At 74.4% G+C, this 41426-nt stretch carries 38 protein-coding genes (1 of these 38 only partly in view); 25 read left to right on the forward strand and 13 right to left on the reverse strand.

Going from position 1 to position 41426, the window contains the following annotated elements:
• From GCU67_RS14345 to GCU67_RS14365, 5 genes are all read left to right on the forward strand, one after another.
• Positions 1-273, forward strand: the final stretch of a protein-coding gene (locus GCU67_RS14345; RefSeq protein ID WP_163611898.1) for a glycoside hydrolase family 78 protein. It extends 2367 nt beyond the left edge of the window; the window shows 273 of its 2640 coding nt (coding positions 2368-2640); the start codon falls outside the window, past its left edge; the stop codon is at positions 271-273.
• Positions 270-1808, forward strand: coding sequence for a family 43 glycosylhydrolase (locus GCU67_RS22855; RefSeq protein WP_163611899.1), 1539 nt, complete (start codon positions 270-272; stop codon positions 1806-1808). Before GCU67_RS14345 ends, GCU67_RS22855 begins: the two co-directional genes overlap by 4 nt.
• Before the next feature lie 14 nt (positions 1809-1822).
• A complete protein-coding gene (locus GCU67_RS14355) occupies positions 1823-2674 on the forward strand; it encodes a nucleoside hydrolase (RefSeq protein ID WP_163611900.1) in 852 nt (283 codons plus the stop codon).
• Positions 2675-2832: 158 nt separating this feature from the next.
• Positions 2833-5061: a glycoside hydrolase family 3 C-terminal domain-containing protein gene (locus tag GCU67_RS14360; RefSeq protein ID WP_338105022.1), complete on the forward strand. Its 2229-nt coding sequence runs from the start codon at positions 2833-2835 to the stop codon at positions 5059-5061.
• Positions 5058-5834, forward strand: a complete 777-nt coding sequence (locus GCU67_RS14365) for a GDSL-type esterase/lipase family protein (RefSeq protein ID WP_163611902.1) — start codon at positions 5058-5060, stop codon at positions 5832-5834. Before GCU67_RS14360 ends, GCU67_RS14365 begins: the two co-directional genes overlap by 4 nt.
• Before the next feature lie 31 nt (positions 5835-5865).
• Here the strand turns inward: GCU67_RS14365 and GCU67_RS14370 are convergent, their stop codons facing one another.
• Together GCU67_RS14370 and GCU67_RS14375 are read right to left on the reverse strand one after the other, a co-directional pair.
• Positions 5866-7542, reverse strand: coding sequence for an MDR family MFS transporter (locus GCU67_RS14370; protein ID WP_163611903.1), 1677 nt, complete (start codon positions 7540-7542; stop codon positions 5866-5868).
• A gap of 32 nt (positions 7543-7574) precedes the next feature.
• The gene (locus tag GCU67_RS14375; RefSeq protein ID WP_163611904.1) at positions 7575-8174 is read right to left on the reverse strand and encodes an acyl-CoA-like ligand-binding transcription factor; all 600 of its coding nucleotides are present in this window, start codon (positions 8172-8174) and stop codon (positions 7575-7577) included.
• 161 nt (positions 8175-8335) lie between these two features.
• Here GCU67_RS14375 and GCU67_RS14380 point away from each other — a divergent pair, with 161 nt between their 5' ends.
• The 4 genes from GCU67_RS14380 (at position 8336) to GCU67_RS14395 (ending at position 11432) form a co-directional block, all read left to right on the forward strand.
• Positions 8336-8530 (forward strand): helix-hairpin-helix domain-containing protein, encoded by a 195-nt coding sequence (locus GCU67_RS14380; RefSeq protein WP_163611905.1) that lies wholly within the window; start codon positions 8336-8338, stop codon positions 8528-8530.
• Positions 8531-8682: 152 nt separating this feature from the next.
• A complete protein-coding gene (locus GCU67_RS14385) occupies positions 8683-9900 on the forward strand; it encodes an acetyl-CoA C-acetyltransferase (RefSeq protein WP_163611906.1) in 1218 nt (405 codons plus the stop codon).
• Between the two features lie 64 nt (positions 9901-9964).
• Positions 9965-10762 (forward strand): CoA transferase subunit A, encoded by a 798-nt coding sequence (locus tag GCU67_RS14390; RefSeq protein ID WP_163611907.1) that lies wholly within the window; start codon positions 9965-9967, stop codon positions 10760-10762.
• Between the two features lies 1 nt (position 10763).
• Positions 10764-11432 carry a CoA transferase subunit B gene (locus GCU67_RS14395; protein ID WP_163611908.1) on the forward strand — a complete coding sequence of 223 codons (669 nt, stop codon included), beginning with the start codon at positions 10764-10766 and terminating at the stop codon, positions 11430-11432.
• Between the two features lie 427 nt (positions 11433-11859).
• Here the strand turns inward: GCU67_RS14395 and GCU67_RS14400 are convergent, their stop codons facing one another.
• The 3 genes from GCU67_RS14400 to GCU67_RS14410 form a co-directional block, all read right to left on the reverse strand.
• Positions 11860-12354 carry a VanZ family protein gene (locus GCU67_RS14400; RefSeq protein ID WP_163611909.1) on the reverse strand — a complete coding sequence of 165 codons (495 nt, stop codon included), beginning with the start codon at positions 12352-12354 and terminating at the stop codon, positions 11860-11862.
• Positions 12355-12502: 148 nt separating this feature from the next.
• Positions 12503-13627, reverse strand: coding sequence for a glycosyltransferase (locus tag GCU67_RS14405; RefSeq protein WP_211661402.1), 1125 nt, complete (start codon positions 13625-13627; stop codon positions 12503-12505).
• On the reverse strand, positions 13627-14589 hold the full coding sequence (locus tag GCU67_RS14410; protein ID WP_163611910.1) for a phosphodiester glycosidase family protein: 963 nt from the start codon (positions 14587-14589) through the stop codon (positions 13627-13629). The genes GCU67_RS14405 and GCU67_RS14410 overlap by 1 nt, the downstream gene beginning before the upstream one ends.
• Positions 14590-14750: 161 nt before the next feature.
• On the opposite strand from GCU67_RS14410, the gene GCU67_RS14415 reads away from it, so the two are divergent.
• From GCU67_RS14415 to GCU67_RS14440, 6 genes are all read left to right on the forward strand, one after another.
• Positions 14751-15371, forward strand: coding sequence for a DUF4956 domain-containing protein (locus GCU67_RS14415; RefSeq protein WP_163611911.1), 621 nt, complete (start codon positions 14751-14753; stop codon positions 15369-15371).
• Entirely contained in the window at positions 15368-16129 is a 762-nt protein-coding gene (locus GCU67_RS14420; protein ID WP_163611912.1) for a VTC domain-containing protein, read from the forward strand. Before GCU67_RS14415 ends, GCU67_RS14420 begins: the two co-directional genes overlap by 4 nt.
• Positions 16126-17901 (forward strand): carbohydrate-binding domain-containing protein, encoded by a 1776-nt coding sequence (locus GCU67_RS14425; protein WP_163611913.1) that lies wholly within the window; start codon positions 16126-16128, stop codon positions 17899-17901. Before GCU67_RS14420 ends, GCU67_RS14425 begins: the two co-directional genes overlap by 4 nt.
• A gap of 196 nt (positions 17902-18097) precedes the next feature.
• The gene (locus GCU67_RS14430) at positions 18098-19495 is read left to right on the forward strand and encodes a ferredoxin reductase family protein (protein WP_163611914.1); all 1398 of its coding nucleotides are present in this window, start codon (positions 18098-18100) and stop codon (positions 19493-19495) included.
• Complete coding sequence (locus tag GCU67_RS14435; RefSeq protein WP_211661403.1) at positions 19492-19962, forward strand: FMN-binding protein; 471 nt, start codon at positions 19492-19494, stop codon at positions 19960-19962. Before GCU67_RS14430 ends, GCU67_RS14435 begins: the two co-directional genes overlap by 4 nt.
• The gene (locus GCU67_RS14440) at positions 19959-20735 is read left to right on the forward strand and encodes an FAD:protein FMN transferase (RefSeq protein ID WP_211661404.1); all 777 of its coding nucleotides are present in this window, start codon (positions 19959-19961) and stop codon (positions 20733-20735) included. The genes GCU67_RS14435 and GCU67_RS14440 overlap by 4 nt, the downstream gene beginning before the upstream one ends.
• A 425-nt stretch (positions 20736-21160) precedes the next feature.
• Here the strand turns inward: GCU67_RS14440 and GCU67_RS14445 are convergent, their stop codons facing one another.
• From GCU67_RS14445 to GCU67_RS14470, 6 genes are all read right to left on the reverse strand, one after another.
• The gene (locus GCU67_RS14445; RefSeq protein ID WP_163611916.1) at positions 21161-23266 is read right to left on the reverse strand and encodes a glycosyltransferase family 39 protein; all 2106 of its coding nucleotides are present in this window, start codon (positions 23264-23266) and stop codon (positions 21161-21163) included.
• Complete coding sequence (locus GCU67_RS14450; RefSeq protein ID WP_163611917.1) at positions 23266-24540, reverse strand: bifunctional glycosyltransferase family 2/GtrA family protein; 1275 nt, start codon at positions 24538-24540, stop codon at positions 23266-23268. The genes GCU67_RS14445 and GCU67_RS14450 overlap by 1 nt, the downstream gene beginning before the upstream one ends.
• A 222-nt stretch (positions 24541-24762) precedes the next feature.
• Positions 24763-26298 (reverse strand): sensor histidine kinase, encoded by a 1536-nt coding sequence (locus GCU67_RS14455; RefSeq protein ID WP_338105023.1) that lies wholly within the window; start codon positions 26296-26298, stop codon positions 24763-24765.
• 26 nt (positions 26299-26324) lie between these two features.
• Entirely contained in the window at positions 26325-27065 is a 741-nt protein-coding gene (locus GCU67_RS14460) for a response regulator transcription factor (protein ID WP_163611919.1), read from the reverse strand.
• A gap of 213 nt (positions 27066-27278) precedes the next feature.
• A complete protein-coding gene (locus GCU67_RS14465; RefSeq protein WP_163611920.1) occupies positions 27279-29807 on the reverse strand; it encodes an HAD-IC family P-type ATPase in 2529 nt (842 codons plus the stop codon).
• A 145-nt stretch (positions 29808-29952) separates the two neighbouring features.
• Complete coding sequence (locus tag GCU67_RS14470) at positions 29953-31029, reverse strand: SDR family oxidoreductase (RefSeq protein ID WP_163611921.1); 1077 nt, start codon at positions 31027-31029, stop codon at positions 29953-29955.
• A 397-nt stretch (positions 31030-31426) separates the two neighbouring features.
• Between GCU67_RS14470 and GCU67_RS14475 the strand changes: the two genes are divergently transcribed.
• Positions 31427-32002, forward strand: a complete 576-nt coding sequence (locus GCU67_RS14475) for a hypothetical protein (protein WP_163611922.1) — start codon at positions 31427-31429, stop codon at positions 32000-32002.
• A gap of 93 nt (positions 32003-32095) precedes the next feature.
• Positions 32096-33514 carry a M1 family metallopeptidase gene (locus GCU67_RS14480; RefSeq protein ID WP_163611923.1) on the forward strand — a complete coding sequence of 473 codons (1419 nt, stop codon included), beginning with the start codon at positions 32096-32098 and terminating at the stop codon, positions 33512-33514.
• 106 nt (positions 33515-33620) lie between these two features.
• Here GCU67_RS14480 and GCU67_RS14485 read toward each other — a convergent pair whose 3' ends face one another.
• Both GCU67_RS14485 and wrbA read right to left on the reverse strand, forming a co-directional pair.
• Complete coding sequence (locus GCU67_RS14485; protein ID WP_163611924.1) at positions 33621-34823, reverse strand: sigma-70 family RNA polymerase sigma factor; 1203 nt, start codon at positions 34821-34823, stop codon at positions 33621-33623.
• Positions 34824-35011: 188 nt separating this feature from the next.
• Complete coding sequence (wrbA, locus tag GCU67_RS14490) at positions 35012-35617, reverse strand: NAD(P)H:quinone oxidoreductase (RefSeq protein WP_163611925.1); 606 nt, start codon at positions 35615-35617, stop codon at positions 35012-35014.
• A 258-nt stretch (positions 35618-35875) separates the two neighbouring features.
• Between wrbA and clsA the strand changes: the two genes are divergently transcribed.
• The 8 genes from clsA to GCU67_RS14530 all read left to right on the forward strand — a co-directional run.
• Entirely contained in the window at positions 35876-36547 is a 672-nt protein-coding gene (gene clsA / locus GCU67_RS14495) for a cardiolipin synthase ClsA (protein ID WP_163611926.1), read from the forward strand.
• On the forward strand, positions 36544-37476 hold the full coding sequence (locus tag GCU67_RS14500) for a DUF881 domain-containing protein (RefSeq protein ID WP_163611927.1): 933 nt from the start codon (positions 36544-36546) through the stop codon (positions 37474-37476). Before clsA ends, GCU67_RS14500 begins: the two co-directional genes overlap by 4 nt.
• 3 nt (positions 37477-37479) lie before the next feature.
• Positions 37480-37812, forward strand: a complete 333-nt coding sequence (locus GCU67_RS14505; protein WP_036332584.1) for a small basic family protein — start codon at positions 37480-37482, stop codon at positions 37810-37812.
• The gene (locus tag GCU67_RS14510; protein ID WP_163611928.1) at positions 37809-38708 is read left to right on the forward strand and encodes a DUF881 domain-containing protein; all 900 of its coding nucleotides are present in this window, start codon (positions 37809-37811) and stop codon (positions 38706-38708) included. The genes GCU67_RS14505 and GCU67_RS14510 overlap by 4 nt, the downstream gene beginning before the upstream one ends.
• 104 nt (positions 38709-38812) lie before the next feature.
• Positions 38813-39217, forward strand: coding sequence for a glycine cleavage system protein GcvH (gene gcvH / locus GCU67_RS14515; RefSeq protein WP_163611929.1), 405 nt, complete (start codon positions 38813-38815; stop codon positions 39215-39217).
• Positions 39218-39545: 328 nt separating this feature from the next.
• A complete protein-coding gene (odhI, locus tag GCU67_RS14520) occupies positions 39546-40064 on the forward strand; it encodes an oxoglutarate dehydrogenase inhibitor Odhl (protein WP_163611930.1) in 519 nt (172 codons plus the stop codon).
• Between the two features lie 85 nt (positions 40065-40149).
• A complete protein-coding gene (gene ftsR / locus GCU67_RS14525) occupies positions 40150-40851 on the forward strand; it encodes a transcriptional regulator FtsR (protein WP_338105024.1) in 702 nt (233 codons plus the stop codon).
• Between the two features lie 117 nt (positions 40852-40968).
• On the forward strand, positions 40969-41426 hold a 458-nt coding region (locus tag GCU67_RS14530; RefSeq protein WP_163611932.1), incomplete at its 3' end, for a bifunctional nuclease domain-containing protein.

Below are 41426 nucleotides of genomic sequence, written 5' to 3' on the forward strand. Positions count from 1 at the left end.
GTCGCTCCGCGGCCGGGCCCGGGGATCACCTCGGCAGCGGCCACGCACGAGACGCCGTACGGCACGGCCGAGGTCTCCTGGACGCTGTCCGACGGCACTGCCCTGGCCCTCGACGTCACCGTGCCGCCGAACACGACCGCGGAGGTGGTGCTGCCCGACGGCAGCGCCCCGACGGAGGTCGGCGCCGGCCGGCACTCCTTCACCGCGACCATCCCCGAGCCGGTCCCGGTCGAGAAGCCGGCGCTCTTCTTCGACCCGGAAGCCCACCAGTGACCGCGACCTCGACGTCCGGGACCCGGGCGCCCGTCGGACCGCCGAGCGCGCCGACGCCCGTCGTCCCCGGCTTCCACCCGGACCCGAGCGTCGTGCGGGTCGGCGACACGTACTGGATGGTGTGCTCGAGCTTCGAGTACGCCCCCGGGGTGCCGCTGTTCCGTTCGACCGACCTGCTGACCTGGGAGCAGGTCGGGCACGTGCTGGCCAGGCCCGACCAGCTCGACGTCTCGACGGCGCCGGGGTCGGGCGGCATCACCGCCCCGACGCTGCGTTTCCGCGACGGCCGGTTCTGGATGATCACCACCAACCTCGCCGACGGCGGCTGGCAGACGCTGGTCACCACCGAGGACCCGCTCGGAAGGTGGTCGGAGCCGGTGCGGATGCCCGAGGTGCGTGGCATCGACCCCGACCTCGCCTGGGACGACGACGGCACGCTGCTGATCACCTACGCCGGTTTCGGCGCGGGCGGTCCGGCCGGGCTCGTGCAGCAGGCGGTCGACCCGGCGACCGGTGCCGCGCTGACCGAGCGGCGGCACGTGTGGCAGGGGACCGGCGGCCGGTTCCCGGAGGGCCCGCACCTCTACCGGATCGGCGGGTGGTGGTACCTGCTGATCGCCGAGGGCGGCACCGAGCGCGGGCACGCGGTCACCATCGCCCGTGGCCGGTCGCCGCAGGGCCCCTTCGAGCCGGGCCCGGCCAACCCGCTGCTCACCCACCGGGGCATCGAGTCGCCGGTGCAGAACACCGGGCACTCCGACCTGGTGCAGCGGCCCGACGGCAGTTGGGCGATCGTCTTCCACGGCGTCCGGATCCGCGGCGCGAGTCCGCAGTTCCACGTGCTCGGCCGGGAGACCTTCGCGGCCGAGGTGACCTGGGTGGAAGGCTGGCCCCGGCTGGGGGAGTGGCTCACCCCCGAACCGGCACCCGTGCTGGTCGACGAGCTCGCCGGACCGGACCTGCCCCCGTCGTGGGTGTCGCCGCGCCGCTTCCCGGCCGAGGTGCTGACCCGCGAGGACGGCGGCTGGCGGATCAGCGCCGTCGACGGTGACCCGGCCTCGGACGACCTGGCCTTCGCCGGGCGCCGGCAGGAGCACCTGTACGCCCGGTTCCGGGCCGTCGTCGACGCCGCCGGGGGGACCGGGGGGCTGTCGGTGCGGATGGACGGCCGGCACCACCTCGACCTGGAGGTGGACGGCGACCGCGTGCGGGCGGTGGCCCAGGTCGGACCGCTGCGCTCGGTGCTGGGCGAGGTCCCCGTCCCGGACGGCGACGTCGTCCTGGAGATCCGTGCCGTGCCGGACGAGGGGCACTTCTCCTCCACGGCGCTGGGACCGGACCAACTGGTGGCCGGTGTCGTCCAGGGCGGCGGCTTCACCGAGCTGGGCCGGTTGGACGGCCGGTACGTCAGCACCGAGGTGGCCGGTGGGATGACCGGCCGCCTGGGCGGCGTCTGGTGTTCGTCCGGGTCACTGGTCGTCCGTTCCTCCAGCTACGCCGGCAGCGACGACCCCGCTGCCGTACCCACCGTCTGACCCCGGGAGCGGACGTGTCCCTGCGCATCACCGAACGGTGCCGCGTCGTCGTCGACAACGACTGGGCCGGTGACCCTGACGGCCTGGTCGCGCTGGCCCACCACCTGCTCAGCACCGCCAACCGGGTGGTCGCGGTGACCGGCTCGCAGCTCAATCCGGTCTTCGGTCCGCCGGCGGGCACGGCGGCGGCGGGGACGCGGCTCGCCCAGCAGCTGGTGGACCTGGTGGACGGTCCGCACCGGCCGGTGGTGGCGACCGGGTGCGACGTCCCGATCGACGGGGGCGACACCGGCTCCGCAGCCGCCGACGCCATCGTGGCGGAGGCGCGGCGGGAGGACCCGCTGCCGCTCTTCCTGGTCTGCGGCGGACCGTTGACCAACGTGGCCCAGGCGCTGCGCCAGGCACCGGACATCGCGGCGCGGCTGACCCTGGTCTGGGTCGGCGGGTCGATCGACCCGGCAGCGCCGGAGTACAACCGGGACACCGACGCGCAGGCCGCGAGTGAGGTCCTCGGTCGTGGTGACCTGGCCGTCTGGCAGTTCCCGCTGGAGACCTATCGGCGCTGCGCGTACTCCGTCGCGGAGCTGGAGCACGACGTGGGCGGCGCCGGCCGGGTGGGGGCGTGGCTGTGGCAGCGGTACCTCGAGCTGCCGGTCCCCGACTTCGTGGCGCAGGGGGAGACCTGGCCGCTCGGCGACAGCCCGCCGGTCCTGGTCACCGCCCTCGACGACGCGTCCAGCACCTGGACGACGTCCCCGGCCGAGCCGGGGCGGCGCGTCTACACCGACGTGGACGTCCGGCTGCTGGTCGCCGACCTGCTCGCCCGGCTCCGGCTGCACGAGCGCCGGGCGGGCACCGGCGACTGAGGGGTGGCGGCTCGCCCGCGAGGGGCGAGCGCTGCCCCGTCGACCGAGGAGTCGTACCTGGACGACGTGCACGCCGCCTCGGCGGCGAAGGCGGGAGACGCAGCCGGCCAATGGCACCCGGCCGGACGGCCGGCCCGACCGATGGGCAGGATCAAGGGGTGACCTCCGCCACTCCGCTCGACCCGACCACGCTGCCGCTCGAGCAGAAGGCGCTGCTGCTGTCCGGGCAGGACTTCTGGTCCACCCCCGCGGTCGAGGCGGCCGGGCTGCCCTCGGTCGTGCTCACCGACGGCCCGCACGGCGTCCGCCGCCAGCAGGGCGACTTCGACCAGATCGGGCTGCTGGAGAGCGTCCCGGCGACCTGCTTCCCGCCCGCGGTCGCGGTGGGGTCCAGCTGGGACCCTGAGGTCGCCGAGCGGATCGGTGCGGCGATCGGGGTCGAGGCGCGGGCCATCGGCGTGCCCGTCGTCCTCGGTCCGGGCGTGAACATCAAGCGGTCCCCGCTGTGCGGGCGCAACTTCGAGTACTACTCGGAGGACCCCCTGCTGGCCGGCGTGCTGGGGGCCGCACACGTCCGCGGTCAGCAGGGCGAGGGCGTCGGCGCCTCGGTGAAGCACTTCGCGGCGAACAACCAGGAGACCCAGCGCATGCAGGTCAGCGCCGACGTCGACGAGCGCACCCTGCGCGAGATCTACCTGCCCGCCTTCGAGCGGGTGGTCACCGAGTCCCAGCCGGCCACGGTGATGTGCGCCTACAACCGGGTCAACGGCGTCTACGCCTCGCAGAACCGCTGGCTGCTCACCGAGGTGCTGCGCGAGGAGTGGGGCTTCCGCGGCGCCGTCGTCTCCGACTGGGGCGCCGTCGACGACCGGGTCGCCGCCCTCGAGGCCGGCCTGGACCTGCAGATGCCCAGCGACCACGGCGCCGGCAACCAGGCGGTGGTCGACGCCGTCCGGGCAGGACGGCTCGCGGAGGACGTCGTCGACCGCAGCGTCGCACGGGTCGCCGCACTGGCCGGGCTGGTGACCGAGCCGACCGACGGGTTCGACGTCGACGCCCACCACGCGCTGGCCCGGGAGCTCGCGGCGGGCTGCGCGGTGCTGCTGAAGAACGACGGCGACACCCTCCCGCTGGGCAGTGGCCGCCGCGTCGCCGTGGTCGGTGAGTTCGCCCGGACGCCGCGCTTCCAGGGCGGCGGCAGCTCGCACGTCAACGCCACCCGGGTCGAGGACGCGCTCACCGCGCTGCGGGCGTCCCTGACGGTGACCTTCGCGCCCGGCTCCACCCTCGACGGCTCCGGGGACGCCGCGGCGCTGCGCGCGGAGGCGGTCGCCGCGGCCCGGGACGCCGAGGTCGCCGTCGTCTTCGCCGGGCTGGCCGAGAGCGACGAGTCCGAGGGCTTCGACCGCAGCACGCTGGACCTGCCCGCCGCCCAGGTGCAGCTGATCCGGGCGGTCGCCGCGGTCGCCCCGCGCACCGTCGTCGTCCTGTCCTCGGGCAGCGTCGTCTCCCTCGAGGGCTGGCACGACGACGTCGACGCCGTGCTCGCCGGCTTCCTGCTCGGCCAGGCCGGTGGCGCGGCGCTGGCCGACCTGCTGACCGGTGCGGTCGACCCCTCCGGGCGGCTGGCCGAGACCATCCCGCTCCGGCTGCAGGACACCCCCTCGTACCTGAACTTCCCCGGCGAGCAGGGGCACGTCCGGTACGGCGAGGGCGTGATGGTCGGCTACCGGCACTTCGAGACGGCCGAGGTGCCGGTGCGGTACCCCTTCGGCCACGGCCTGAGCTACACGACGTTCGCGACGAGCGACCTGCAGGTGCGGACGAACGACGTCGACGCCGCGACCGTGACGCTGACGGTGACCAACACCGGGGAGCGCGCGGGCCGGCACGTCGTCCAGGTCTACGTGGCGACGACGGCCGGGCCGGTGCGCCGCCCGGCCCGGGAGCTGCGCGCCTTCACCAAGGTGTCGCTGGCGGCAGGGGAGTCCACGACCGTGGCCTTCGAGCTGGACCGGCGGGCCTTCGCCTACTGGGACGTCCGCGAGCACGACTGGGTGGTGGCCGCCGGGGAGCACACCGTCCAGATCGGCGACAGCGCCGCCGACGTGGTGGCCGAGGCGACGGTGACGCTGGCCGGCGACGCGGTCGTGCCGGAGCTGACCCTGGGCTCGTCGGTGGCCGAGTGGTTCGGGCACCCGGTGGCCGGACCGCAGCTGCTCGCAGGGTTCCTGGCCACGATGCCCGAGGGTGCCGCCGAGATGCACGAGGGGATGCTGCAGATGATCGGGTCGATGCCGATGCGCCGGTTCGCCGCCGACTTCGGGTCCGCCATCCCGGCCGCTGAGCTGGAGCGGCTGATGACCGCCGCCCAGGCCGCGCGGTGACCCGGTACGTCGCCCTGGGCAGCTCCTTCGCCGCGGGTCCGGGCATCGAGCCGATCCTCGTCCCGGCGTGCAGCAGGTCGGGGCGCAACTACCCGTCGCTGGTCGCCGATCAGCTGGGCCACGACCTGGTCGACGTCAGCTCCGGCGGGGCGACGGTCGCCGACGTCCTGGACCGGACGCAGCAGCTGCTGACCGGCGGCACGGTGCCCCCGCAGCTCCACGCCGTCGGCCCGGACACCGATCTGGTGACCGTCACCGCCGGCGGCAACGACGTCGAGTACCTGCTCACCCTGCTCCGCTGCTCGTACCGGGTCGCCCCCGGCGGCGCCCCGGCCTCGGCCGCGGCGTACTTCGGGACGCCGGTCGACCGCGGCGCCGTCGACACCGCCCTGGCGGAGCTGCCGGCGCGGTTGGTCGGGCTGGTGGACGCCGTGCGGCGGCGCGCACCGCGGGCGCGGGTCGTGCTGGTCGACTACCTGACCGTGGTGCCCGACGGGGCCACCGACGCCTTCCCGATGAGCGAGGAGCACCGGATCCTGTGCGCCGGCATCGGCCGGCGGCTGGAGGTGGCCACGGCGGCGGCCGCCCGAGACAGTGGCGCCGACCTGGTGGCGGTCTCGCAGGTCTCCCGCGGCCACGCCGTCGGCAGTGCGGAGCCGTGGGTGACCGGCTGGGAGTTCGGCGACCTGCTCGCCGGCGGCGTCGCCCCGTACCACCCGAACGCCGCCGGCATGCGCGCCGTCGCCGACCTCGTGGTCGCTTCCCTCACCTGAGCGTCGGCCGGCCCAGGCGGGCCGGCCGGGGCTACCGCTGGACCGGGGCTCGGGCGTCGTCCCGGTCCGGGGCGCCGGTCGTGGCCGCCGGCTGGTCGGCGACCAGGGTGACGGGCGGGACGACGGGCAGGTCCTCCTCGCGGGCCACCGCCTCGCCGCGGGCGACCATGCCGGCGACCTCGGACAGCGGCACCTCGCGCAGCGCGAGGGCCAGCAGCAGCGCCAGCGCCAGGATCGGGACCAGGTACCAGAACACCGGCGCCAGCGCGTCGGCGTAGGCCTCGACGATGGCGGTGCGCAGCGGCTCGCCGGCGGCCTGGACCGCCGTGGGCACCAGGGTGTCCGGTGAGGTGATCCCGGCGGCCACGGCCTGCTCGGGGTTGCCGGTCAGGGCCTCGCCGAGCCGGTCGGCCAGCCGGGTGGTGAACAGCGTCCCGAAGACGGCGACCCCCAGCACGGCGCCCACCTCGCGGAAGTAGTTGTTCGTCGAGGTCGCCGTGCCGATCTGGTCGGCGGGGACGGCGTTCTGCGCGGCCAGCACGACGTTCTGCATGATCAGCCCCAGGCCGGCGCCGAGCAGGAAGAACATCGCCCCGACGGTCCACAGCGCGGTGTCGCCGGCCAGCGTGGTCATCCAGACCATCGCGGCCAGGATCAGCGCGACCCCGGCGACGGTGAACCGCTTGTAGCGGCCGGTGCGCATGATCACCGCCGCCGAGCTCTGGATGGTCACGATGATGCCGGCGGTCATCGGCAGCATCAGCAGCCCGGAGTTCGCCGCCGACAGCCCGGAGCTCATCTGCAGGTAGGTCGGCGTGAACGCGACCGCGGCGAACATGCCCAGGCCGACCGCCATGCCCAGCGCGGTGGCCACCACGAAGGTCGGGTTGCCGAACAGCGACAGCGGGACGATCGGCTCCACCGCCCGCCGCTCCACGAGCACGAAGGCCGCGATGGACCCGGCGAGCACGGCCAGCAGCGCCAGCACCTGCCAGGAGCCCCAGCCCTCGCTGCCGCCGAGGTCGGTGGCCAGCACCAGCGAGGAGGTGGCGACGGACAGGGTGAGGATGCCGGCGAGGTCCAGCGGGGTGGTGCTGCGCTTGCGCGGGAGGGTCAGCGCCGCCCAGCCGACGGCGAAGGCGGCCAGCCCGATCGGGACGTTGACCCAGAAGCACCAGCGCCAGCCCAGCGCCGCGGAGTCGGTGAGGAACCCGCCGACCAGCGGCCCGGCCACGGCGGACAGCCCGAAGAGCGCACCGATCGGGCCCATGTACCTGGCCCGCTCCCGGGCCGGCACGATGTCGGCGATGATCGCCTGCGACAGGATCATCAGCCCGCCGCCACCGAGGCCCTGCACGCCGCGCCAGACCACCAGCCAGCCGAAGTCCGGGGCCAGCGCGGCACCCAGGCTGGCGGCGGTGAACAGCCCGATGGCGACCAGGAAGAGCGTGCGGCGGCCGTACAGGTCGCCGAACTTGCCGTACACCGGCATGACCAGCGTGGTGGCCAGCAGGTAGGCGGTGGTCATCCACGCCATGTGCGAGACCCCGCCCAGGTCCCCGACGATGGTCGGCATCGCGGTGGAGACGATCGTCTGGTCGAGCGCGGCCATCAGCATGCCGGCCAGCAGCGCGGAGAAGATGACGTTGACCCGCCGGCGGGTCAGCACGATGGGCGTGGCGGCGGGTGCGCTGGGCGCGCTGGACATGGAGCTCCTAGGGGTCTCAGGGGTGCGACGGCTCAGGCGGGCGTCGCGGGGAAGCCGGCCGTGACGAGGTCGAAGCCCTCGTCGACCAGCGCGGGCAGGTCGGCGGTGAACCCACTGGCCAGCCACCGGTGCAGTGCGGTGCGCATGACCGCGCCCTGCACCGCGGCCAGCAGGCCGGGCAGGGCGTCGGCGTCGGCGCGGGTGCCGGTGCGCTCGGCGAGCACGGCCGTCAGGGCCCGCTCGGCGTCGCCGAAGACGGCGGACAGCCGGGCCGCCAGCACCGGGTGGGCGTCCACGACCTGCAGCCGCAACGGCCACAGCTGCGGGTCCCGGGCCATCTCCCGTGCCTGGTCGAGGAGCACGGCACGGACCGCCTGGACCGGCGTCTCCGCACCCGGGCGGGCGCGCACGGCCTCGGCCAGCCGGCCCGAGTGCCGCGGGTCCAGCCCCACGACCGCGTCGTCCTTGGTGGGGAAGTAGTTGAAGAACGTGCGCGGGGAGACGTCGGCCTGCGCGGCGATGTCGTCGACGGTGACGCCGTCGAGCCCTCGGTCGGCCACCAGCTGGAGCGCCGCCGCGTGCAGTGCCCGCCGGGTCGCGTCCTTCTTCTGCTCCCGCAGCCCGGCCGTCATGCGGCGACCATCGCACCGAAGTTGCAGGATCTGCAAGTTCCGCCCGGGCCCGGCGCGTCGCGGGTACCGCGATGTCCGCCCGTCGCCGTCCGTCGACGCAATCCGTCGGTCCGGGAGCACGTGACGCCCGCTCCGTGCCGTCTGTCGTTACCCTCCCGCGCATGTCATCGCCCGACGCGCTTCCGAGGGTGGGTGCGCCGGCCGCCCGCGCGCTGGCGGGCCTCGGGATCACGTCCCTGGACCAGCTCGCCGGTCACTCCCGGGCCCAGCTCGAGGCGACACACGGGATCGGCCCCAAGGCGCTCGGGCTCCTCGAGGAGGCGCTCGCCGAGCGAGGCCTGCGTCTGGCGGACTGAGGCGCACGGCTCCTCGGGTTGCTGCCCACGAGCTGGCCGAGGACCACACCGGCCTGCCCGCAGCGGCCGACCGCCCGAAGCGGCCACCCGGCCTTCCGCTGGACGGAACGGCCCGCTTGGCGCGGTGGTCCGGCGGCTGACACGGTGACCCGATGGACGACGTCGTCATCTGCGCACCGCTGCGCACCCCGGTCGGCCGGATGGGCGGGGTCTTCGCGGGCCTGTCGGCCAACCAGCTCGCCGCCACCGCGATCCGGGCGCTGGCCGAGCGCACCGGGCTGGGCGAGGGCGAGGTCGACGACGTCGTGCTCGGGCACTGCAACCCCAGCGGGGAGAACCCGGCGATCGGCCGGATCGCCGCCCTGGACGCCGGCCTCGGGGTGCAGGTGCCCGGTCTCCAGCTGGACCGGCGGTGCGGCTCAGGGCTGCAGGCGGTGCTCTACGCGGCGATGACCGTCGCCTCGGGCGCGGCGACCACCGTCGTGGCGGGTGGCGTGGAGTCGATGAGCTCGGTGGAGCACTACGCCCTGGGCCTGCGCACCGGCGTGCGCGGGGACGGCGTCATGCTGCACGATCGCCTGGCCCGGGCCCGGGAGACCGCCGGCGGCGTGGACCACCCGGTGCCCGGCGGGATGTTGGAGACCGCGGAGAACGTGCGCCGCGAGCACGACATCGACCGGCTGGCGCAGGACGCGTGGGCGTTGCGCTCGCAGCAGGCCGCCGGTGCGGCGATCGCCGCGGGCCGGTTCGCCGACGAGATCATCGGCGTCGAGGTGCCCGGCACCCGGAAGACCCCTGCGCACGTGGTCACCACCGACGAGCACCCCCGCCCGGACACCACGATGGCCGACCTCGCCCGCCTGCGGCCGGTCATGGGCGCGGTCGACCCGGCGGCCACGGTCACCGCCGGCAACGCCTCCGGGCAGAACGACGGGGCCGCGGTCTGCCTGGTCACCACCCGCGCCGAGGCCGACCGCCGCGGCTGGGACCCGTTCTTGCGGGTCACCGGCTGGGCGGTGGCCGGCGTGCCGCCGGAGACGATGGGCATCGGGCCGGTGCCGGCCACGGCCGCGGTGCTGGCCCGCACCGGGCTCTCCTTCGCCGACCTGGACCTGATCGAGCTCAACGAGGCCTTCGCCAGCCAGGTGCTGGCCTGCCTGGACCTCTGGGGCCTGGGCACCGAGGACCGGGAGCGGGTCAACGTCAACGGCTCGGGCATCTCGCTGGGCCACCCGGTGGGGGCCACCGGCGCCCGCATCCTGGCCACCCTCGCCCACGAGCTCCGCCGCCGCGAGGGCCGGTACGCCCTGGAGACCATGTGCATCGGCGGCGGGCAGGGCCTGGCCGCCGTCTTCGAGCGGGTGGCCTGACCGCACCGCAGCACGCACCTCCCGCCGGCCGGTGGGAGGGGACAGCAGTCGATCGGGAGATGGAATGGACAAGGTCGTCCCCAGCGCCGCCGAGGCGGTGGCCGACATCGCCGACGGGGCCACCCTGGCCGTGGGTGGCTTCGGGTTGTGCGGCGTGCCGTTCGGCCTGATCGAGGCCCTGCTGGCCCAGGGGGCGTCGGGGCTGACCACGATCTCCAACAACTGCGGGGTCGACGACCAGGCGCTGGGCGTGCTGCTCTACGCGGGCCGGATCACCAAGACGATCAGCTCCTTCGTCGGGGGCAACAAGGAGCTGGCCCGCCTCTACCTGTCCGGGCAGCTGGAGGTGGAGCTGACCCCGCAGGGCTCGCTGGCCGAGCGGCTGCGCGCCGGCGGCACCGGCATCCCGGCCTTCTACACCCCGACCGGGGTCGGCACGCTGGTGGCCGAGGGCGGCATCCCGGTGCGCTACGACGCCGACGGCAACGTGGTGGCCACCAGCCCTCCGAAGGAGGTGCGCCGCTTCGGCGACACCGACTACGTGCTGGAGACCGCCCTGACCGCCGACTTCGGGCTGGTCCGCGCCGCGGTCGGCGACCGGCACGGCAACCTGGTCTTCGCCGCCTCCGCCCGCAACTTCAACCCGCTGGCCGCGATGGCCGGCCGGGTGACGATCGCGGAGGTCGAGCGGCTGGTGGAGCCCGGCGAGATCCCGCCGGAGCAGGTGCACCTGCCCGGCGTGTACGTGCAGCGGGTCGTGGCCGTCACCGACCCCGAGCGGCCGATCGAGAAGCGCACCACCCGGCCCCGCCGGTCACCGGGCACCCCGGCGGCCGCCGGCGACGAGACCACGGAGGCCTGAGATGGCACTGTCCCGCGACCAGCTCGCCGCCCGGGTCGCCGCCGACCTGCGCGACGGCCAGTACGTCAACCTCGGCATCGGCATGCCCACGCTGGTGCCCGGTCACGTGCCCGACGGCGTGCACGTGGTGCTGCACAGCGAGAACGGCGTGCTCGGCGTCGGCCCCTACCCGTTCGAGGGCGAGGAGGACGCCGACCTGATCAACGCCGGCAAGGAGACGATCACCGTCCTGCCCGGGGCCAGCTACTTCGACTCCGCGGCCTCGTTCGGGATGATCCGCGGCCACGTCGTCGACGTCGCCGTGCTGGGTGCGATGCAGGTCAGCGTCCGCGGCGACCTGGCCAACTGGCTCATCCCCGGCAAGATGGTCAACGGCATGGGCGGGGCGATGGACCTCGTCCACGGTGCCCGCGAGGTCGTCGTGATGATGGAGCACACCGCCCGCGACGGGTCGCCGAAGATCGTCGAGGAGTGCTCGCTGCCGCTCACCGGCCGGGCCTGCGTCGACCGCATCGTCACCGACCTGGCCGTCGTCGACGTGACCCCCGACGGGCTGGTGCTGCGCGAGGTCGCCCCCGGTGTCACCGCCGCAGACGTCGTGGCCGCCACCGGCGCCCCGCTGCACGTGCCCGACGACGTCCCGACCATGACCTTCGACCTCACTCGGTGACCGGCTCCACGGACTCCGCCGGCGGGAGAGCGGCCACCCCCACGTCCGGTCCGTGATCGTCGGGGTGCCCGCTCGCCGATGGGCCGCCTGCTCGGCGGGCTGACGGACCTCTCCGCCGCCGAGCGCGGTGACATCACCCTCGACGAGGTCTGCCTTTCCGGGCCAGACGCGATCGCGCCTCGAGTGGGCCCTGCCGGTCCGGTTGCTCGTCGAGGTGATCGCGCTCGGCGCGCAGGCCGCGATACCGGTGCTCATCGACCCGAGAACGGTCGGCTGTCGGACTGTCCGTCAGCGGGCGCTTGTTGCCCGCCGTTGCGGAACCCCTCGCGGTCACGCAGAGGAGGACGGCGGATCCCGCTGGCCGCTCTCGGAAGGGAGACCGGTAGCGGGCGGGGCGGCCGCTGGAGGACGGAGCGCTCACGCTGGTTCATCGGGGGCTCGGTGGCTGATGACGTACAGCCTGTACATGCGCGGACAACAGGCCGGCCGCCACGGCGCCGGCGGCGTTGAGCAACGCGTCCATCGGCGAGACGACTCGTCCCAGGGGCAGCGCCCACTGGAGGAACTCGATCCCGACGCCCACGCCCAGCATCGCGGCGAAGAGCCGGCGGGGGAGCCCGACAGCAGGCCGGAGGGCGACCAGGAGCACCGCGGGGACGGCCAGGAGGGCGAGGTTGCCCACCAGCTGCGTCACCGTGGCACTCGAACCCAGGCCGGTCGCGTACCAGCGCAGTTCGGTCAGCGGTGAGCCCCATGCCCATCCGGTGCCCTCCGGCGTCAGCGTTGCGACCGCCGCGGCGCACAGAGACGCCCAGAACGCGGCCCACTGGACTGGTCGTAGGCGGTTCGAGTGTCCGGCCGGCGCCGTGCCGGAGGTGGCCTCCGCGGCGGCCGGGCGGTCGAGGGTCGTTGCGGGGATCATGCCTCCACGATCACGCGGCCACCTCGCCTCTCCCTGTGTGATGGCTTCCCCTCGGCTGTGAGACGCGGTGACCTGGACGTGCGCGACGACCGCCCGCCACAGAGTCACTGCGCGAGCGACGTCTCGAACGGTCAGGCGTGCAACCAGGTCAACGACGGTCCGGCGTCATCGCTCTGTGGCCACCGGCGAGCGCGGCCACCGGTGCAGGGACGTCGGTCACCAGGTCCGTGTCCGGGGATGACGACGGGCGGTGGGCGCGGGAGCGACCGAAGACCGCGACCCGCTGGACGGCGAAGCTCAGCGTCACCAGCAGCGGCTCGGTGCCCAGCTTCGCCGGCAGCAGCCCGACACCGGCTGCGGTGAGGCCGGACAGCAGCACCAGGTTGGCGAGCAGCAGCGACCCGGCGAGCGCGATGTAGCCCAGCGCCGAACCCCGGCTGCGTCCGGCGGTGAACACGACTCGCCGGTTGACCGAGTAGTTGACCGTCCCGCTGACCAGCCTGGCACCCACGACGGAGAGCCACAGGCTGCCGGTCAGGGCGTCGAGCAGCACCAACGCCACCGAGTCGACAGCGAAGGCGGTCAGGGAGGAGAGCAGGAACAACGCCAGGGGCCGGTACACCCGCACGGAGTCACGGACAGCGCGGAAGTGGGAGGACGTGTTGCCCTGGGCGTACACCGTCGTGATCGGCATCTGGTCGATCGGGAGGCCCAGGCGGGCCGCCTCCAGCAACACCCGCAGCTCGTACTCGAAGCGGTCACCGCGCACGGTGAGCAGCCACGGCCACAGCCCGGGGGAGAAGCCACGCAGCCCGGTCTGGGTGTCGGTGAGCGCCCGTCCGGTCGCTGCCCGGACCAGCACCATCGAGACGAGGTTGCCCACCCGGCTGCGCAGCGGCACGCCTTCACCCGTGAAGCGCCGGACGCCGAGCAGCAAGCAGGAGCCGGCCCGCACTCGCGCCGCCGCTGCGACGACGTCCTCGGGCAGGTGCTGGCCGTCGGCGTCCGCGGTGACCACCCCGGCGTGCGGCCAGACCCGGGCCACGTGCGCCAGGCCGGTGCGCAGCGCCGCCCCCTTGCCGCGGTTGACCTCGTGACGGAGCACGGTGGCGCCGAGCTCTCGGGCGCCGGCGAGCGCGGGTGCCGTCGCCTCCGCGCTGCCGTCGTCGACGACCAACAACTCGAGGGTGGGGTCCAGCTGATGGACGGCGGCCAGGAGCGAGAGCAACTGGCCGTCGGGTTGGTAGGCCGGGACCAGCACGACCACCTGCATCAGGCGATGTAGAGGACGTCGGAGGTGCCGCGCTCGGTGCCCTTGCCGAGGGGGTCGTTGACCAGTGATCCGCCGAACACCATCGTCGAGGAGCCGCCGCCGTCGATGTTGTAGGCGGTGACCACGCCGAGGTCGACGAAGATCTGGGCGAGCTCGGGCAGCGTGACGCCCTCGCTGTACCCCGCGCTGCGCCCGTCGACCACCACGAACACCAGGTGGTTGGTGTCGATGACGCCGACGGCGGTGCGCGGCTGGTCGCCCTGGATCGAGTGGTTGCCGACGTTGGTGTCGATCTCGACCTGATCGATCCCGGCGACGACGGCCCCGGCTTCGACGATGGTCGGGCCGAAGGAGAGGGTGTTCCACACCCCTGCGGCGACCAGCTGGGCGGCCGTCGTCGTGGTCTCGTCGTAGACCCGCACCGTGCCGTCCCGGTAGAACGCCATGCCCTCGCGGGCGCCGGCGTCGCGGTAGACCACCCCGTTGCGGATGACCATCCCGGTGTCGCGGAAGCCGTAGTAGTCGCCGTTGACGGCGAACACCGCGTCGTGCGCGGCGGCGATGTCGGTGGGCTCGTCGATGATGTCGGTGCCGAACTCGTCGTTCGCGAACGCCGAGCGCAGCACCGTGGCGTCGGTGAGGACGACGTCGGCGACGAAGTAGGTCACCGTGCTGTCGCCGCTGCCGGTGACGACCGTGGAGATGGTGACGGCCGCCTGGTCGGAGGTGTAGGTGTCGCCGTCCATCGTGCCGCCGGTCGTGGTCGCCACACCGGCGTCCACGTCCTGCGCCGCGGCGTAGGAGGTGACGTCGGCGATCTGCACGTCGTCGACGACGAAGCGGTCCAGCGCCCAGGCGGCCGTGCCGCCGCCGGCGGCGAGCAGGACACCAGCGGCGCCGCCCAGGAAGGCGCGCCGGCTGTGCCGGCGGGGCGCGGCCGGAGGGGTCTGCGTCTCGGTCATGGCGTCGACGGTCGGGGCCCTCCCCGTGCGCCGGCTGGGTGTCCCGTGGGCTCTGGGTGTGGCCTCCACCGCTCACAGGCGCCACTCAGCAGGTAGCGGGCCGCCACCCATCCGGCGACGGGAACGTGTCTCCTGACCGACCGCCGAGTGAACGGAACCCGATGACCCAGCTCCTGCTCTACGCCGCCGACCTCGTCGCCGTCGGCGTCCTGACCTTCGGCGTCTACTTCCCCCGCCACCGCCGTCGCGACCTGCTCGCGGCCTTCCTGGGCGTCAACGTGGGGGTGCTCGCGGTCGCCGCCGCGCTGTCCACGAGCAGCGTCGGTGCCGGCCTGGGACTGGGGCTGTTCGGCGTGCTCTCGATCATCCGCCTGCGATCCACCGAGCTCGCCCAGCACGAGGTCGCGTTCTACTTCGCGGCGCTGGCGCTGGGACTCCTGGGCGGTCTGGGCTCCGGGACCGCGCAGTCCGAGTGGCTGATCCCGGTGCTGATGGCCCTGATCGTCACCGTCATGTGGGCCTCCGGGCACCCGCGGCTGTTCCGGCGGCACCGGCACACCGTGCTGGTGGTGGACCGCGCGTTCACCGATGAGGCCGCGCTCACCGCGCACCTGGAGGGCCTGCTCGGCGCCCGGGTCCACCAGGTGACCGTGCAGCGGGTCGACCTCGTCGACGACACCACGCTGGTCGACGTCCGCTACGAGCTCGCCGACCCGCCGACCCGCCCGGGCACCGCCGATCTGCACGAACGGCTCTCCGCTGACGCTGGGGTGCGGCGATGACGGTCGCCACCGTCGTCGACCTGCTGCCCACCGTCGAGCTCGCCGAGCTGGTCGAACGCGCCTCGCTGCAGACCCGGGTGGACCGCAAGTACCTGCTCACGCCCGGGCAGGCCGGGCAGTTCCTGGACAGGCTGGCCGAGACGGCGGCGCCCCGCGTGCTGTGCATCGACAGACGACGGGACTCCGGCTACGACTCGCTGTACCTGGACACCCCCGACCTGGCCGGCTACCACCTGGCGGCTCGGGGCCGTCGGCGCCGGTTCAAGGTCCGTCGGCGCACCTACCTGGAGACCGGCGAGACCTGGCTGGAGCTGAAGACCCGCGGCCCCCGCGGTGCCACGGTCAAGCAACGCTCCCTCGAGGGCTCGCGGGCCTTCCTGGACGACGCGCTGGCCGCTGCGGGCCTGCCCGACCTGCGCGGCGTCCCGCTCGTGCCGGTGCTCATGACCTCCTACCGACGGACGTCGCTGCTGCTCCCCGGTCACGGCACCGACACCGACAGCCGGCTGACCATGGACGCCGGTCTGCGCTGGTCGACCCCGGACGGCCGTCAGCTCGAGCTGCCCGACCGCGTCGTGGTCGAGACCAAGTCCGGCGCGCAGTCCTCAGCCGCCGATCGACTGCTCTGGCGTGCCGGCTGCCGTCCCGCGCGGATCAGCAAGTTCGGCACCGGTCTCGCCGCGCTGCACCCCACCCTGCCGGCCAATCGCTGGCACCCCGTCCTCACCCGCCACCTCACCCCTCGGGAACTCTCATGAAGCTCCGTCGACTGCGCGCCGGCCTCGTGGCCGGCGCGGCCGCCGTCCTGATCGCCGCCTGCGGCTCGACCGACACCACCGCGGCCTCGGACCCCACCGTCTCGACCGAGGTGGCCGGCGCGATCACCGACGCCACCGGCACGACGGTCGAGGCGGCGCTCGCCGCCAACGACGGCTGGGTGACCGCCTCGGCGGTGCCGGCCGGTTCCTCGACGGTCACGCTGACCGGAGACACCGCGTCCTCGGACTCCTCGTCGGTCGCCGTCGACGGGAACACGGTCACGATCACCGCCGCCGGCACCTACGTGCTCTCCGGCGACCTCGCCGGTCAGGTCGTCGTGGACACCGCGGACAGCGAGGACGTCGTCCTGGTGCTCGACGGCGCGCAGATCACCTCGCCCACGAGCGCGGGCATAGCCGTCACCAACGCCGAGACCGTCGTGTTGTCACTGGCCGACGGGTCCACCAACAGCATCGCCGACACCGCCGACCATGCCGACGACGGGACCAGCGCCGCGGTCGACTCCGCTGCGGACCTGGTCGTCACCGGCACCGGCTCCCTGCAGGTCACCGGAGCCCTCAACGACGGCATCAACAGCTCCGACGGCGTGACCGTCGAGTCGGGCACGGTGACCATCGACGCCGTCGACGACGGCATCCGGGGCCAGGACTCCGTCGTCGTCCTGGACGGCGACGTCACGGTCACCGCCGGAGGTGACGGGCTGAAGTCCGACGACACCGAGGACGTCAGCCGCGGCTTCGTGTACCTCGCCGGCGGCACGGTCACCGTGACCGCCAGCGGAGACGGCATCCAGGCCTCGACCGACGTGCTCGTCGGCGGCGGGACGCTGGAGGTCACCACCGGCGGGGGAGCGGGCCAGACCGTCGCCGACGACGCCTCGGCCAAGGGCCTCAAGGGCGACGTCAGCGTCGTCATCGGCGGCGGGGACGTCACCGTGGACTCAGCAGAGGACGCGGTCCACGCCGACGGCGTCGTCAGCGTCACCGGCGGCGACCTCACCCTGGCCGCGGCCGACGACGGCGTGCACGCCGAAGCCGACCTCTCGATCGCCGGCGGCACCGTGACGGTCAGCGGGTCCTACGAGGCGCTCGAGAGCGCAGTCGTCACCATCTCCGGCGGCGACGTCGACGTGACCGCCTCCGACGACGGGATCAACATCGCCGGGGGCGACGGTTCCTCGGCCGGAGGCCCGGGCGCGGCGGCGGACAGCACGGCCACCACCGGGGCCTACGCCCTGACCATCAGCGGCGGCACCGTCCTCGTGGACGCCGGCGGGGACGGCCTGGACTCCTCGGGCACGGTGACGATCACCGGGGGTGACGTCACGGTCAACGGCCCGACCGAGCAGGGCAACGGCGCGCTGGACGCCGACGGCGGGGTGACCGTCACCGGCGGCACGCTGGTCGCCGTGGGCACCTCGGGGATGGCCCAGACCCCCACCACCGAGTCGGCGCAGGGCTGGATCTCCGCGACCCTGGGCTCGACCGTGCCTGCCGGCACCGAGCTGCAGGTCGTGGACGGCGACGGCACGGTCGTCGCCACCTACACCGCAGCCAAGGCCCTGACCTCGTTCATCGTCTCCACAGCGGACATCACCACCGGCGAGACGTACACCGTCACGTCAGGCGGCAGCGACCTGACCACCGCCGTCGCCGGGGCGGGCGCCAGCACGGGCATGGGCGGCGGACCTGGCGGTGGCGGCCCGGGTGGCAGCAGGACAGACGGGGGCGGGTCCCGTCCGGGGGGCTGACGCAGCGTCACCGCGTTCCCGGTCGGTGAGGACGTCGAGGGTCGAGTCCGGCAGCACCACGCGGTCGGGCTGGTCAGGCAGCCACAGCAGACGCCCAGGCTGTCCGACGGGGCGGCTCAGCCGGACCACCGAGGGTGAGGACCCCCGCCCGATCGAGGAGTGACATGAACGTCCACTGCCCGCACTGCGGGGCCGCATGACCGCCGTGCTGACGTCACGCACCGGGTCCGCCCGCACGAGTCCCGACACCCGCCGGGCCCGGCTCGACGCCGGCGTCCGGCTGGGCGCCGTCGTCGCGCTCTGGGCCGGACTGCTGCTGGTCATGTACTGGTGGGCCACCGGCGGCGGCATCCAGGACCTCGGCGGCTGGGAGACCGGACTGGACTCCACCGGCCGCCTCACCGGACTGCTGGCCTCGGTGCTGTTGCTCGTCCAGGTGCTGCTGATGGCCCGGGTCCCGGTGCTCGAGCGCGCCCTCGGGCAGGACCGGCTGGCCCACGTGCACCGCCTGGTCGGCTTCACCTCGTTCAACGCCATGGTCGGCCACGTCGTGCTGATCACCTGGGGCTATGCGGCTGGCGAGCTCACCCGCACCCCGGCGACGCTGTGGGACCTCACCGTCCACTACCCCGGCATGCTGCTGGCCGTCGCCGGCACGGTGTGCCTGGTCATGGTGGTCGTCACCAGCGTCAAGGCGGCCCGGCGGAGGCTTCGGTACGAGTCCTGGCACCTGATGCACCTCTACGCCTACCTCGGCGTCGGGCTCGCCCTGCCGCACCAGCTCTGGACCGGCCAGGACTTCACCGCCTCGACCGCCCGCACCGTGTTCTGGTGGTCGCTGTGGGCCGCCGCCGCGGGTGCGGTCCTGCTCTGGCGGGTGGCCCTCCCGCTCGCGCGCACCGCTCGCTGCGGCATCCGGGTCGCCTCGGTGGTCGCCGAGGACGACGACGTGCTGTCGGTGCTCATGACCACCCGCCGCTCCGTGCCGGTCGAGGCCGGGCAGTTCCTCACCCTCCGGTTCCTGAACGGCCGGGGCTGGAGCCGGGCCCATCCCTACTCGCTGTCCGCAGCACCTGATGGGCGGTACCTGCGGATCACCGTGCAGGTGGTCGGCGACGGCGGCGCGGCCCTGCGGCAGCTGCGACCGGGCACCCGGGTGCTGGCCGAGGGCCCCTACGGCCGGCTCTCCGCCCGGGCGCGCACCCGGCCGAAGGTCGCCCTGATCGGCGCAGGCGTCGGCATCACCCCGCTGCGGGCACTGGCCGAGGCGCTGGACTACGCGCCGGGCGAGGCCGTCCTGCTGCACCGCTACACCGGCCGGCCGCTGTTCCAGCGCGAGCTGGAGGCGCTGGCCGCTGCCCGCGGGCTGCAGGTGCTGTGGCTGCCCGGCCACCGGCGGGCCCCGGACTCCTGGCTCGGGGACGGCGTCGGCGCCGCTGACGACCTGGCCGCACTCACCTGGTGGGTGCCCGACATCGCCGACCGCGACGTCTACGTCTGCGGCCCCGCGCCCTGGGCCGACGACGTCGCCCGCACCACCACCGCCGCCGGTCTGCCCACTGACCGGTTCCACGTCGAGAGCTTTGGTTGGTGATCCGAGTGAAGAAGATCGTGCTGTGGTTCATGAGCACCGTGACCGTGGTCGTGCTGCTGTTCGGGTACCACACGTCCACCTCCTCCACCGCGGTGGCGAGCGCGCAGTCCTCCGCCGTCGCCCCGGTGACCAGCGGTGCCGGGACGTCGTCCGGGTCGTCGTCGGGCTCGTCGACGTCGGGGACGTCGACGTCCACCACGTTCACCGGCGACTCCGCCTCGACCCGGTGGGGGCCGGTGCAGGTGGAGATCACCGTCGCCGGCGGCACGGTCACCGACGTCTCGGTGGTCGACTACCCCGACGGCAACGGCAAGGACCGGCAGATCAACGCCCGGGCGCTGCCGGTGCTGGTGCAGGAGACCCTGGACGCGCAGAGCGCCGACATCGACATGGTCAGCGGCGCGACCGTCACCAGCGACGGCTACGTCGAGTCGCTGCAGAGCGCCCTGGACCAGGCGGGGCTGTGACCGCCGCAGCGCCGGCGGCACGGTACGTGGAGCACGTGATGGGCATGCCGATCAGCCTCGCGCTGCGCGGCCGGCACGCCGGCGACGACATCGGGCAGGCGGCCTGGGCCCAGGTCATGGACTCGCTGCGGCAGGCCGACCGGGTGTTCAGCACCTACCGGGCCGACTCCGTGGTCTCCCGGCTGCGGCGCGGGGAGGTCGGCCTGGAGGACTGCCCGCCGGAGGTGGCCGAGGTGCTCGGGCTCGCTGCGGCCGCCGAGCAGCAGTCGCACGGGGCGTTCAGCGTGTGGCTGCCAGGTCCGGACGGCCAGGTGCGCCTGGACCCCAGCGGTGTCGTGAAGGGCTGGGCGGCCGAGCGGGCCGCCCAGCCGCTGCGGGACCTGACCGGTACCGACTTCTGCCTGTCGGCCGGTGGCGACGTCACCTGCGCCACGACCGACCCCGGTGCCCGCCCGTGGCGCATCGGCATCGAGGACCCGGCCGACCCGAGCAGGGTCCTCGCGGTCGTGCCGGTGCACACCGGCGCGGTCGCCACCTCCGGTACGGCTCACCGGGGTGCGCACCTCCTCGACGCGCGCACCGGCCTGCCACCGGCCGGCGTTGCGTCGGTCACCGTGGTGGCCGGCTCGCTCACGTGGGCGGACATCGACGCAACCGCGGCCTACGCACACGGGCCCGAGGCGGCGCGCTGGCTGGACACCCGCCCCGGCCAGTCCGGGCTCGTGGTGTGGACCGACGGCTCGACGACCACCGTCGCCGGCGCCGCGGGCTGAGCCCTCCACCTGACCCGCGAGGCAGTGCTGCCCGGGTCTGCTCGTCGACGCCCACCAGGTCCCGGTCTGGTAGGTCGCGGGGACCGGTCGTCCGAGGACCGCGACCCCACGCCCGGACGAGCGGGTTCTCGAGCCTGAGTCGGCCAACGTCTCGGAGTGCCCGCCCTGGGGCCCCTCCGGTCCCTCGGGACCTTGGCCAGTGGGACGGTCAGGACGGGGGCGGACCCGGTCGTGGTCCGCCCCCGTGGCGTTGGAGCCGTCGGTCCGGTGGACGTCCGGGGGATGGCTGCCACGCGGCACACCGCCACCGCCGGGGAGGTCTGTGGCCGGCCACAGCGGCGGGAGAGTCCGGTGATGGTCGAGCTCTGCCCCAGGTGGGGCGGAGCTCGACCATCACGAGAACGAGGGGCTCGGCCTCCTCGAGGTCAGCCGACGGGCTGGCTGAGGTCGTACAGCGTGACCCCGTCGACGGTCTGGGCGGTGTAGGTCGCCGCCACCCAGGCCGCGATCTCGGCCGAGGCGTTGCTGCCACTGTCACTGCCCATCCCCGCGCCGCCGATGAACCAGTGCACCTGGCCGTCGGCGACGAGGGCCTGGAACTCCGCCAGCGTGGGGGAGGGGTCGCTGCCGTTGAACCCGCCGATGGGCATCACCGGCAGCTCGGTGGCCAGCTGGTACCCAGCCGCGCTGTTGGCCCCGACGGCCGCGGCGACCCAGGTGAAGGAGTCCGCGTTCTCGGACAGCGCCGCGACGACCTCCGCACTGGGGTCGGCGGCGTTGAGCAGCCCGCCCATCCCGCCACCGCCACCGGTCCGGCCGGTCGCCCCACCGGCCCCCGGGACCTGGCCGCCGGTGCCGGTGCCCTGGCCGGGTGCCTGACCGCCGCCCGCGCCCTGGCCGGGTGCCTGGCCGCCGCCCGCGCCCTGACCGCCGAAGCCGCCCGCCGGCGGGGCGCCGTTCATCCCGGCGCGGCCTCCGCCCATCCCACCGCCCATGCCCGTACCGCCGCTGACGGTCGGCCCGGCCGTGACGATCGAGCCGGTGTGCGCCGTCCCGGTGGTCTGCACCGCGTAGGCGGCTGGGCCACCGAGCGCGGCCAGGACGCCGACGGCCAGCACCGTGGCGGCGACCAGCCGGCCGGCGCGGTGGGCGACCAGCAGCCCGAGCGCGGCGAGCAGGCCCGCCACGACCACGGCCCAGCGCAGCCACGGCAGGAAGTCCGCCGAGCGGCCGAGCAGCACGGACGACCACAGCGCCGTCCCGGCCAGGCCCAGCGCGAGCACGATGCGCGCCCACGCCGTCCCGCGGCGTTGCCACAGCAGCCCGCCGCCGATGCCGACCAGCGCAGCGACCGCCGGAGCCAGGGCGACGGTGTAGTAGGCGTGGAAGATGCCCGCCATCAGGCTGAAGGTGAGCCCGGTGACGACCAGCCAGCTGCCCCAGGTGATCAGTGCCGCGCGGCGGGCGTCGGTGCGCGGGGCCCGGCCCAGCGCGACCAGTCCGGCGACCAGCAGGGCGATCGCGGCCGGCAGCAGCCAGGCGATCTGGCCGCCGATCTCGGCGGTGAACAGCCGGGTCAGCCCGGTCTCGCCCCAGTTCCCGCCACCGGTCCCACCACCACCGCCGACGCTGCCGGTCTCGTCACCGGTCAGCCGGCCCAGGCCGTTGTAGCCCCAGATGAGCTCCCAGGCGGAGTTGGTCTGCGAGCCGCCGATGTAGGGCCGCCAGGACTCCGGCACCAGTTCGACGATGGCCACCCACCAGCCGGCGGACACCAGCAGCGCCCCGCCGGCGGCGAGCACGTGGGCGAAGCGGCGGCCCAGCGTCGTCGGAGCGGCGAGGAAGTACACCAGCGCGAACCCGGGGACGACGAGCATCGCCTGCAGCGTCTTGGTCAGGAACGCCAACCCGATGAGCACGCCGACGCCGACCATCCAGCGCAGGCTCGCCGTCTCCAGCGCGCGGGTGGTGGCGTAGGCGGCCAGCGTCATCAGCAGCACGAGCAGCGCGTCGGGGTTGTCGAAGCGGAACATCAGCACCGCCACGGGGGTCAGCGCCATCGCCGTCCCGGCGAGCAGGCCGGCGCCGGGGCCGACCACCCGGCGCACGGCCAGGTACACGATGCCGACGGTGGCCACGCCCATCAGCGCCTGCGGCACCAGCAGCGCCCAGGAGTTCAGCCCGAACAGCCGCACCGAGATCTCCATGACCCACAGCGAGGCCGGCGGCTTGTCGACGGTGATCGAGTTCGCCGCGTCGGAGGAGCCGTAGAAGAACGCCTCCCAGCTCTGCGACCCGGCCTGCACGGCCGCGGCGTAGAAGGCGTTGGCCCAGCCCGAGGCGGCGAGGTCCCAGAGGTACAGCAGCCCGGTCGCGGCGAGCAGGCCGAGCAGCGCCGGCCGCACCCACGACGGGTCCTCGTCCCGGCCGCGCACCAGCCGGCGGGCGCGGGAGCTGTGGGCGGGCGGCGCGGTGCCCGGCTCCGGCAGGGGTGCGGGAGCGAACGCGGGGGTGTCGAGGGCGGTGCTCATCAGAGGGTCTCCATCGCCGGGACGGCGGGCTCGGGGGCGGGCGTCGGTGCGGGGGTGCGGAACACCCAGCCGCGGAGGAGCAGGAAGCGCAGCAGGGTCGCCAGCGCGTTGGCCGCGACCAGCAGCAACAGCTCGGTGCTGCGGGCGGGGGAGTCGGTGAGGGCGTGCAGGACGGCGAGGGTGCCGCTGGTCAGCGCCAGGCCGAGGACGAACACGACCAGCCCCTGCAGCTGCGCGCGGCCGGCGCCGGGGCCGCCGCGGATGCCGAAGGTGACCCGCCGGTTCGCCGCGGTGTTGGCCACCGCGGTCATCGCCAGGGCGACCAGGTTGGCCGGCTGGGCGGCCACCACGTGCCGCAGCGCCAGGAACAGCACGAGGTAGGCCAGCGTCGACAGCACGCCGATGCCGGCGAACCGCACCGCCTGACCGAACAGCCCGGCCGGCACACCGGGCACGGGGTCGGCCAGCGGTCCGCGGCCCACCGAGGCCCGTAGCTCCGCCAGGGGCAGCCGGCCGGTGCTCAGCGCGCGCACCATCCGGACGATGCCGGCGACGTCCGCCTTCGCCGTCTTGACGATGTCGACGCGGCTGTCGGGGTCGTCGACCCAGTCCACCGGCACCTCGTGGATGCGCAGGCCGCTGCGCTCGGCGAGCACCAGAAGCTCGGTGTCGAAGAACCATCCGGTGTCCTCCACCAGCGGCAGCAGCCGGGCGGCGACGTCGGCGCGGATGGCCTTGAAGCCGCACTGCGCGTCGGAGAGTCGGGTGGCCAGGGTGCCGCGCAGCAGCAGGTTGTAGCCGCGGGAGACGACCTCGCGCTTGGCGCCGCGCACCACCCGGGAGGACGGCGCCAGCCGGGTGCCGATCGCCAGGTCGGAGTGGCCGCTGATCAGTGGTGCGACCAGCGGCAGCAGCGCGGCCAGGTCGGTGGACAGGTCGACGTCCATGTAGACCAGGACGGGTGCGTCCGAGCCGAGCCACGCAGCGCGCAGGGCCCGCCCGCGGCCGGGTTCGGGGAGCACCAGCACCTCGATGCCGGGCAGCTCGGCGGCGATCCGGCGGGCGACGTCCACGGTGCCGTCGGTGCTGGCGTTCTCGGCGACGGTGATCCGGAACGGGTAGGGCAGGTGCTCGGTGAGGTGCCGGTGCAGCCGGCGCAGGCACGGTTCGAGGTCGGCCTCCTCGTCGTGCACGGGGACGACGACGTCCACGACCGGACGGAACGGGTCGGTGCCGCCGGCCGGCTCGGCGGCGCGCAGGGAAAGCGGTGGCATGGGGCAACGGTCGGGTCCGTGGCTGGCGTGCGGCTCTGGCCGACCCAGGTGGCAGCTGTGTGTCCCGGTCGAGAGGACGATCGGCGCGCGTCCGTGATCTCCCAGCGTGGCCCGGTGGGGCTTCTCGCCGGTGTTCGCCACGGTGCTGCTGACAGCTCGGTGGTCGCACGGTCCCGGTCGGCGGGTGGGTCGTCGCCGGCGGAGAGGTGGCCGCGCGTGCGCTCAGGAGGCCGCGGTGTCGAGGTCCGCACCGTCGTCGTGGGTCTCGGGGTCTGGCGCGCCGAGGACGGCGTGGGGCAGTCGAACGGTCAACACAGTCTCCCCGGGTCGGCTGGTCGCTGTGACGGTGCCGCCGTGCGCAGCGACGACGGCGTGCACGATGGCCAGGCCCAGCCCGGTGGACCCCGCAGCGCGGGATCGTGAGGAGTCGCCGCGGGCGAAGCGCTCGAAGACGTGCTCCAACAGTCCCGGTGGGATGCCGGGACCGTCGTCCACCACCTGGATCACCGCGTCACCGTCCAGGACGGACAGGCGCGCGGTCGCGGTGGTGCCCGGCGGGGTGTGCGTGCGGATGTTGGCCAGCAGGTTGGCGATGACCTGGTGCAACCGCGGCTCGTCACCGGGTACGACGACGGCGCTGTCGGGCAGGTCGAAGCGCCAGTGGTGCTGCGGTCCGGCGGCATGGGCGTCGCTGACGGTGTCGATGAGCAGCGCCGTCAGGTCGACCTCGCCGGAGGGGACGTCTCGGCCGGCGTCCAGGCGGGCCAGCAGCAACAGGTCATCGACCAGACCGGACATGCGGAGGGCCTCGGACTCGACCCGGCCCAACGCGTGCCCGACCTCGGGCGGCACGTCGGTGTGGTTGCGCCGCACCAGTTCGGCGTAGCCGCGGATCGAGGCCAGTGGGGTCCGCAGCTCGTGGCTGGCGTCGGCGACGAACTGGCGCACCTGTGTCTCGGAGGCCTGGCGGGCGGCCAGTGAGCTCTCCACGTGGTCCAGCATCCGGTTCAGTGCCGACCCGACCTGGCCGACCTCGGTGTGGACGTCGGTGTCGGCCGGGGGGACGCGCTCGGCGAGCTCCACCTCGCCACTGGCCAGCGGCAGCTCGGCGACCCGGGTGGCGGTGGTGGCCACCCGCTGCAACGGGCGCAGGGTGCGGCCGATGGTCAGCCAGCCGATCACCCCGGCCACGGCCAGACCTGCCAGCCCGGCACTCACCTCGACGGTGATCAGCCTGGCCAGGGCGGTGTCGGCCTCGGCCAGTGGGCGCCCGCTGACGAGGACGTCCCCGTCCGGGCTCGTGGCGGCCGTCACGCGGTAGTCGCCGAGATCGTCGCCCAGGTCGACGGTGCGCGGCTGGCCATCGCGGGGAACGGAGGTGACCAGCTCCACCTGGGCGTCGGTGAGCTCACGCAGTTGTCCCTGGTCGCCGATCACGCCGGCAACGGTGTCCCCGCCGGCTTCGATGCGGACGCCGAGCGTGCCCTCGCCCTGCCCCGGTGCGTACAGGAAGTCCGGCCGGTCGTCATCGACCGGCGATGGGCCGAGGTCTGTCGGTGTCTCCCCGTCCGGAGGCGTCCTGCCATCAGGTGGTGGCTGGTCGGCTCGCGAGGCGCGGTCGGCGGTCGCGGAGAGCTGGGCGTCCACCTGGCTGATCAGTTGCTGGCGCTGTGACGCCGTCGCCACGAACCCCACGAGGACCAGGATCAGCGCGAGCGGGACGAGGAAGGCGAGCACCAGCTTCGTGCGCAAGGACACCCGTCGGATCGGGCGCAGGAGAGGCATCAGGGAGCGGGCTTGATCACGTATCCCGCGCCGCGGAGCGTGTGGATCATCGGCGTGCGGCCGGCGTCGATCTTGCGGCGCAGGTAGGAGATGTAGAGCTCCACGATGTTGCCCTGGCCGCCGAAGTCGTACTGCCACACCCGGTCCAGGATCTGCGCCTTGGACAGCACCCGCCGGGGGTTGCGCATCATGTACCGGAGCAGCTCGAACTCGGTCGCGGTCAGCCGCACCTCCTCACCGGCGCGGGTCACCTCGTGACTCTCCTCGTCCAGGGTCAGGTCGCCGACGACGAGCAGGCTGTCTGCGCTGACCGCGCGGTTCGTCCGCCGCAGCAACCCGCGCAGGCGTGCCGCGACCTCCTCCAGGCTGAACGGCTTGGTGACGTAGTCGTCCCCGCCGGCGGTGAGGCCGGCGATGCGGTCCTCGACGGCATCGCGGGCAGTGAGGAACACGACCGGCACCAGGGGCGCGTCAGCGCGCAGCCGGCGCAACACCTCCAGGCCGTCCAGGTCCGGGAGCATGACGTCCAGGACGACGGCGTCGGGACGGAACTCGCGAGCGGTCGTCACCGCGGTGGCGCCGTCACCAGCGGTACGCACCTCCCAGCCCTCGTACCGCAGGGCCATCGACAGCAGGTCCGACAGCATCGGCTCGTCATCGACCACGAGCACCCGCAGCGGACTGCCATCGGCACGGCGCAGGTCCTGCCGGGACGACGAGGCCGTGCTGGAGGAGGTCATGAGAGCAGCTTCGCGGACGAGGGTGTGCCACGTCCATGTCGATGCTGTGTCGGACCTGTGAGCGGCGGTCGACAGTTCTCGTCGGGCAGCGGTCGATCCGTTCAGGGATGCCAGTGGTCCTCCCGGCACCCGGCAACGTGCTGCTGTGCCGCCTCTTCGACGGGGTGAGACGTCGATGGACCGGTCGGCTGGGCGAGGTGGCCGTGTCCGGGGTCAGCGGGCCGGCAGCTCCCGCAGCCCGAGCAGCCGGTCCAGCACCCGGAACCGGTAGGCCGCCCCCAGCGCGAGGAACCACAGGACGAGCACCGGCAGCACGATCGTGTACACCGGCGGGGCTGCGCCGGTGAGCCCGAGGTAGGTGGAGACGGCCGGGGTGAGCAGGGCGCCGAGCAGCACGACGAGCAGCCCGGCGACCAGCAGCCCGGTGCGCCGGTCGACGGTCCGGGTGAAGACGGCGAACACCCGGGCGGGCGGGACGAGGAAGAGGACCAGCAGGACCGAGGCCAGCGACACGAAGGTGTTGAGGCCGGTCTGGGCGCCGATCGCGGAGGCCGCCTCGGCGAAGTCGGCGTCGGTGCCGTAGGTCAGCCCGGTGTAGCTCTCGAACTCCGTCACCACGAAGTCCGGCGCGCGCCCGGTGGTGAAGACGGCGGACAACCCGGTGTACAGGAAGGCGTAGACGGCGACCCCGCCCCCGGCGGTCAGCAGTGCGGCCGGGACGACGAACCGGCCGAGCGTGGCCAGCAGGTGCGGGTCGGGGGCCGTGGGCCGCGCCCAGGCGGTGAGCACGATCGTGGGCAGCCCGACGGTGAACAGGGTCAGGCCGCCCTGGGCGGGGGAGTAGGGGAAGCCCAGTCCGAGCATCGTGACCGCCACGATGACCAGGGCCTGGGTGGCGACCCGGGCCAGGAAGAGCTGGGCGGAGGTGGTGATGCCGGCGATGAGGCGTCGCCCCAGCCGGCGGGCGGGCACGAGGGCGGCCAGGGAGTCCCCGGTCAGCACGATGTCGGCAACGTCGCGGGTCACCGCGCTCCCGCTGGCCATGGCCACCCCGACCTGGGCGGCCTTGAGCGCGCGGGCGTCGTTGACGCCGTCGCCGACCATCGCCACGTAGTGCCCCTGGCGCCGCAGTGCGGCCACCACCCGTTCCTTCTGCTCCGGCGCCACCCGGCCGAACACCGAGCCGGCCGCGACGACGGCGTCCAGCTCGGCGTCGGTCAGCCCGGGGAAGTCGCCGGCGTGCACGCCGGTGGCGTCCCGCAGCCCGGCGCGGGCGGCCAGCGCGGCGACGGTGCCCGGGTCGTCGCCGGAGAGCACCTTGACCGCGATGCCCTCCTCGGCGAAGCGGGCCAGGGTGGCGGGCACGTCGGGGCGCAGCTCGTCGGCCAGCGCCACCAGGGCCAGGGCCTCCAGGCCGGGCAGCACCGGCCGGCCGGTGGCGTCCCGAAGCGGGGCGCCGGGGTCGGCGGCCCGGGCGAACACCAGCACCCGCAGGCCCTGCGCCGTCCGGGCGGTGACCTCCCCGGCGGGGAGCGCGGTCCGCAGCGCCGGGGTCAGCGCCTCCGGTGCGCCCAGCACCCACGTCGCCCCGGCCGTGCGCACCGCGCTCCACCGCAGCGCGGAGCTGAACGGCACCTCCTCGGCCACCGCGACCGGGTCGCCCGGCAGTGCGCCGGCCAGCGCGGCGCTGGTCAGGTTGGGTGCGCCGGTGCTGTGCGCCATCGCGGCCAGCGCCGCGGTGACCTCCGCGGTCCGGTGCCCACCCAGGGGCACCAGCTCGGCGAGGGTGAGCCGCCCGGTGGTCAGCGTGCCGGTCTTGTCGGTGCAGACGACGTCGACGTTGCTCACCGACTCCACCGCGTTGACCCGCTGCACGAGCGCGCCCTGCCGGGAGGTGGTGACCGCGCCGGCGGTGTAGGCCAGCGCGATGAGGAAGAACAGCCCGTAGGGCACCAGCCCCGACAGCACGGCGGTGGTCTGCACGACCCGCACCAGTGACAGCCCCTCCAGTGCCGCCTGGGCCAGGATCGCCCCGCTCATCAGCACCACCAGCAGCATCGTCAGCCGGACGACGAAGGCGATCCGCCGCTGCAGTGGCGTGGTGTCGGTGGTGGCCCGGCGGGCCTCGGCGGTGAGCCGCTGGGCGTGGCTGTCGGCGCCCACGTCGCGGGCCAGCTGCAGCGCCGCGCCACCGACCACCACGCTGCCGGACAGCAGGTCCTCACCTGGGGAGCGCAGCTGGGCGTCGGACTCACCGGTCAGCAGCGACTCGTCCACCTCGGCATGGCCGGTCAGCACCGGGCCGTCGACGACGAGCTGGTCACCGGGCCGGACTCGGACGACGTCGCCGCGCACCACCTCCTCGGGACCGACCTCGGTGTCGGCCCCGTCCCGGACGACGACCACGGTGCTGCGCGCCAGCAGCTGCAGCCGGTCCAACTGCCGCTTGGCACGGATCTCCTGGACCGCGCTGATCGCCGCGTTGAGCACCCCGATGCCCACGCTGATCAGCGCGTCCCCGGGCCGCCCGAGCGCCAGCAGGGCGATGCCCAGGGAGAACAGGATGGAGTTGTAGAGGTTCAGGACGTTGGTGCGCACGATCCGCCCGTAGGTGCGCGACGACGCGGTGACCGCGTCGTTGCCCTCGCCCCGGCGGCGCCGGGCGGCCGCCTCGCCGGTCGACAACCCGAGGGTGGCGGACCCGACGGTGGGGAGGGACGCGGCCGTGGGGCGGGAGGTCACCGACCCAGGATGACGCCCCGGCCGGTGGATCCCGTGCTGGACGTGGCCGTCGGCGCCGTCCCGTCCGGGGTGGGCACCGAGCTGGCCGGGAGTGCGGACCGCGGGAGGAGCGCCGTCAGCCGGCGCTCCTCCTGCGACGGCCCGGTCAGGGGACGATGCGGGCGGCGCGGTAGCGCTCGACGTAGCCGAAGAAGCTGTCCCGGCTGTCCCGGCTCTCGGTGAACCCGGCCTTGCGGCTCTTGTTCATGTCGGTGAGCACCTCGATCTCCCGGCCCAGGTCGCTGTCGGTGTGCCACCAGGAAGCGATCCGGCCCAGGTCGGGCTCGACCAGGCCGTGCTCGGCGGCGATCTCGGCCCAGACGGGCTCGGTGCCGGCCATGGACTCGGTGAGCGGCCGGATGCGCTCGGAGAAGCCCTCCCACTCCAGCCCGAAGTGCTCGGCGATCTGCGGCCAGAGCCAGCGCCAGCGGAAGACGTCGCCGTTGGCGGTGTTGAAGGCCTGGTCCTGCCCGGCCTCCGACGTCGCGGCCCAGATGATCTGGTCGGCGAGCAGGTCGGCGTCGGTGACGTCGGTGACGCTGTTCCACTGGGTCTCCGACCCCGGGAAGACGAACGGGCGCCCGGTCTTCCTGCAGATGGCCGCGTAGGCCGACAGCGTGAGCACCATGTTCATCGCGTTGCCGACGGCGAAGCCAAAGACGGTGTGCGAGCGGTGCACGCTCCAGGTGAAGCCCGCGCGGGCGGCGGCGGCGAAGAGCTCGTCCTCCTGCGCGTAGTAGAAGTTCGGCGCGTCCAGCCGCGGCTCGTCCTCGTGGAACGGGGTGTCGCCCATCTGGCCCTGGGCATAGGCCTCGAAGGGGCCGAGGTAGTGCTTGAGCCCGGTCATCAGCGCCACGTGCCGGACCGAGCCGGCCGGCTCCAGGGCGGCGAGCAGGTCGCGGACGGCGGCACCGTTGACGGCGATGTTCTCGGCCTCGGTGGCCTGTCGGGTCCACGCGGTGATCGCGACCAGCTCCGGCGCCAGCCCGTCGAGGGCGGCGGCCAGCCCGGCGGGGTCGGCCAGGTCGGCCTGCATGGGGCGGATGCCGGGCCCGGGGGCGCGACCGCTGCGGGAGAGCCCGTGGACCTCCCAGCCGGCGGCGACCAGCCGGGCGCCGAGGTTCTGCCCGACGATGCCGGTGGCACCGACGACCAGGGCCCTGCGTGGGATGGAGCTGCTCATGTCCTGCTCCTCGTGGTCTCGTGTCGCTGCGCGGCCGTGCTGCCCGATCCGGCGTCCTCGTCATCGAACGGCGCTGGTCGCCGGGCCGACAGCAGCTGTCGCGAGCCCGTCCTCCTCTTCTGCCCGCGGCGACGTCCTGGTGACCGTGACCTCACGCACCACCCGGTCGTCGCGGGCGGGGAGCTCGTGCAGGGACCCCGCCGCGCCACAGGTCATCCATCCCGCCAGGTGGCTGCACCTCAGGCGGGGGGCCGCCCCCGGACGGCTCCGGGGGACAGCAGCGTCGGTGACCGCGCGGCCGACAGCGACGCGCTGGGCTGCGGACAGCCCGCACACAGGTCCGCGCCGCACGGTCGTCCCACGGGCCGCGACCGGCGGCCCCGGACGAGGAGTGCACATGCGCAGGAAGCTGATCGTCGCCACGACCGCAGGCGTGCTGGCCCTGGGTGGTCTGGCCGTCGCCGTCCCGGCGCTGGCCGACACCGGCACCAGCGGCCAGTCCGCCGTCGGACGGATCACCGAGGCGCTGTCCGGCCTGGTCTCCGACGGGTCGCTGACCCAGGAGCAGGCCGACGAGGTCGCCACCACGCTGGACGGGGCGGGCATCGGCGGCCACGGCGGGCCCGGCGGCCACGGCGGCGGGCGGCTCGACCTCACCGCGGCAGCCACCGCGCTCGGGATGAGCGAGGACGAGCTGCGCACCGCCCTGGACACCGAGGGCACCAGCCTGGCCGACGTCGCCGGGCAGCAGGGCGTCGCCGTCGACACGGTCGTCGACGCACTGGTCGCCGCCGTGCAGGCCGACGTCGCCGAGCACGTGCAGGACGGCGACCTGACCCAGGCCCAGGCCGACGAGCGGCTCGCCGACCTGGAGGCCCGGGTGACCGAGCGGGTCCAGAGCGACAGCTGGGGCCCCGGCCCTGGACGTGGCGGCCCCGACCGCGACGCCGACGGGACCACCGAGGACGACTGACCCGGGCGCGACCGGCCACGTCAGCAACGTGGCCGGTCGCTCGGGTCGCTGGACGTAATGCGGAGGTCACAGACCGCACCTAGCGTGCGGCCCATGAGACGCCCCCTCGTCGCCACCGCCGTCGCGATGGCCCTGACCGTCCCCCTCCTGGCTGCCACACCGGCCCTCGCCGACCGGTACGACCCCGGCAGCACCAGTGGCGGGGACCCCTACTTCCCGGCCGCCGGCAACGGCGGGTACGACGTGTCGCACTACGACCTCGGCCTGTCCTACGACCCGGCGACCGGCCGGCTGGACGGGACCGCGGTCATCAGCCTCACCGCGACCGCGGACCTGGACAGCTTCAGCCTCGACCTGCGCGGGCTCACCGCCACCTCCGTGCTGGTCGACGGGAAGAAGGCGGGCTTCCAGCAGTTGCCGCCGCCGGAGGACGGCCGCGGCGGCGAACTGGTCGTCACCACGCGCCCGAAGCTCAAGGCCGGCAGCACGCACACGGTCACCGTCGTCTACGGCGGCGTCCCGGGGAAGCCGGAGGACATCGAGGGCGCCAACTACGGCTTCGTCAGCTTCGCCGACGGCGCCCTGGTCGCCAACGAGCCCGAGGGCGCGTCCACCTGGTACCCGGTGAACGACGTCCCGACCGACAAGGCCACTTACGACTTCCGCATCACCGTGCCGGAGGGCAAGACGGCGATCGCCAACGGCGAGCTGGTGGGCACCCCCACGACGTCCGGCGGCCGGACGACGTTCGTGTGGCGGGCCACCGACCCGATGGCCAGCTACCTGTCCACGGCGTCGATCGGCGACTACACGATGACCACCCAGGTCGGCCCGCGCGGCATGCCGATCTACAACTTCCTCGAGCGCGACCTGACCGCTTCGCGCCGGGCGACGTCCGAGGCCAGCCTGGCCCTGCAGCCGCAGATGATCGCGTTCTTCGAGGGGGTCTACGGCCCGTACCCGTTCACCTCCTTCGGCGCGATCGTCGACGACGACTCGGTCGGCTACGCCCTGGAGACCCAGACCCGGCCGGTGTACTCGCGGTCCGCCACGGAGGGCACCGTCGCGCACGAGCTGGCCCACCAGTGGGTCGGCAACAGCGTCACCCCGGAGCAGTGGACCGACATCTGGCTCAACGAGGGCTTCGCCACCTACTCGGAGTGGCTGTGGTCGGAGTCGAGGGGCGGCGACACCGTGCAGGAGCAGTTCGACGCCGTCTACGCCACGCCCGCGGACGACGAGTTCTGGACCACCCCGCCCGGTGACCCGAGCCCGGAGACGCTCTTCGCCGCCGCCACCTACGACCGCGGCGCGGCCGCCCTGCAGGCGTTGCGGGTCGCGATCGGCGACCCGGCCTTCTTCGCCGTGCTGCGTGCGTGGGCGACGGAGAACGCCGACGGCAACGTCACCACCGCCGACTTCGTGGCGCTGTCGGAGCGGATCAGCGGGCAGCAGCTGGACGCGTTCTTCCAGGCCTGGATCTACGCGCCGGTGAAGCCCACCACCTGGTGACCCGGTCGCCGGCCGTCGCACCGGGGACCCGGGACGACGGCCGGCGTCCGCCGTCGGTCGCTCCGCCGGCCGCCGCCGAGACCAGCGGCGGTCGGCGGAGCGCCGCTCAGTACCGCTGCCCCGCGGGGAGTGCGGCGAAGTCGCGCTGCACGTCGCGGTACCAGGCCAGCGACTGCCGCGGACGACGCCAGCGCCCCTTCATCGCCTCCCGGGCGGCCTGGTGGGTCGCGTCCCCGGCGCGCTCGGCCTCCTCCAGGTGCCGGTCCTGGGCCTTGATGACCTCGTCGGCGGTCTCGCCGTGGTGCGCCTGGTCGCAGGGACCCCCGAGCTCACGGCACGTCATGGTCTTCACGGTCGGTTCCTCTCCGGTGCTCGCCCGACGACCTCGTGGCCGTCGTCCACCCCTCTGACGTGCCGCGACCGGCAGGTGTGACGCGCGGGTGGCTCGGCCGCGCCGGCGCACCACGCCGGACAGGACGTCCGGGTCGGCGCGGAACGTGATGCGCTGGACCAGCCCGCCGGTGAGGGTGAAGTCGAACAGCACCATCGCCCGGCCACGCTGGAACCAGGCCGCCGCCGGCCGGTCGCCGGCGAGCACGGGCAGGGCGGCGGAGGCGCTGCCGTCGAAGAAGGCGGCCACCGCCTCGCGGCCGCTGATCCGCGCCGGGGTGCCCAGCAGCACCGCGGCGTCGTCGGCGCCGACCTCGGCGTCCGGGGCAAGCAGGGCCAGCAGCCGGCCGAGGTCGCCGCCGCGCGCGGCCGCCATGAAGGCGTCCACCACCGCCCGGTCGGCGGCGTGCCCCGCGGACCCGTGCTCCCCGGTCTCGTCGGCGCCGGTGTCGTCTCCCTCGGGGTCCGGCCGCCCGATCCGGGCGCGGGCCCGGGACGCGAGCTTGCGCGCCGCGGCCGGCGTGGTGTCCAGGACGGCGGCGATGGTGGGGAAGTCGACGGCGAAGCTGTCGTGCAGCACGAACGCCACCCGCTCGCGGGGGGACAGCCGCTGGAGCACCACCTGCAGCGCGACGCCCACGGTGTCGGCGAGCGCGACCTCGTCGGCGGGGTCGGGTGCGGTCGCCCCGGTGAGGTCCTCGTGCGGCACCGGGGTGCGGGCGCGGAGCCGGTCCAGGCACAGCCGGGTGGTCACCGTGGTCAGCCAGGCCGGCAGGTCCGTGACCTCGGTGCCGGTGGTGTGCAACCGCAGCCAGGCCTGCTGCACGACGTCCTCGGCCTCGGACCGGTCGGCCAGCACCCGCGCGGCGATCCGCAGCAGTCGCGGCCGCTCCGCCTCGAACTCCTCGGTCGCCTCCACGGTCGTCCTCCCTCGTCGGCCCCTGCTCCCGTGCTGACGACCGGCGCCCGTGCAGTGTGACCGGGGACGTGCCCCGCCGGTGCGGCTGCGGCACCGGCGGACGACCCCGAGGCTCCGGCGGCGGCGGCGGCGGTGGTGCGGCGGAGGTGCGGCGGTGGTCCCCGGTGCCGGGGACCACCGCGGCGGGGTCAGGCGACGATCTTGGCGGTCATCTCGGCCAGCCGGCGGCCCTGGTAGCGGGCGGCCTCCAGCTCGGCCTCGGAGGCGGTGGCCGACTGGCCACCGGAGGCGGTCGAGGAGCCGTAGGGGTTGCCGCCCGCGGCGAACAGCAGCGGGTCGGTGTAGCCGGGCGGCACGATGACGGCGCCGAAGTGGCTGAAGATGTTGAAGAAGGTCAGGATCGTGGACTCGTTGCCACCGTGGGTGTTCTGCGCGCTGGTGAAGGCCGTGGCCCCCTTGTTCGCCAGCTTCCCGGTGAACCACAGCCCGCCCAGGGTGTCGATGAACTGCTTCATCTGGGCAGCGGGCGTGCCGAACCGGGTGGGGGAGCCCAGGGCGTAGCCGTCGGCCCACTCCATGTCGGCCGGGGTGGCCTCCTCGACCTCACCGGCGGTGGCGTCGACGTGTGCCTGCCACAGCGGGTTGGACGCGATGGCCCCCGCGGGGGCGGTCTCCGCCACCCGGCGCAGCCGGACCTCGGCGCCGGCGGAGGCGGCGCCCTCGGCGACGGCGGCGGCGAGCTGGTGCACGTTGCCGGTGGACGAGTAGTAGATGACTGCGATCTTGGTGGGCACGTGCGTCTCCTCGAGGAGGTGGGGCAGGGGGTCGCCGGACGGTTGGTCAACCGTTCAACCAACTCCGACGCTAGGCCCGGACCCCCCTCCCGGCAACCGGGACCGGACCGGCGGGACCGGACCTGCGGGACCGGACCGCGGGACCGCCCCGGCGGCGGTCCACCCGGCCTGCCGCGCCCCGCCGGGCCGGGGTGGCCCGCCGGGGGACGCACGGGCACTAACCTGACCGGCGGTGGCGACGGCGAGGGTGAGGATCCGATGACGAGGGCGGACGGTCGGCCTGCCGACCTCCCGGAGCGCGCCGTGGACCCGGCGGCGCCCCCGGTGGTGACCCCGGCGGTGGTGAACCGGGACGACCTCAGCGACCGCGTCCTCACCCTGCCCAACCTGATCTCGGTCGTCCGGCTGCTGGGCGTGCCGCTGTTCCTGTGGCTGCTGCTCGGCCCGCAGGCCGACGGGTGGGCGGTCCTGGTCCTGGCGCTGTCGGGGGTCACGGACTGGGCCGACGGCGCGCTCGCCCGCGCGCTGGGCCAGTCCAGCCGGCTCGGTGCGCTGCTGGACCCGGCGGCCGACCGGCTCTACATCGTGGCCACGCTGGTCGCCTTCGTCCTCCGCGACGTCGTCCCGCTGTGGGTGGTGGTGGTGCTGCTGGGCCGCGAGCTCGTGCTCGGCCTCACCCTGCTCGTGCTGCGCCGCGACGGCTGGCCGCCGCTGCAGGTGCACTACCTGGGCAAGGCCGCCACCTTCCTGCTGCTCTACGCCTTCCCGCTGCTGCTGCTGGCCGACGGCGCCGGCACCGCCGCCGCGGTGGCCCGGCCGATCGCCTACGCCCTCACCGTGTGGGGCGCGGCCCTCTACGTGCTGGCCGGGATGTTCTACGTCGTCCAGGCGGCCGGGCTGCTCGCCGCCGGTCGCCGGACCCCCGCGTGAGCGCTCCGGCCCCGGGCCGGCAGCGTTCGCTGGGGGCCTCGCTGCTGGACCAGGTGCTGGCCGAGACCCTCGACCCTGCCTACGCACAGGCGGCCGCCGCCCGCGCCGAGCGGGCCACCGCGCCCGTCGCCGGGGCCGGCCGGCCGTCGTGGCTGCTGCGCCACCGTGGGCAGCTGCTGGTCGCCCTCACCCTCCTGCTGGCCGGCCTGCTCGCCTCGGTCACCTATCAGCAGGCCGCGGTCGGTGCGCAGGGCCGGGAGCAGACCCGGGAGGCCCTCCGCGACGACATCCGCGAGGAGTCGGAGGTGACCGACGACCTGGTCGTCCAGCTCGAGGACCTCACCGCCCAGGTCGGCCGCACCCGCGACCAGGCGCTCGCCACCACCGGCACCGGGCAGCGCGTGCTGGCCCGGCTGTCCGCCGTGGAGCAGGCCGCCGCGGTCGTGGCCGTCTCCGGCCCGGGCCTGCGGGTCACCCTCGACGACGCCCCGCCGCCGGCCGACAGCGACCCGGTCGGCGGAGCCACCCCGCAGAACGAGGCCGGCCTGGTCCAGGACGCCGACGTGCAGCTGGCGGTCAACGGGCTGTGGGCCGCCGGCGCGGAGGCGATCAGCATCAACGGCCAGCGCATCGGCGCCACCACCGCCATCCGCCAGGCGGGGGGTGCGGTCCTGGTCAACTTCCGGCCGGTCGCCCCGCCCTACGACATCGAGGCGATCGGGGACTCCGAGGCGCTGCCGCGGGCCTTCCTCGCCAGCCCCGAGGCGGACACCCTGGCCCGGCTGACCCTCGACTACGGTGTCGTGTTCGACTTCGCCCGGGTGGGTGACCTGGACCTGCCCGCCGGGTCCAGCGCCGAGCTGCGGCACGCCCGCCCGCTGGAGCCCGACGAGGCCGCGAGCACCGACCCGACCACCGACGGAGGCTGACCTGTGATCCCGATCCTCGGACTCGCGGTCGGCGTGGTCCTGGGCCTGCTGCTGGACCCCAGCGTGCCGCTGTGGCTGCAGCCCTACCTGCCGATCGCGGTCGTCGCCGCCCTGGACGCCGTCTTCGGTGGCGTCCGGGCCCGGTTCGACCGCATCTTCGACGCCAAGGTCTTCGTCGTGTCCTTCGTGTCCAACGTGGTGGTGGCCGCGCTGATCGTCTTCCTCGGCGACCAGCTCGGCGTCGGCGCCCAGCTGTCGACCGCCGTCGTCGTGGTGCTGGGCATCCGGATCTTCGGCAACGCCGCGGCCATCCGCCGGCACCTGTTCCGGGCATGAGCGGGCCGCTGTCGCCGGGCCCGCAGCCGGCCGGCGAGCCCGGGGGAGACCTGCCGTCCGCACCCGGGCGGACCACCGACGCCGTCCCGGCAGCACCGGTCGAGCCTGTGTCGGTCGAGGGCCCGCCGGTCGAGGCTCCGCAGGACGGACCGGGGGAGGACCCGGCCCCCGCGGCCTCACCGCCGGGCGGGGGAGCGGCGGCGGCCCGGCCGCGCCGCCGGCGGGACCCGCTGGCCGCCTCGCTGATCGGGGTGCTCACCCTGCTGCTGGGCTTCGCCTTCGCCGTCCAGGTGCGCAGCACCGACACCGCCGAGCAGCTGGCCGGGGCGCGCGAGGAGGACCTGGTCCGCATCCTCGACGACGTCACCGCCCAGGAGGACCGGTTGCGGCAGGAGATCGCCGACCAGCGGGTGGCCCTGGACTCCCTCGGCGACTCCGACACCGTCGCCGCGGCCGCCCTGCAGGAGGCCCAGCAGCGCGCCGAGACCCTCGGCATCCTCAACGGCACCGTCGCCGCCCGCGGCCCGGGCCTCGAGCTCACCATCCGCGACCCGCTCGGCCAGGTCGACGTCGACGTCGTGCTCAACGCCATCCAGGAGCTGCGCGGCGCCGGGGCGGAGACCATGCAGATCGACGGCGTCCGGATCGGGGTCAGCAGCGCCGTCACCGGCACCGCCGGGCAGCTGGCCGTCGACGGGCAGCCGCTGGAGGCGCCCTACACGGTGCGCGTCATCGGCTCCCCGCAGGACATGGCGACGGCGCTGAACATCCCCGGCGGGGTCGCCACCCGGGTCTCCACCGCCGAGGGCAGCCTGGACGTCGTCCAGTCCACCGACGTCGTGGTGGACGCGTTGCGACCGCTCGACGAGCCTCAATACGCTGAGCCGGCCGATTGATGAAGGACCCCGGTGCCCCCCACCCGACGCTCCGCGCCGGGCGGGACCCTGCACCGGGGCCGCCGCACCACCACTGATGCCCCCTCACCTTGGAGATGTGCCGCATGGCCACGCCCGACGATCGCCGTTACACCGACCAGCACGAGTGGGCGCTGGTCCAGGGCACCGGGGGTGCCGCGACGGTGGTCCGGGTCGGGATCACCGACCACGCCCAGGACGCCCTGGGCGACATCGTCTTCGTGCAGCTGCCCGCGGTCGGTGACGAGGTGGCGCCGGGCAACCCGATCGGCGAGGTCGAGTCGACCAAGTCCGTCTCCGACGTCTACTCCCCGGTGGCCGGGGTGGTGACCGCGGTCAACGACGCGCTCGGCGACGCCCCCGAGACGGTCAACAGCGACCCCTACGGCGCCGGCTGGCTGGTCGAGGTCGAGGTGACCGGCGCGGCCGGTGACCCGACCGCGGAACTGCTGGACGCCGCCGCCTACCAGGCCCTCGTCGACGCCACCTGACCGCCGCCTGACCGTCGCCGGGGGCCCCGGGTGTCCACCCCGCGAGCCGGCGACGGCCAGTCGCGCACCCGCCGTCCCGGTACGGGCACTGCTGATCACTATCATCACCACGAGGGCCGGCCCGTGAGCGCAGCGGGGACCACCGACCCTCACCCTGTACGTGTGGTCGACCCCCGGGTCGACCAGCCCGTGTTCCCATGACCCACGGCCCGACCGCGATCCTGCGGCGGCCGACCCACGGCGGGCCACCCGGCCCGTCGTCCGCCGGCCGTCCGCGGCCGTACCACCACCGCCCGCGGCGGTGCCGTCTGCACCGGAGGAGACCCACGTGCTCTGCACTCGATGTGGCCACCAGAACCCCGAGGGCAGCCGCTTCTGCGCCCAGTGCGGTTCGGCTCTGAGCCCCGAGCGGGTCGGTGAGTCGACCAGCATCATCCCCAAGGTCGGTGGCGAGGACTCCGGTGAGCAGGCCGAGGTGTCCGAGTCGACCGCCGACGCGCACGCCGGCGCCGTCGAGTCGCTGCCCCCGGGCTCGGCCCTCCTGGTCGTCAAGCGCGGCCCGAACGCCGGCAGCCGGTTCCTCCTCGACCAGGAGGTCACCACCGCCGGCCGGCACCCCGACAGCGACATCTTCCTCGACGACGTCACCGTCAGCCGCCGGCACGTGGAGTTCCACCGCGAGGGCGGCGGCTTCACCGTGCACGACGTGGGCAGCCTCAACGGCACCTACGTCAACCGCGAGCCCGTCGACGTGGCCTCCCTCGCCGGGGGCGACGAGGTGCAGATCGGCAAGTTCCGCCTGGTGTACCTGACCGGGCCGCGGACGGGCGAGCCGGCCGGCTCGTGACCGGGTGGGCGACGGCCGGGGCCGCGGGCACCGTGGCCCCGCCCACCGAGGAGCGCGACCACACCGGGCGCCGGTCGTGACGGCGGTGCCCCAGCCCGGAGCCAGCGCGGACCGGGACACCGACACGGCCCCGCGCTTCACCATCGGGGAGGTCCTCACCGCGCTGCGGGGGGACTTCCCTGACGTGACGATCAGCAAGATCCGGTACCTGGAGTCCGAGCAGCTGGTCCACCCGCAGCGGACCCCGTCGGGCTACCGGAAGTTCTCCCTGGCCGACGTGGCCCGGCTGCGGTACGTCCTGGCCGCCCAGCGTGACCAGTACCTGCCGCTGCGGGTGATCAAGGCCCAGCTCGACGCCCTGGACCGGGGTGCGGCTGCGGCCGGTGCCGACGGCGGTGCGGACGACGTCCCCGCCGCCGAGCTCCTGCCGGCCGAGGAGTTCGCCCGGGGCGCCGGGCTGACCGCCGGCCAGCTGGCCGACTGCGTCGAGTTCGGGTTCGTCACCACCGACGCCGAGGGCCGGCACCGCAGCGCCGAGCTGCCCGTGGCGCGGGCCGTCGCCGGCCTGGCCCGGCACGGCATCGAACCGCGGCACCTGCGCGTCCACCGCACCGCCGTGGAGCGGGAGGCCGCCCTGCTCGAGCAGGTCGTCACCCCTGCGCTGCGGGCCCGCTCGGAGGAGGGCAGGAACCGCGCCGCCGAGCAGCTGCAGGAGCTGGCCCGGCTCTCGGCACAGCTGCACTCGGCGCTGCTGGACGCGCGGCTGCGCGAGGTCCTCGGCGCCTGAGCGCTGGCGTACCGTTGCGCCCGTACCGAGGGCCGCGGACACGTGGCCCGGCGTCCCCCTCGGATCGCTGCCCAGTGGGGCGCGACGGGCGGGGGAGTCAGCGGAGGGGAGCCAGACGTGCAGGAGCTCAGAGTCGTCGGCGTCCGGGTGGAGCTGCCCGGCAACCAGCCCATCCTCCTGCTGAAGGAGACCCAGGGGGAGCGGTACCTCCCCATCTGGATCGGCGCGGTCGAGGCCGCCGCCATCGCCTACGAGCAGCAGGGGGTCCGGCCCGCCCGGCCGATGACCCACGACCTCCTCCGTGAGGTGGTGACCACCCTGGGCGCGAGCCTGGAGGCGGTCCACATCACCGAGATGCGGGACGGCATCTACATCGCCGAGCTGCTCTTCGGCAACGAGCGCACCGTCAGCGCCCGCCCCTCGGACGCCGTCGCCCTCGCCGTGCGCACCGGCGCCCCGATCTACGGCGCCGAGTCGCTGCTCGACGAGGTGGGGATCGAGATCCCCGACGAGCAGGAGGACGAGGTGGAGAAGTTCCGCGAGTTCCTCGACAACATCAGCCCCGAGGACTTCGA

Source organism: Modestobacter muralis, assembly GCF_010682105.1.
GTDB classification, from domain to species: Bacteria; Actinomycetota; Actinomycetes; order Mycobacteriales; family Geodermatophilaceae; genus Modestobacter; species Modestobacter muralis.

Excerpts from the sequence above, each read along its gene's own strand:
- GCU67_RS14370 (WP_163611903.1), bottom strand. The coding sequence starts at position 7,542 with ATGTCCAGCGCGCCCAGCGCACCCGCCGCCACGCCCATCGTGCTGACC.
- GCU67_RS14375 (WP_163611904.1), bottom strand. The coding sequence starts at position 8,174 with ATGACGGCCGGGCTGCGGGAGCAGAAGAAGGACGCGACCCGGCGGGCA.
- GCU67_RS14380 (WP_163611905.1), top strand. The coding sequence starts at position 8,336 with ATGTCATCGCCCGACGCGCTTCCGAGGGTGGGTGCGCCGGCCGCCCGC.
- GCU67_RS14385 (WP_163611906.1), top strand. The coding sequence starts at position 8,683 with ATGGACGACGTCGTCATCTGCGCACCGCTGCGCACCCCGGTCGGCCGG.
- GCU67_RS14390 (WP_163611907.1), top strand. The coding sequence starts at position 9,965 with ATGGACAAGGTCGTCCCCAGCGCCGCCGAGGCGGTGGCCGACATCGCC.
- GCU67_RS14395 (WP_163611908.1), top strand. The coding sequence starts at position 10,764 with ATGGCACTGTCCCGCGACCAGCTCGCCGCCCGGGTCGCCGCCGACCTG.
- GCU67_RS14400 (WP_163611909.1), bottom strand. The coding sequence starts at position 12,354 with ATGATCCCCGCAACGACCCTCGACCGCCCGGCCGCCGCGGAGGCCACC.
- GCU67_RS14405 (WP_211661402.1), bottom strand. The coding sequence starts at position 13,627 with ATGCAGGTGGTCGTGCTGGTCCCGGCCTACCAACCCGACGGCCAGTTG.
- GCU67_RS14410 (WP_163611910.1), bottom strand. The coding sequence starts at position 14,589 with ATGACCGAGACGCAGACCCCTCCGGCCGCGCCCCGCCGGCACAGCCGG.
- GCU67_RS14415 (WP_163611911.1), top strand. The coding sequence starts at position 14,751 with ATGACCCAGCTCCTGCTCTACGCCGCCGACCTCGTCGCCGTCGGCGTC.
- GCU67_RS14420 (WP_163611912.1), top strand. The coding sequence starts at position 15,368 with ATGACGGTCGCCACCGTCGTCGACCTGCTGCCCACCGTCGAGCTCGCC.
- GCU67_RS14425 (WP_163611913.1), top strand. The coding sequence starts at position 16,126 with ATGAAGCTCCGTCGACTGCGCGCCGGCCTCGTGGCCGGCGCGGCCGCC.
- GCU67_RS14430 (WP_163611914.1), top strand. The coding sequence starts at position 18,098 with ATGACCGCCGTGCTGACGTCACGCACCGGGTCCGCCCGCACGAGTCCC.
- GCU67_RS14445 (WP_163611916.1), bottom strand. The coding sequence starts at position 23,266 with ATGAGCACCGCCCTCGACACCCCCGCGTTCGCTCCCGCACCCCTGCCG.
- GCU67_RS14450 (WP_163611917.1), bottom strand. The coding sequence starts at position 24,540 with ATGCCACCGCTTTCCCTGCGCGCCGCCGAGCCGGCCGGCGGCACCGAC.
- GCU67_RS14460 (WP_163611919.1), bottom strand. The coding sequence starts at position 27,065 with ATGACCTCCTCCAGCACGGCCTCGTCGTCCCGGCAGGACCTGCGCCGT.
- GCU67_RS14470 (WP_163611921.1), bottom strand. The coding sequence starts at position 31,029 with ATGAGCAGCTCCATCCCACGCAGGGCCCTGGTCGTCGGTGCCACCGGC.
- GCU67_RS14475 (WP_163611922.1), top strand. The coding sequence starts at position 31,427 with ATGCGCAGGAAGCTGATCGTCGCCACGACCGCAGGCGTGCTGGCCCTG.
- GCU67_RS14480 (WP_163611923.1), top strand. The coding sequence starts at position 32,096 with ATGAGACGCCCCCTCGTCGCCACCGCCGTCGCGATGGCCCTGACCGTC.
- clsA (WP_163611926.1), top strand. The coding sequence starts at position 35,876 with ATGACGAGGGCGGACGGTCGGCCTGCCGACCTCCCGGAGCGCGCCGTG.
- GCU67_RS14510 (WP_163611928.1), top strand. The coding sequence starts at position 37,809 with ATGAGCGGGCCGCTGTCGCCGGGCCCGCAGCCGGCCGGCGAGCCCGGG.
- gcvH (WP_163611929.1), top strand. The coding sequence starts at position 38,813 with ATGGCCACGCCCGACGATCGCCGTTACACCGACCAGCACGAGTGGGCG.